The sequence below is a fragment of the Bradyrhizobium sp. Arg237L genome (assembly GCF_029990105.1).
Lineage (GTDB): Bacteria > Pseudomonadota > Alphaproteobacteria > Rhizobiales > Xanthobacteraceae > Bradyrhizobium.
This window is the reverse complement of record NZ_JAQMIL010000025.1, coordinates 1-57,671: the sequence shown is the minus strand read 5'-3', so window position 1 is coordinate 57,671 and position 57,671 is coordinate 1. Positions and strand designations below refer to the sequence as shown.

At 63.2% G+C, this 57,671-nt stretch carries 46 protein-coding genes and 1 pseudogene (1 of these 47 running past the window's edge); 26 read left to right on the top strand and 21 right to left on the bottom strand.

Annotated features, from left to right (window positions below):
- The 4 genes in view from zwf to OZ411_RS17335 are tightly spaced (at most 28 nt apart) and all read left to right on the top strand, a layout consistent with a single transcriptional unit that may run on beyond the window.
- Window positions 1–950 carry the 3' portion of a glucose-6-phosphate dehydrogenase gene (gene zwf / locus OZ411_RS17350; protein WP_130582121.1) on the top strand. The gene continues 559 nt to the left of window position 1, outside the view, so the window shows 950 of its 1,509 coding nt (coding positions 560–1,509); the start codon falls outside the window, past its left edge; the stop codon is at window positions 948–950.
- Window positions 951–952: 2 nt separating this feature from the next.
- Window positions 953–1,696 (top strand): 6-phosphogluconolactonase, encoded by a 744-nt coding sequence (pgl, locus tag OZ411_RS17345; protein ID WP_282528960.1) that lies wholly within the window; start codon window positions 953–955, stop codon window positions 1,694–1,696.
- 28 nt (window positions 1,697–1,724) lie between these two features.
- On the top strand, window positions 1,725–2,201 hold the full coding sequence (locus OZ411_RS17340; RefSeq protein ID WP_282528959.1) for a gluconokinase: 477 nt from the start codon (window positions 1,725–1,727) through the stop codon (window positions 2,199–2,201).
- Window positions 2,198–3,010, top strand: a complete 813-nt coding sequence (locus OZ411_RS17335; RefSeq protein WP_282528925.1) for an HAD family hydrolase — start codon at window positions 2,198–2,200, stop codon at window positions 3,008–3,010. The genes OZ411_RS17340 and OZ411_RS17335 overlap by 4 nt, the downstream gene beginning before the upstream one ends.
- 176 nt (window positions 3,011–3,186) lie before the next feature.
- Here OZ411_RS17335 and OZ411_RS17330 read toward each other — a convergent pair whose 3' ends face one another.
- The 3 genes from OZ411_RS17330 to malQ all read right to left on the bottom strand — a co-directional run bounded on the left by OZ411_RS17330 (window position 3,187) and on the right by malQ (window position 8,193).
- A complete protein-coding gene (locus OZ411_RS17330) occupies window positions 3,187–4,182 on the bottom strand; it encodes a L,D-transpeptidase family protein (RefSeq protein ID WP_130578792.1) in 996 nt (331 codons plus the stop codon).
- Between the two features lie 179 nt (window positions 4,183–4,361).
- Window positions 4,362–6,167, bottom strand: coding sequence for a glycoside hydrolase family 15 protein (locus tag OZ411_RS17325; protein WP_282528924.1), 1,806 nt, complete (start codon window positions 6,165–6,167; stop codon window positions 4,362–4,364).
- Between the two features lie 73 nt (window positions 6,168–6,240).
- The gene (malQ, locus tag OZ411_RS17320) at window positions 6,241–8,193 is read right to left on the bottom strand and encodes a 4-alpha-glucanotransferase (RefSeq protein ID WP_282528923.1); all 1,953 of its coding nucleotides are present in this window, start codon (window positions 8,191–8,193) and stop codon (window positions 6,241–6,243) included.
- A 201-nt stretch (window positions 8,194–8,394) separates the two neighbouring features.
- Here malQ and OZ411_RS17315 point away from each other — a divergent pair, with 201 nt between their 5' ends.
- From OZ411_RS17315 to treY, 6 genes are read left to right on the top strand one after another with little or no spacing between them, the layout of a single operon-like run.
- Window positions 8,395–10,344: an alpha-1,4-glucan--maltose-1-phosphate maltosyltransferase gene (locus OZ411_RS17315; RefSeq protein ID WP_282528922.1), complete on the top strand. Its 1,950-nt coding sequence runs from the start codon at window positions 8,395–8,397 to the stop codon at window positions 10,342–10,344.
- A 13-nt stretch (window positions 10,345–10,357) separates the two neighbouring features.
- A complete protein-coding gene (gene treS, locus OZ411_RS17310; RefSeq protein WP_282528921.1) occupies window positions 10,358–13,669 on the top strand; it encodes a maltose alpha-D-glucosyltransferase in 3,312 nt (1,103 codons plus the stop codon).
- Window positions 13,666–15,813 (top strand): 1,4-alpha-glucan branching protein GlgB, encoded by a 2,148-nt coding sequence (gene glgB, locus OZ411_RS17305; RefSeq protein WP_282528920.1) that lies wholly within the window; start codon window positions 13,666–13,668, stop codon window positions 15,811–15,813. Before treS ends, glgB begins: the two co-directional genes overlap by 4 nt.
- 3 nt (window positions 15,814–15,816) lie before the next feature.
- A complete protein-coding gene (gene glgX, locus OZ411_RS17300) occupies window positions 15,817–17,892 on the top strand; it encodes a glycogen debranching protein GlgX (protein ID WP_282528919.1) in 2,076 nt (691 codons plus the stop codon).
- Complete coding sequence (gene treZ / locus OZ411_RS17295; RefSeq protein ID WP_282528918.1) at window positions 17,889–19,646, top strand: malto-oligosyltrehalose trehalohydrolase; 1,758 nt, start codon at window positions 17,889–17,891, stop codon at window positions 19,644–19,646. The genes glgX and treZ overlap by 4 nt, the downstream gene beginning before the upstream one ends.
- Window positions 19,647–19,650: 4 nt before the next feature.
- Window positions 19,651–22,425 carry a malto-oligosyltrehalose synthase gene (gene treY / locus OZ411_RS17290; protein WP_282528917.1) on the top strand — a complete coding sequence of 925 codons (2,775 nt, stop codon included), beginning with the start codon at window positions 19,651–19,653 and terminating at the stop codon, window positions 22,423–22,425.
- A 10-nt stretch (window positions 22,426–22,435) separates the two neighbouring features.
- On the opposite strand, the gene OZ411_RS17285 is transcribed toward treY, so the two are convergent.
- Window positions 22,436–22,747 (bottom strand): polyhydroxyalkanoic acid system family protein, encoded by a 312-nt coding sequence (locus tag OZ411_RS17285; protein ID WP_130224529.1) that lies wholly within the window; start codon window positions 22,745–22,747, stop codon window positions 22,436–22,438.
- A gap of 162 nt (window positions 22,748–22,909) precedes the next feature.
- On the opposite strand from OZ411_RS17285, the gene OZ411_RS17280 reads away from it, so the two are divergent.
- Window positions 22,910–23,074 (top strand): DUF3309 family protein, encoded by a 165-nt coding sequence (locus OZ411_RS17280; RefSeq protein ID WP_084799604.1) that lies wholly within the window; start codon window positions 22,910–22,912, stop codon window positions 23,072–23,074.
- A 202-nt stretch (window positions 23,075–23,276) separates the two neighbouring features.
- On the opposite strand, the gene ligD is transcribed toward OZ411_RS17280, so the two are convergent.
- Window positions 23,277–25,952 (bottom strand): DNA ligase D, encoded by a 2,676-nt coding sequence (gene ligD / locus OZ411_RS17275; RefSeq protein ID WP_282528958.1) that lies wholly within the window; start codon window positions 25,950–25,952, stop codon window positions 23,277–23,279.
- A 109-nt stretch (window positions 25,953–26,061) separates the two neighbouring features.
- On the opposite strand from ligD, the gene OZ411_RS17270 reads away from it, so the two are divergent.
- Entirely contained in the window at window positions 26,062–26,946 is an 885-nt protein-coding gene (locus tag OZ411_RS17270; RefSeq protein WP_282528916.1) for a Ku protein, read from the top strand.
- Window positions 26,947–27,077: 131 nt separating this feature from the next.
- Here OZ411_RS17270 and OZ411_RS17265 read toward each other — a convergent pair whose 3' ends face one another.
- The 7 genes from OZ411_RS17265 to OZ411_RS17235 form a co-directional block, all read right to left on the bottom strand.
- The gene (locus OZ411_RS17265; RefSeq protein WP_130578783.1) at window positions 27,078–27,329 is read right to left on the bottom strand and encodes a DUF6496 domain-containing protein; all 252 of its coding nucleotides are present in this window, start codon (window positions 27,327–27,329) and stop codon (window positions 27,078–27,080) included.
- 68 nt (window positions 27,330–27,397) lie between these two features.
- Complete coding sequence (locus OZ411_RS17260; protein WP_282528915.1) at window positions 27,398–28,087, bottom strand: response regulator transcription factor; 690 nt, start codon at window positions 28,085–28,087, stop codon at window positions 27,398–27,400.
- Window positions 28,084–30,807: a sensor histidine kinase KdpD gene (locus OZ411_RS17255; RefSeq protein ID WP_282528914.1), complete on the bottom strand. Its 2,724-nt coding sequence runs from the start codon at window positions 30,805–30,807 to the stop codon at window positions 28,084–28,086. The genes OZ411_RS17260 and OZ411_RS17255 overlap by 4 nt, the downstream gene beginning before the upstream one ends.
- 42 nt (window positions 30,808–30,849) lie before the next feature.
- On the bottom strand, window positions 30,850–31,452 hold the full coding sequence (locus OZ411_RS17250; RefSeq protein WP_282528913.1) for a K(+)-transporting ATPase subunit C: 603 nt from the start codon (window positions 31,450–31,452) through the stop codon (window positions 30,850–30,852).
- A gap of 150 nt (window positions 31,453–31,602) precedes the next feature.
- The gene (kdpB, locus tag OZ411_RS17245) at window positions 31,603–33,717 is read right to left on the bottom strand and encodes a potassium-transporting ATPase subunit KdpB (protein ID WP_282528912.1); all 2,115 of its coding nucleotides are present in this window, start codon (window positions 33,715–33,717) and stop codon (window positions 31,603–31,605) included.
- Between the two features lie 23 nt (window positions 33,718–33,740).
- Window positions 33,741–35,444, bottom strand: coding sequence for a potassium-transporting ATPase subunit KdpA (gene kdpA, locus OZ411_RS17240; protein ID WP_282528911.1), 1,704 nt, complete (start codon window positions 35,442–35,444; stop codon window positions 33,741–33,743).
- 117 nt (window positions 35,445–35,561) lie between these two features.
- A complete protein-coding gene (locus OZ411_RS17235) occupies window positions 35,562–35,651 on the bottom strand; it encodes a K(+)-transporting ATPase subunit F (protein WP_016846764.1) in 90 nt (29 codons plus the stop codon).
- Window positions 35,652–36,135: 484 nt separating this feature from the next.
- Between OZ411_RS17235 and OZ411_RS17230 the strand changes: the two genes are divergently transcribed.
- The 7 genes from OZ411_RS17230 to OZ411_RS17200 all read left to right on the top strand — a co-directional run bounded on the left by OZ411_RS17230 (window position 36,136) and on the right by OZ411_RS17200 (window position 41,507).
- Window positions 36,136–36,600 (top strand): hypothetical protein, encoded by a 465-nt coding sequence (locus tag OZ411_RS17230; protein ID WP_282528910.1) that lies wholly within the window; start codon window positions 36,136–36,138, stop codon window positions 36,598–36,600.
- Between the two features lie 8 nt (window positions 36,601–36,608).
- Complete coding sequence (locus OZ411_RS17225) at window positions 36,609–36,881, top strand: hypothetical protein (RefSeq protein WP_282528909.1); 273 nt, start codon at window positions 36,609–36,611, stop codon at window positions 36,879–36,881.
- Between the two features lie 138 nt (window positions 36,882–37,019).
- Window positions 37,020–37,289 (top strand): hypothetical protein, encoded by a 270-nt coding sequence (locus tag OZ411_RS17220; RefSeq protein ID WP_282528957.1) that lies wholly within the window; start codon window positions 37,020–37,022, stop codon window positions 37,287–37,289.
- 81 nt (window positions 37,290–37,370) lie between these two features.
- Window positions 37,371–37,766 carry a hypothetical protein gene (locus tag OZ411_RS17215; protein WP_245476034.1) on the top strand — a complete coding sequence of 132 codons (396 nt, stop codon included), beginning with the start codon at window positions 37,371–37,373 and terminating at the stop codon, window positions 37,764–37,766.
- Window positions 37,767–37,803: 37 nt separating this feature from the next.
- Window positions 37,804–38,229, top strand: a complete 426-nt coding sequence (locus OZ411_RS17210; RefSeq protein WP_282528908.1) for a hypothetical protein — start codon at window positions 37,804–37,806, stop codon at window positions 38,227–38,229.
- A 29-nt stretch (window positions 38,230–38,258) separates the two neighbouring features.
- The gene (gene dapA, locus OZ411_RS17205) at window positions 38,259–39,209 is read left to right on the top strand and encodes a 4-hydroxy-tetrahydrodipicolinate synthase (protein WP_282528907.1); all 951 of its coding nucleotides are present in this window, start codon (window positions 38,259–38,261) and stop codon (window positions 39,207–39,209) included.
- 339 nt (window positions 39,210–39,548) lie between these two features.
- A complete protein-coding gene (locus OZ411_RS17200; protein WP_282528906.1) occupies window positions 39,549–41,507 on the top strand; it encodes a DEAD/DEAH box helicase in 1,959 nt (652 codons plus the stop codon).
- 114 nt (window positions 41,508–41,621) lie between these two features.
- Here the strand turns inward: OZ411_RS17200 and OZ411_RS17195 are convergent, their stop codons facing one another.
- Window positions 41,622–41,801, bottom strand: coding sequence for a hypothetical protein (locus OZ411_RS17195; RefSeq protein WP_130581394.1), 180 nt, complete (start codon window positions 41,799–41,801; stop codon window positions 41,622–41,624).
- Between the two features lie 596 nt (window positions 41,802–42,397).
- Between OZ411_RS17195 and OZ411_RS17190 the strand changes: the two genes are divergently transcribed.
- The 4 genes and pseudogenes from OZ411_RS17190 to OZ411_RS17175 all read left to right on the top strand — a co-directional run bounded on the left by OZ411_RS17190 (window position 42,398) and on the right by OZ411_RS17175 (window position 44,628).
- Window positions 42,398–42,640, top strand: coding sequence for a hypothetical protein (locus OZ411_RS17190; RefSeq protein WP_028166547.1), 243 nt, complete (start codon window positions 42,398–42,400; stop codon window positions 42,638–42,640).
- Window positions 42,641–42,649: 9 nt separating this feature from the next.
- A pseudogene (locus OZ411_RS17185) lies at window positions 42,650–42,808 on the top strand (DUF1488 domain-containing protein); the annotation flags it as partial.
- A gap of 382 nt (window positions 42,809–43,190) precedes the next feature.
- Window positions 43,191–43,400, top strand: coding sequence for a cold-shock protein (locus tag OZ411_RS17180; RefSeq protein ID WP_130581396.1), 210 nt, complete (start codon window positions 43,191–43,193; stop codon window positions 43,398–43,400).
- Between the two features lie 166 nt (window positions 43,401–43,566).
- Complete coding sequence (locus OZ411_RS17175; protein ID WP_282528905.1) at window positions 43,567–44,628, top strand: fatty acid desaturase; 1,062 nt, start codon at window positions 43,567–43,569, stop codon at window positions 44,626–44,628.
- 418 nt (window positions 44,629–45,046) lie between these two features.
- On the opposite strand, the gene fdhF is transcribed toward OZ411_RS17175, so the two are convergent.
- The 7 genes from fdhF to mobB all read right to left on the bottom strand — a co-directional run bounded on the left by fdhF (window position 45,047) and on the right by mobB (window position 54,126).
- The gene (gene fdhF, locus OZ411_RS17170) at window positions 45,047–47,812 is read right to left on the bottom strand and encodes a formate dehydrogenase subunit alpha (RefSeq protein WP_282528904.1); all 2,766 of its coding nucleotides are present in this window, start codon (window positions 47,810–47,812) and stop codon (window positions 45,047–45,049) included.
- Complete coding sequence (locus tag OZ411_RS17165; RefSeq protein ID WP_282528903.1) at window positions 47,809–49,515, bottom strand: NADH-ubiquinone oxidoreductase-F iron-sulfur binding region domain-containing protein; 1,707 nt, start codon at window positions 49,513–49,515, stop codon at window positions 47,809–47,811. The genes fdhF and OZ411_RS17165 overlap by 4 nt, the downstream gene beginning before the upstream one ends.
- 151 nt (window positions 49,516–49,666) lie before the next feature.
- A complete protein-coding gene (locus OZ411_RS17160; protein ID WP_282528902.1) occupies window positions 49,667–49,939 on the bottom strand; it encodes a hypothetical protein in 273 nt (90 codons plus the stop codon).
- An 88-nt stretch (window positions 49,940–50,027) separates the two neighbouring features.
- The gene (locus tag OZ411_RS17155; RefSeq protein WP_282528901.1) at window positions 50,028–51,683 is read right to left on the bottom strand and encodes an OFA family MFS transporter; all 1,656 of its coding nucleotides are present in this window, start codon (window positions 51,681–51,683) and stop codon (window positions 50,028–50,030) included.
- Between the two features lie 339 nt (window positions 51,684–52,022).
- A complete protein-coding gene (locus OZ411_RS17150) occupies window positions 52,023–52,295 on the bottom strand; it encodes a sulfurtransferase TusA family protein (RefSeq protein ID WP_282528900.1) in 273 nt (90 codons plus the stop codon).
- A 52-nt stretch (window positions 52,296–52,347) separates the two neighbouring features.
- Window positions 52,348–53,601: a gephyrin-like molybdotransferase Glp gene (gene glp / locus OZ411_RS17145; RefSeq protein ID WP_282528899.1), complete on the bottom strand. Its 1,254-nt coding sequence runs from the start codon at window positions 53,599–53,601 to the stop codon at window positions 52,348–52,350.
- Window positions 53,602–54,126, bottom strand: coding sequence for a molybdopterin-guanine dinucleotide biosynthesis protein B (gene mobB, locus OZ411_RS17140; RefSeq protein WP_282528898.1), 525 nt, complete (start codon window positions 54,124–54,126; stop codon window positions 53,602–53,604).
- Window positions 54,127–54,315: 189 nt separating this feature from the next.
- Here mobB and OZ411_RS17135 point away from each other — a divergent pair, with 189 nt between their 5' ends.
- A complete protein-coding gene (locus OZ411_RS17135; protein WP_282528897.1) occupies window positions 54,316–55,206 on the top strand; it encodes a formate dehydrogenase accessory sulfurtransferase FdhD in 891 nt (296 codons plus the stop codon).
- A complete protein-coding gene (gene mobA / locus OZ411_RS17130; RefSeq protein ID WP_282528896.1) occupies window positions 55,151–55,822 on the top strand; it encodes a molybdenum cofactor guanylyltransferase MobA in 672 nt (223 codons plus the stop codon). Before OZ411_RS17135 ends, mobA begins: the two co-directional genes overlap by 56 nt.
- 168 nt (window positions 55,823–55,990) lie before the next feature.
- On the opposite strand, the gene clcA is transcribed toward mobA, so the two are convergent.
- Entirely contained in the window at window positions 55,991–57,256 is a 1,266-nt protein-coding gene (gene clcA, locus OZ411_RS17125) for a H(+)/Cl(-) exchange transporter ClcA (protein WP_282528956.1), read from the bottom strand.
- On the opposite strand from clcA, the gene OZ411_RS17120 reads away from it, so the two are divergent.
- Window positions 57,146–57,526 carry a hypothetical protein gene (locus tag OZ411_RS17120; RefSeq protein WP_282528962.1) on the top strand — a complete coding sequence of 127 codons (381 nt, stop codon included), beginning with the start codon at window positions 57,146–57,148 and terminating at the stop codon, window positions 57,524–57,526. The genes clcA and OZ411_RS17120 overlap by 111 nt on opposite strands.
- The last annotated feature ends 145 nt before the right edge of the window (window positions 57,527–57,671 follow it).

Below are 57,671 nucleotides of genomic sequence, written 5' to 3'. Positions count from 1 at the left end.
TCGATCACTATCTCGGCAAGGAAACCGTCCAGAACATCCTGGTGCTGCGCTTTGCCAACGGCATGTTCGAGCCGATCTGGAATCGGAATCATATCGACCACATCCAGATCACCGTCGACGAGAAGCTCGGCGTCGGCCATCGCGGCAGCTTCTATGATTCGACCGGCGCGCTGCGCGACATGGTGCCGAACCATCTGTTCCAACTGATGTCGCTGGTCGCGATGGAGCCGCCGATCCGCTTTGACGCGCATTCGGTGCGCACGGAGAAAGCCAATGTGCTGGCCGCGATCCAGATCCAGAGCGAGCAGGAGGCGTTGCACAATTCAGTGCGGGGGCAGTATCGCGGCGGCAAGATCGGCGACACCGCGATCGAGGACTATTGCAAGACCGCGGACGTCAAGCCCGGCAGCACCACCGAAACCTATGCTGCCCTCAAGCTCATCATCGACAATTGGCGCTGGGCCGGCGTACCGTTCTATCTGCGCACCGGCAAGGCCCTGGCCGCCAAGCGCACCGAGATCGCCATCAAGTTCAAGCAGGCGCCGTTCGCGATGTTCCGCGACACGCCGATAGACCAGCTCTCGCAGAACTACCTCGTGATCTCCACGGAGCCGACCGAGGGCATCGAACTGCAGTTCAACACCAAGGTTCCCGGCCCGACCATCAACATCGACGGCGTCGAGATGAAGTTCCGCTACAAGGATTACTTCAAGGCCGAGCCGTCGACCGGCTATGAGACGCTGATCTATGACTGCATGATCGGCGACAACATCCTGTTCCAGCGCGCCGACAGCGTCGAGGCCGGCTGGCAGGCCGTGCAACCCTTCCTCGATGCCTGGAAAAAGACCGGCGGCGCCGGCCTGCAACCCTACAAGGCCGGCTGCGAGGGCCCTGAGGCCGCCAACGCGCTTCTGACCCGCGACGGCCGTAGCTGGCGAAAGCTGGGTTGACGATGACCGCCGTCGGTCGCCGCCAGATCATCGTGGTCGCCGATCCCGCGGCGCTGGCGAAGGCCGCCGCCGAGCGGGTGCTGGCGCGGATGGCCGCGAACGGCGGCCGGATCGCGATCTGCCTGACCGGCGGATCGAGCCCGAAAGCGCTTTACCAATTGCTTGCGACCGAGCCGTACCACGCCAGGATCCCGTGGGACCGCGTGCACTGGTTCATCGGCGACGAGCGCTTCGTGCCGGTCGACGACCCTAGGAACAACATGGCGATGGCGCGGGGGGCATTCCTGGATCGCTACGCGCCCGCCCCCCACATCCATCCGATCCCGACCTATGCCGCCAGCCCCGATGAAGCGGCGGAACGCTATGCGCGCGAGCTGAAATCGTTCTACGGCGCGGAGGCGCTCGACGCAGCCCGTCCGCTGTTCGACCTGGTGCTGATGGGCATCGGGCCGGACGGACACACCGCCTCGCTGTTTCCGAACTACCCGGCGATCGAGGTGATCGACCAATGGGTGGTCGGCGTGCCCAAGGCCAATGTCGGACCGTTCGTGCCGCGCGTCAGCCTGACTTTGCCAACGCTGTCCTGCTGCCGCGAAATGCTGTTCGAGGTCGCCGGCAAGGACAAGCGCGCAATCCTGACCCGCGCGTTGTCCGGCGAGAACCTGCCGGCGAACCGCGCGCAATCCATCGGCGAGACGGTCTGGTTGATCGACGAGGCGGCGCGGCCGGAGAATTTTAGTGGCTGATCCGGCGACCTTCTGCGCCCTCGTCGTGATGGGCGTTTCCGGTTCAGGCAAGAGCACGATCGGCGAGACGCTTGCGAGGCGGCTCGGCTGGCGTTTCGAGGACGGCGACCGCTTTCACCCCGCAAGCAACGTCGCGAAAATGAGCGCAGGCCAGCCGCTCACCGATGACGACCGCCGCCCCTGGCTGCAGGCGATCGCCGACGAGATCGACCGCGTCTGCGAGGCAGGCCAGCGTGTGGTGGTCGCCTGTTCGGCGCTGAAGCATGGCTACCGCGAGATCCTCCTGCATGGACGAAGTGACGTCGGCATCGTCTTCCTCAACGGCACCGAGGCGCTGATCGCGGGCCGGCTCGCCCAGCGCAAGGGCCATTTCATGCCGCCGGGCCTCCTGGCGAGCCAGTTCCAGACCCTGGAGCCGCCGAGCCTAAGCGAACATCCGATCACCGTCTCGATCGACGCCACCGTCGACGCCATCATCCGCCAAATCAAACCGGTAGTCCCATGACCCGCATCGCCCTGCTCGTTTCCGACGTCGACGGTACGCTGCTGACCAAGGAAAAGGTTTTGACCGACGCCGCCCGGGAAGCCGCGCAAAAACTGCATGCGGCCGGGGTCGGCTTCACCATCGTCTCCAGCCGTCCCTCGATCGGCATGGGATTCCTGATCGAGCCGCTGTCGATCACGCTGCCGGTCGGCGCCTTCAACGGCAGCTCGATCATCGATCCGCAGCTCAAGCCGGTCGAGCAGCACCTGATCCCGCCGGCGACCGCGCGGCGAAGCATCGAGCTGCTGCGCGAATTCGGCGTCGACATCTGGCTGTTCACCAACGACCGCTGGCTGACGGCCAATCCCGACGGCGAATATGTCGCGCACGAGCGGCACACCATCCGGCACGACCCGACCATCGTCACGGATTACACGCCCTATCTCGACCAGGCCTGCAAGATCGTCGGCGCATCTTCCGACGCCCCGCTGCTCGCGCGCTGCGAAACCGCGATGCAGCAGGCGGTCGGCACCGAGGCGACCGCCGTCCGCTCGCAAACCTATTATCTCGACGTCACCCCGCCCGGCCACGACAAGGGCACCTTTGTCGAGGCGATGGCAAAACGATTGGGCATTCCGACCGAGGCGGTGGCGACCATCGGCGACATGCGCAACGATTTGCCGATGTTCGCCCGGAGCGGCGTTCAGTTTGCGATGGGCAACGCCACCGATGAGGTCAAGAGCCAGGCCAAGTTCGTGACCGACAGCTACGAGCGCGACGGCTTCGCCAAGGCGATCGAGATGGTATTGAACTATAACGAAACCGCTTGACCAACCCCATCACCGCTGTCGTTGCTGCGAAAGCAGGGACCCATAACCACAGGGAGATGTTGTGGCGCGAGCAAGCAGTTGCAGCGGAGCACACAACAACGCCCTGTGGTTATGGGTCCCGGGTCAAGCCCGGGACGACATCGTAATTGTGGAGGCGCCGTCGTTGCAATCGCCGCTCAGCTCTCCTTGTTGTCCGCGCCCTCGACGAAATCCACCGGCGTCTCTTTCTTGACGCTCGCACCAAGCAGCGTGGCATCCCAATTGGTCAGGCGGATGCAGCCATGGGATTCCGATTTGCTGATCTTCGAGGGTTCGGGCGAACCATGGATTCCGTAACCTTCGCCCGAAAGCCCGATCCAGTATGATCCGACCGGATTGTTCGGGCCGGGCTTGATGATGAACGGCCGCTTGGCGTGCACGCCCTTGAACCTATAGGCCGGGTTGTAGCGGTAATAGGGATTGGCGTCGGACGAGATCACCTTGAGCGTGCCGCTCGGCGTCGGCTTGTCCTGGCTGCCGACGGTTGCCGGAAAGAACGCAACCAGCGCGCCGCCGCCGTCGAAGGCCTTGACGGTCTGCCGCGACTTGTCGACCTCGATCCGGGCCACGCTCAGCTTGAGCCGGGGATCGCGACCGTTGACGACAAAAATGGTCTCGCCGGCCCGGTCGAACTTCTTGCCGGGATTGAGCTGGGCGAGCAGCCCCTCGCTCATGTGGAATCTCTCCGCAAGCGCCTCGCGCGCGCTTTTGTAGCCGAGCGCCGGCAGCGATTTCATCGCCTCCAGCCTGGCGGGAATTCTCCTGACAAACGGTCCTTTCACATCCTTCTGGGAGATCGTGTAGCTCGTGATGACGTCGCCCTGATTGGTCTCGTTCAGCTTCGCCCAGATCTCCGGGGTGAGCGTCTTCTGAAACGTCAGGCCCTTGGCTTCCGCGAACGCCTGCAGCGCCTTCCGCGTATTCTCGGCAAACTTGCCGTCGATCTCTCCGGGCGAAAACAACGCGCGCTCGAGCAGCACCTGGGCCTTGATGATTGTCGCGTCGGCCTTGTCCTCGGCCGCGGGGCGAGCCCGGTACCCGGCATTGTTGATCGCGGCGACATCGAGGCCGGCAGCGAACGCCGGCCCTGACAGCCAGCACGCAAACAACGCTGCGGCGAACAGGCGAGCCATTGCCGATCCTCCAACCAGAGCATGATCCGGAAAAGTGGAAACCGGTTTTCCGAAAAGATCATGCTCAAACAAAGAGATGAGATCATGATCCGATTTCGTTCAATCGGATCATGATCTGGATATTTGCAACAATGATCGACGACCCCGCGGGTTCCGTCGCGGGAGGCCCAGGCGGCAGCCTATTTCGACCGCTGCACGGCCGGTTTCTCCGCCGCCCGCTTGGCGTCGCTCAGATTGTGCGCGGTGTTGATCAGCGCGATATGGGTCAGCGCCTGCGGGAAATTGCCGGTCTGGCGGCCGGCGATGGCGTCGAATTCTTCGGCCAACAGGCCGAGGTCATTGGCGATCGCGATGACGCGATCGAACAGCGTTTGGGCCTTCCCGACCTCGCCCGCGAGCACATAGGCGTCGGCGAGCCAAAGGGTGCAGGCAAGGAAGGCGCCTTCGATCGGCTGCTTCTCGTCGGAGACTTCGCGCGGGTCGTGCCGCATGACGAAGCCGTCGCGGATCAGGTATTGCTCGGTGGCGGCCAGCGTGCCGAGGATCCGCGGATCGGTCGGCGGCAGGAATCCAACCGCCGGCAGCAGCAGGACGCTGGCGTCCAGCAGTTTCGAACCATAGGATTCGACGAACGAATTGAGCTCGATGTCGAATCCTTTGGCACAGACGTCGCGGTGGATGGTCTCGCGCAGCACCAGCCATTTGTCGAGCGGTGCCTTGAGGCCGAATTGTGCGACGCTCTTGATGCCACGGTCGAACGCGACCCAGGTCATCACTTTCGAGAAGACATAGTGCCTGCCCTCGCCGCGACGCTCCCAGATGCCGTTGTCCGGCCGGTCCCATTCTTCCGCAAGGTGTTCGAGCACGGTGCATTCCAGCGACCAGCTCCGCTCGTCGAGCTGCAGCTTCGCCACGCGCGACTGATGGAAGGCGTCGATCAACTCGCCGTAGACGTCGAGCTGCAACTGCGCATGCGCCGCATTGCCGATACGAACCGGCTGCGCGCCCTCATAGCCGGGCAGCCAGAGCGCTTCCCATTCCAGAAGCCGCCGCTGGCCCATGATGCCGTACATGATCTGCATGTTGGCCGGCGATCCCGCGGCCGCGCGCAACAGCCAATTGTGCCAGGCGAGCGCTTCCTCGGTATAGCCCGAGTTCATCAGCGCCAGCAGCGTGAAGGTCGCGTCCCGCAGCCAGCAATAGCGGTAGTCCCAGTTGCGCTGGCCGCCGAGTTTCTCCGGCAGCGAGGTCGTGGGCGCCGCAACGATGCCGCCGGTCGGCGCGAAGGTCAGCGCCTTCAGGGTGATCAGCGAGCGCAGCACGAGGTTGCGGGCAAACCCCTCATAGGTGCAGCGGTTCGACCATTCAGTCCAGAACGCCTCGGTGTCCTGCAAGGCCTGCGCGGGATCGATCGGCCCCGGAACCGGCAGATGCGAGGGTCCATAGGTCATCACGAAAGGCACGGTCTCGCCTTCGCCGACCGTGAATTCGGCCACCGTGGTCATGTCCTGTCCGCGGGTCTGGACCGGCGAGCGGAGCACGATCATGTCCTGCCCGGCGATCGCCAGCAGCGCCGATCCGTCCTCGCTCTTCTTGACCCAGGGAATATCAGTGCCCAATCCGAAACGGATGATCAGCTCCATCTGCAGCTTGACGCACCCCTTCACGCCGCGCACCAGCCGCACGACGTCGGAAGCCTTGCCGCGCGGCGGCATGAAGTCGATCAGCTCGACGACACCGCTTGCCGTCTCGAACCGCGTCTCCAGGATCAGCGTGTTGTCGCGGTAACGGCGGGAGGTCTTGATGATGGCCTCGGCCGGCGCGATCTGCCAACGGCCATGCCGGTTGTTGCCGAGCAGTGCGGCGAAACAGGCGTCGCAATCGAAGGCGGGCCAGCACAGCCAGTCGATCGACCCGTCACGACCGACGAGTGCCGCCGTCTCGCAGTCGCCGATCAGTCCGTAATCTTCGATCCTGCAAGACACGGTGGCGACTGCTCCCTCTTTATTTGAGCATGATCTTTTCGGAAAACCGGTTTCCACTTTTCCGGACCATGCTCTAGGTTGATGTGGACGACCGCTCGCGGGTGGCGTTCTTCAGCGCTTCGACATCGATGGCGGAGGCGATGTGCTCGATCGACACCGGCAGCCGCCGCCGCCAGTTCGGATGTTCGTCGACGGTGCCGGGAATGTTGGGCTGGTCGACCAGGCCGAGCAAATCCTCCAGCGAGATCGTCAGCAGGCGGGACCTGGTCCGGGAGAGGAAAGCGGCCACCGAATAAAGATCATGGCGGTCGACGCCGTTCCGGCGCAGCAGCTCGTCCAGCATGCCCAGGGCACGCCAGCGCGCCTCGTCGCTTTCGCCCGGATCGATCCCGAGCGAACGCTTCAGCTTCAAATCGCTGAACGAGCGCCAGCCAGCATAGGTCGCAAGATCATGGGTGTTGAAGGTGACGAGCGCATTGGCGGCGTAACGGTCGATGCCGCGAAACGCCCCGCTGTCGTCGCGCTCGAACATCATCACCAGATAGGACCAGATGCCCCAGTCGTTCATCTGCTCGCGAAAACCTTCCGGCACGGTGCCGAGATCCTCGCCGATCACGACGCAGCGATGCGCCACGCTCTCCTGCGCGGTCGCGGCGAGCAGCGCCTCGAACGGCATCTGCACATAAGCGCCATTCTCCGGGCCGAAGCCTTGCGGCACCAGATAAAGCCGCTTCAAGCCGAGCACATGGTCGAGCCTGATCGCGCCGGCATGGCGCATCGAGGCGCGCAGCATTTGCCGATACGGCTCGAAGGAACGCATTTCGAGGCCGGCGGCGTTGAAGCCGGCAAGTCCCCAATCCTGCCCGGCGGTGTTGAGCGGGTCCGGCGGCGCGCCGACGCCGAGCAGGCGCGAGATCGCCCCCTGCTCGTTCCAGGCATCGAAACCGTCGGACTGCACGCCGACGGCGACATCGAGATAAAGCCCGACCTTCATGCCGAGCTGGTGCGCTAGCGCCTTGCATGCCGCAAGCTGCCGGTCAGCGTTCCATTGCACGAATTCGACGAACTCAATCTCGCCGAAATCGGCGCCCTTGCGCAGGCGGCTGCACTTGCCGTCGTCCGGCCGCCGCCATTCCTCCGGCCATTCCCACCAGGGCTGATTGAACTTTTTCCGCAAAACCTCGAAACAGGCGAAGCGCGACAATAGCGGCCCGCGCTCGGTCCTGAAGCGTTCGAAGTCCTGCCGGCGCTCGAGTGTCGGGCTTGCCTTGAAGTTGGCGAATGCCGAGCGCAGCGCCTGCCATTTTGACGCCGCAACCGCACGATAGTCGACGATGTCCCCGGCGCGCAGTTGTGCGAGCTTGTCCTTCGCGCTGGGGTCGGCGCGGAATTCCGGCAGCTTCTCAACGTCGACATAGAGCGCGTTGAGGAACAGCCGGCTGTTCGGCGAATAGGGGCTACAATCACTGGGGCGGTCATCGAACAGCGCATGCAGCGGGTTAAGTCCGACACCACCGGCACCCAATTGATGGGCGAGTTCGATCAAGCCCCGCAGGTCGGTGAAATCGCCCATTCCCCAATTGCGCGCGGAACGCACGCTGTAGAGCTGAACCGCGAGCAGCCAGCAGCGGGCGAAATCGCCGCCAAAGGCGCGTTCCGGTGCGACAATCAGCGGCAGCTCTTCGGTCGATCCGGCAGCGTCGTTCAGGCGGAGCTGGTACACCCCGACCGGCAGATCCCGCGGCCAGGATATCGTCCGGTCGCCCGCCTCACCCTTCGCCATCATTTTGCCACCGGCGGAAATCGTCCATCCGACCGGCAACTTGGCGTCCGTCGAAAGCTCCGATGGCGCGGGGCGACCGCGCCGCACGACAACAGGCTGTTCGATCCACCGGCGCGGCTCGCGCGGCGGCAAGGCGTCGAGGATCGTTTTCAACGCAGCCGCGTCTGTCACACGGCGGTGGCCCTGACCGTCGATATATTCGGTCGTAATTCCGAGGTCTCTGGCTTTGGCGTAGGGGTCCATTCGGCACGCGCTTTGCACGCAACCCGGCAAGCGCGGGTCACGAAATTATGTAGATGCAGGAAGGGGATAGATGATGTTTAACTCGCTGTCCTCCCAGCCGTTCCATGGGAACCAATGTCCCATGAGCGGCTTTCTATATCAGTCCGGAGCGTATCCTTCACGCAACGGGGGCGTCATTTCCTTGTCAATGGCGGCATCACCGTGAACAAAACTGCTCAAACTGTCGAGAGTGCCGCCGGCACTTTTCATATCGAAGACGTCTATCCGCTGATCGACGGCGGCCGTTTCCCCGTGAAACGCATCGCGGGGGAGCGCGTGGAGGTCTGGGCCGACGTCTACCGCGACGGGCATGATATCGTCGCCGCCGAACTGATCTGGCGCGGCGAGCTCGACCACGAGTGGCGGCGCGAGCCGATGACCATGCATGGCAACGACCGCTGGTTTGGCTCCTTCGTCCCCGACACACCCGGCCGCTATTTCTATGCGATCGAGGCCTGGACCGACGAATTCGCCACCTGGCGCCACGGCTTTGAGCTGAAGCAGAAGGCCGGCACTGATGTGACACTCGATGCCATCGAAGGCGCGGGCATGCTGACCAAGGCGCAGGCCGGCGGACGAGCGGCTGCGGCCGTCATCCTCAAGCAGTGCGAGACCTACCTCCAGACCGGCGATCCGGCGCCGCTGCTCACACCCGAATTGCAGGACGCGATGGCCGAAAGCCAGTCGCGGCCCGACCTGACGCGCTCACAGCTTTTCCCGTTCGTCGCCGACCGGCCGCGGGCACGCTTCGGCTCCTGGTATGAGATGGTTCCACGCAGCCAGGGCAAGGTGGCCGGCCAGCACGGCACCTTCCGCGACTGCATCGATCGGTTGCCCGACATCGCGGCGATGGGGTTCGACGTCGTCTACTTCACGCCGATACACCCGATCGGCAAGATCAACCGCAAGGGACCCAACAATGCGGTGACCGCCAAGGACGGCGATCCCGGCAGCCCTTACGCGATCGGCTCGGCCGAAGGCGGTCATGACGCCATCCATCCGGAATTGGGGACGCTGCAGGATTTCCGCGCCTTCGTGCTGGCGTGCAAAGAGCACAACATGGAAGTTGCGCTCGACTTCGCGGTGCAATGTTCGCTGGACCATCCCTGGCTGAAGGAACATCCGCAATGGTTCAAGAAGCGCCCCGACGGTTCGATGCGCTATGCGGAGAATCCGCCGAAGAAATATGAGGACATCGTCAACCCGGATTTCGGCTGCGAGGATTCAGGCTCGCTGTGGAACGCGCTGCGGGACGTGATCCTGTTCTGGGTCGACCAGGGCGTGAAGATCTTCCGCGTCGACAATCCCCACACCAAGCCGTTCCCGTTCTGGGAATGGCTGATCCACCAGGTGCAGTTGCACCATCCCGACGTGATCTTCCTTGCCGAGGCCTTCACGCGGCCGAAGCTGATGAAGGGTTTGGCAAAACTCGGCTTCACCCAGTCCTACACCTACTTCACCTGGCGCACCCAGCGCTGGGAGCTGGAGCAATACCTGATCGAGCTCACCGGCTATCCCGAACACGACTTCTACCGGCCGAACTTCTTCGTCAACACGCCCGACATCCTGCCCTTCCATCTGCAGGGCGGCGAGCCCTGGATGTTCAAGTCTCGCGTGGCGCTGGCGGCGACGCTGTCCGGCACCTACGGCATCTACAACGGCTTCGAATTGCTGGAGCACGTGCCGATCCCCGGGCGGGAGGAATATCTCGATTCCGAGAAATACGAGATCAAGGTGCGTGACTGGGACCAGCCCGGCAACATCAAGCCCTATATCCGCGACCTCAACCTGGCGCGCCGCGCCAACGCAGCGCTGCAGCAGACCAGCAATCTGCGTTTCCTGCCCATCGAGGACAGCAATGTGATCGGGTTCGTCAAGGAAGCCGTCGATGGGAGCAACACGGTTGCGGTCGCGATTGCACTGTCGCGCGACGCCCATGAAGTCTGGCTGCCGCTCGGCGACGTCCAGCTAGGTGCCGGCGACGAGCGCCGCCATGTCTCCGCGGTCGAGAACCTCATCACCGGCGAACGCTACGCACTCGACTGGGGCGGCATCCGGGTGCGGATTGATCCGATGCGCGATCCGGCGGTGCTGTTCCGCTGCCTGGCCTGAAGGGGGCGGTGCCATGAACGTGCTTTCAGCGGTCGAGACGAAGGAACTGGTGGCCACCGAGACGGCGGACGAACTCTGGTACAAGGACGCCATCATCTACCAGCTCCACGTCAAGGCCTTCGCCGACAGCAACAACGACGGCATCGGCGATTTCGCAGGGCTGACCGAGAAGCTTGGTTATCTGCAGGATCTCGGCGTCACCACGCTGTGGCTGTTGCCGTTCTATCCGTCCCCCGGGCGCGATGACGGCTATGACATCGCCGACTACGGCGACATCAATCCCGATTTCGGGACGATGAAGGACTTCAAGCGCTTCATCCATGAAGCCAAGAAGCGCGGCCTACGCGTCATCACCGAGCTCGTCATCAACCATACCTCCGACCAGCACGCCTGGTTCAAGCGCGCGCGCCGCAGCCATCCCGGCTCGAGCGCGCGCAACTGGTATGTCTGGAGCGACACCGACCAGAGATACCAGGGCACGCGGATCATCTTCACCGATACCGAGAAGTCGAACTGGACCTGGGACCCGGAAGCGGGTCAGTTCTACTGGCACCGCTTCTTCTCGCACCAGCCGGACCTGAACTTCGACAACCCGCGCGTGGTGCGCGCCATCGTGCAGGTGATGAAGCGCTGGCTCGACACCGGCGTCGACGGATTCCGGCTCGACGCCATCCCCTATCTCTGCGAGCGCGAAGGCACCAATAACCAGAACCTCCCCGAGACGCACGCCATCATCAAATTGCTGCGGCGCGAGCTCGACACCTACGCCAAGGGCAAGGTCCTGCTCGCCGAAGCCAATCAATGGCCGGAGGACGTGCAGGAATATTTCGGCCGCGAAGACGAATGCCATATGGCGTATCACTTCCCGCTGATGCCGCGCATCTACATGGCGATCGCGCAGGAGGACCGCTTTCCGATCACCGACATCCTGCGGCAGACGCCGGATATCCCGGCCAGTTGCCAATGGGCGCTGTTCCTGCGCAACCATGACGAGCTGACGCTGGAAATGGTCACCGATGTCGAGCGCGACTATCTGTGGTCGACCTATGCCAACGATCCCCGCGCCCGCATCAATGTCGGCATTCGCCGCCGCCTCGCCCCGTTGATGGACAATGACCGGCGCAAGATCGAACTGATGAACTCGCTCCTGCTCTCGTTCCCGGGCACGCCGATCATCTATTACGGCGACGAGATCGGGATGGGCGACAACATCTATCTCGGCGACCGCAACGGCGTCCGCACGCCGATGCAATGGAGCCCTGACCGCAATGGCGGCTTCTCCCGCGCCGACCCGGCCAGACTCTACGCGCCCATGATCATGGACCCGGTCTATGGCTATGAAGCCGTGAACGTGGAAGCGCAGTCGCGGAGCCTGTCATCGCTGCTCAGCGCAACCAAGCGGCTGATCGCGGTGCGCAAGTCGACGCTGGCCTTCGGCCGCGGCTCCATGACCTTCATTCGCCCCGAGAACCGCTCGGTGCTCGCCTATGTCAGGCAGTATCAGGACGAGGTCATTCTCTGCGTCGCCAACCTGTCGCGCTCGGCGCAGGCGACCGAGCTCGACCTTTCCGCCTTCAAGGGACGCATTCCGCTGGAGATGCTCGGCCGCACGCGCTTCCCGACGATCGGCGAACTGCCCTATATGGTCACGCTGGCGCCGTATGGCTTCTACTGGTTCCAGCTCCAGGAGCCCGACAAGACCATCGCCATGCCGCGGCGCGCAGTGCCGGAATTCGAGACGCTGGTCGTGCCGCTGAATTCGACCTGGGTGTCACTGGCGCGCGCCCGCGGCGTGTTCGAGCGCGACGTGCTGCCGGGCCACTTGTCGCGGGCGCGCTGGTATCCCGAGAGCTTGCCGAAAGCGATCCAGCCGCAGCTCGTCTCCGCCATTCCCTTCTGCGACATCGGCGACAACCGCCCCTGGCTCACTTTCTTCCAGACGACGCAGCGCAGCGCCACCTCACGCTACGTGTTGCCGATCCGGATCGAATGGGTGCGCTTCGACCGCGAGCGCTACAATCCGCGCGCACTTGCCGCGGTACGGCAGGGCGCGCGCGAGGGCACGCTGCTCGACGTCGCCACCGACGAGATCTTCATCGCGCTCTTGCTGCGCAATCTGGCGCAGTCGCTGACGGTCGAGGACGAGGAGCTGGGCATCGCGCTGCGCCTCGAATTCCGCCCGACCAGCCGCTTCACGGACAAGCCGATCAAGCAGCCCCAGCGCATTCGCGCCGTGGAGACCGAGCAGTCCAACAGCACCGCGCTGGTCGACGAGGATTACGTCGTCAAGATCTATCGCAAGCTCGAGCCCGGCATCAATCCGGAGATCGAGATGGGACGCTTCCTCACCGACGTCGCAGGCTTCGCCAACACGCCGGCGCTGCTCGGCACGGTCGAGCTCGTCGAGGGCGAGAAGCGCAGCGCGATCGGCATCGTCCACGCCTTTGTCACCAACCAGGGCGAGGCATGGACCGTAACATCAGCCTATCTCGACCGCTTTGTCGAGGAGCAGCGGCTGCTCGCGACCAACCATGAGACGAAGCAAAGCGAACAGCAGATCTCCTATCTGCGCTACATGGCGCAAACGGGAAAACGGGTCGCCGAACTGCACATTGCGCTGGCGAGCAACCGCGACCTGCCCGAGTTCGTCCCGGAACCGACCAGGCCGGAAGACGCGCAGCGCTGGACCGACGACATCCTGGCCCGTGCCGATCGCGTTTTCGAGACACTGACGCAGCGGCGGGATACGCTGAAAGAGGCCGATCGCCCGCTGGTGGCGCAGTTTCTGGCGCAGCAGGATAGCTTGCCGGCCCGGCTGAAGGCGCTGCTCCCCGGGGACATCGACGGCCTCAACATCCGCCATCACGGCGACTTCCACCTCGGCCAGATGCTGATCGTCAAGGACGACATCTTCATCATCGATTTCGAGGGCGAGCCGCGACGGAGCATCACTGAGCGACGGCGCAAGGCCCCGGCGGCGCGCGATGTCGCCGGCCTGGTCCGCTCGATCGACTACTCCGTCACCGCTGCGCTCGATCGGGCGCTGAAGGTCGCCCCCGACGAGCAGGGCAAGCTCGCGCTGGCGCTCGCCGACTGGCGGGACCGGGCTACCGCAACATTCCTGGCCGCCTATCGCGAGACCATGGCGGGCCAGCCCTTGTGGCCGGCCGATCCCGAAGCCGCGGAGCGGATGCTCAACTTCTTCCTGCTTGAGAAAGCATTCTACGAGATCGAATATGAGCTGGCGCACCGGCCCGACTGGCTGCGCGTCCCGCTGACCGGGATGCTCCGCATCCTGGCGCAACAACCGCATGAGCCGCAATGACCAGATTGCCTGCTGAAGCTTACGCGATCATCGAAGGTCGCCATTCCGATCCCTTCCGCTATCTCGGGCTCCACTCCGAGGGCGACCAGAGCGTCGTGCGCGCCTTCCTGCCGGAAGCGTCCAAAGTCGAAGCGATCGGCGAGCATGGTGAGACCGCACCGCTCGCGCGCATCCATGATGCCGGCCTGTTCGCCGGCGCGCTGCCCAACGGCTCGCGGCGCTACCAGCTCCGCGCCCGCTTCGGCGACAATGTCGTCGATCTCGACGACCCCTACCGCTTCCCGCCGGTCCTCAGCGACTTCGACCTCTATCTGCTTGGCGAAGGCACCCACCAGCGCATCTATGACAAGCTCGGCGCGCATCCGATGACGCTTGACGGCGTAGACGGCATCGCGTTCGTGGTGCTGGCGCCGAACGCGCGGCGGGTCAGCGTGGTCGGCGATTTCAACTTCTGGGACGCGCGGCGGCATCCGATGCGGGTGCGCGGCGTCGGTTATTGGGAATTGTTCATCCCGCATGCCCGCGCCGGCGACCACTACAAGTTCGACATCATCGGCCCCAACGGCCAGCATCTGCCGCTGAAGTCAGATCCGATGGCGTTTGGCGCGGAGCTGCGCCCGAAGACCGCCTCGATCGTGGTCGACCTCGACCACATCCCGCATCCGCAGGCGGCCCCTTCAGGCATCAACGCCATTGGCGCACCGATCTCGATCTACGAGGTCCATCTCGGCTCATGGCGCCGCAAGGCCAACAATGAGTGGCTGACCTATCGCGAGCTCGCCGAGCAGCTTCCAGCCTATGCGCGCGACATGGGCTTCACCCATCTCGAATTCCTCCCCGTCAGCGAGCATCCGTTCGACGGCTCCTGGGGCTATCAGCCAACAGGTCTGTTCGCGCCGACGAGCCGGTTCGGCTCGCCTGCCGACTTCGCCGCGCTCGTCGATGCCTGTCATCGCGAAGGGTTAGGGGTGCTGCTCGACTGGGTGCCCGGGCACTTCCCCGACGATCCGCACGGCCTTGGCCATTTCGACGGCACCGCGCTCTATGAGCACGCCAACCCGCTGCAGGGCCGCCATCTCGACTGGGGCACGCTGATCTATAATTACGGGCGCACCGAGGTAACCAATTTCCTGGTCTCGAACGCGCTGTTCTGGCTCGACCGCTACGGCATCGACGGCCTGCGCGTCGATGCGGTCGCCTCCATGCTTTATCTCGATTACAGCCGCCCTCCGGGCGGCTGGATCCCGAACAAATATGGCGGCCGCGAGAACCTGGAGGCGATCGACTTCCTGCGCCGCTTCAACACCGAACTGTTCGGGCGCTTCCCGCAGGCCACGACCGCGGCGGAAGAATCGACCGCCTGGCCGCAGGTGTCGCGCCCGGTCGAATTCGGCGGGCTCGGCTTCGGCTACAAGTGGAACATGGGCTGGATGCACGACACCTTGCGCTACATCGGCAAGGAGCCTGTTCACCGCAAATATCACCACGGCGACATCCTGTTCGGCCTGCACTACGCTTTCTCGGAGAACTTCATCCTGCCGCTCTCGCATGACGAGGTCGTGCACGGCAAACGCTCGATCCTGGGCCGCATGCCCGGCGACGAATGGCAGCGTTTCGCGAACCTGCGCGCCTATTACAGCTTCATGTTCGGCCATCCCGGCAAGAAGCTGTTGTTCATGGGCTGCGAGTTCGGCCAGGAGCGCGAGTGGGCGCACGAACATTCGCTCGACTGGCATCTGCTCGAGCAGCCGAAATATGCCGGCGTGCAGGCGCTGATGCGCGATCTCAACCGGCTCTATCGCGCGCTGCCGGCGCTGCATGAACTGGATTGCGATCCGGCCGGCTTCGAATGGGTCATCACCGATGACGCCGACCACAACGTGTTCGCATGGATCCGCAAGGGCAACAACGCGCGTTCGCGCTGCCTGGTGGTGGTCAACTTCTCGCCGAACGTCTATCACAATTATCGCGTCCGCGTGCCCTTCGCCGGAAAATGGCGCGAGGTGCTGAATTCGGATTCCTCCCACTATGGCGGCAGCAATGTCGGCAATATCGGTGAGGTGGTTACGCTGGAAGGCATCGTGCCCGAGCTCAGCCTGACCATTCCGCCGCTGGCTGCGATCTTCCTCGTACCTGAAAGCTGACGTATGCGACTGACTGGGGGAACGTCGTCCCGGCTGGGAGCAAGCTGGGACGGAAGGGGTACCAATTTTGCGTTGTTCTCCGCGAACGCGGAGAAGGTCGAGCTGTGCCTGTTCGACAGCCAGGGCCGCCGCGAACTCGAACGCATCGTGCTGCCGGAACGAACCGAGGACGTCTGGCACGGCTATCTCAACGACGTCTCGCCGGGCCAGCTCTACGGCTATCGCGTCTACGGCCCCTACGCGCCGGAGCGCGGCCACAGGTTCAATGCCAACAAGCTCCTGCTCGATCCCTATGCCAAGCGGCTCTCTGGACGGCTGGTGTGGAGCGACGCGCATTTCGCTTACCGCACCGGCAGCGCGCGCGAGGACCTCTCCTTTGACCGCCGCGACAATGCCCGCGGCATGCCGAAGGCGGTCGTCGTCGACGAGACCTTCAACTGGGGCCGCCGCGAAATCCGTCCCCACATCCCCTGGGAAGACACGATCATCTACGAGGCGCATGTCAAGGGACTGACGCAGAAGCGCGAGGACGTCGCGCCGAACCTGCGCGGCACCTATGGCGGACTGTCCTCGCCCGCGATGATCAACCATCTCAAGCGGCTCGGCGTCACCACGATCGAACTATTGCCGATCCACGGCCTGATCGACGACCGCATCCTGGTCGAGAAGAAGCTCGTCAATTACTGGGGCTACAACACCTTCGCCTTCTTCGCGCCGGAGCCGCGCTACGCGCAGGATAATGCGCTCGATTCCTTCCGCACCACGGTGGCGCGATTGCACGATGCGGGCATCGAGGTGATGCTCGACGTCGTCTACAATCACACCGCCGAGGGCAACCATATGGGCCCGACGCTGTCATTCCGCGGTATCGACAATGCCTCCTATTACTGGCTGAAGCCGGACAATCCGCGCTACTACGACGACTTCACCGGCTGCGGCAATTCGGTCAGGCTCACCCATCCGCGCGTACTGCAGATGGTGATGGACTCGCTGCGCTATTGGGTCGAGGTCTGCCATGTCGACGGCTTCCGCTTCGATCTCGCGACCACCCTGGCGCGCGAACCGAACGGCTATGACCGCAGCGCGTCCTTCCTCACCGCGGTCAGGCAGGATCCGGTGCTCGCCACCGTCAAGCTCGTCGCCGAACCCTGGGACCTCGGCCTCGGCGGCTATCAGGTCGGCGCGTTCACCTCGCAATGGTCGGAATGGAACGACCGCTATCGCAGCGCGATGCGGCGCTATTGGAGCGGCGAAGGCAGCCTGATCGGCGAAGTCTCGCGCCGCATGACGGCGTCATCGGACTTGTTCAATCACGACAACCGCGCGACGCGCGCCAGCATCAATCACATCACCGTGCACGACGGTTTCACACTGACGGACCTCTTCAGCTATAACCAGAAGCACAACGAAGCCAACGGCGAGGAAAATCGCGACGGCTCCAACGACAACCACAGCAACAATTGCGGCGTCGAAGGCCCGACCGACGATCCTGACATCATCGCGCTGCGCCGCCAGTTGCGGAAGAACCAGCTCGCCAGCCTCTTGCTGGCGCAAGGCACGCCGCTATTGCTCGCCGGCGACGAGGTCAGCAATTCGCAAGCTGGCAACAACAATGCCTACTGCCAGGACAACGAGGTCGGCTGGGTCAATTGGGACAATTTCGGCGACGACACCGAGGACTTCACCGACTTCATCGGCCATTTGACCGGGCTGCGCCGCAGGTTCGCCCAGCTTCGCTCGCAGCGCTGGCTGGACGGCCGCCGCGCCGACGGCTCCTACGGCGTATTGTGGCTGACGCCGGCGGCGGAAGACATGAAGGAGTCCGACTGGAATTTTCCGGAGGGGCGTTTTCTCTCTTATGTGCTCGGACCGATGGAACCAGGGCACGCGCCGATCTTTATTGTGCTGAATGCCGCACCGGAAGAGATCGCGTTCAAGATGCCAGTCATGCCCGAATACAGGAATTGGCGCCAGGTGCTCAACACCACCGAGAACAAGCAGATGCCCGTTGATTTCGCATCCGGCGCCGACACCAAGGCGCCTCCCCGCTCGGTGCTCGCCTTTGCGGGCTCGGCATGAATGAGCGGCATTTCGGCCCGCTGCTGACGAAGGACGGCGCGCTGTTCCGCCTGTGGGCGCCGGCGGCCAAGCGCGTCGACGTGCTGCTCGACAAGCCGCATGCGCTGAGCCGCGGCGACGATGGCTGGTTCACCGCCGAAATTCCCGGCGTCGCGGCCGGTGCGCGCTACAAGTTCCGCATCGATGACGAGATCGACGTTCCTGACCCCGCTTCCGCTTTCCAGCCCGACGACGTCTTCGGCCCGAGCGAGGTGATCGATCACGACGCCTTCCCGTGGCGCGCCACCGATTGGCGTGGGCGGCCGTGGCGTGAGGCTGTTGTCATCGAGGCGCATGTCGGCACCTTCACATCAGAGGGCACCTATCGCGCGATCATCGACAGGCTCGACCATCTCGTCGCGTGCGGCATCACCGCGCTGGAATTGATGCCGCTCGCCGATTTCGCTGGCACTCGCAACTGGGGCTATGACGGCGTCTTGTGGTACGCGCCCGACAGCGCCTATGGCCGGCCGGAGGATTTGAAGGCGCTGATCGACGCCGCCCATCAGCGCGGGCTGATGGTGATGTTAGATGTCGTCTACAATCATTTCGGCCCCGAAGGAAATTATCTCGGCCGCTATGCGCCCAACTTCTTCACCGACGCGCACACGCCCTGGGGCAGCGCGATCGATTATCGCGCCAAGCAAGTGCGCGACTTCGCGATCGGGAACGCGGTGCACTGGCTGCGCGACTACCGCTTCGACGGCCTGCGGCTCGACGCCGTCAACACCATCGTGGAGGCTGGCGAAATCCCGATCCTGCATGATCTCAGCGTCGCCGTCGGCAAGCTTGCGGCGGAGACCGGCCGGCACATCAACATGGTGCTCGAGAACAGCGATAATCGCGCCAGCCTGCTCGACGCCACCGAGGACCCGCCGCGCGGCAAATATCGCGGGCAATGGAACGACGACTATCACCACGTCTGGCACGTGATGCTGACCGGCGAGGCGCAAGGCTATTACGGCGACTACCAGAGTTCACCGCGCAGCGACCTCGCCCGGGCGCTCGCGTCCGGCTACGTCTACCAGGGCGAGGTCTCGGCCTTCTGGGGCGGCATCCGCCGCGGCGAGCCGAGCGGCGCGCTGTCGCCGACCTGCTTCGTCAACTTCCTGCAGAACCACGACCAGATCGGCAATCGCCCCTTCGGCGACCGATTGGAGAGCCTCGCCGATCCCAAAGCCATCGAGGCCGCGCTGGCGATCACGCTGCTGGCGCCGATGACACCGATGCTGTTCATGGGCGAGGAATGGGGCTCGAAGGCGCCATTTCCGTTCTTCTGCGATTTCCACGGCGATCTCGCCAACGCCGTCCGCAAGGGAAGGCGCGAGGAATATGCCTGGGCCTACGCCAAGTATGGCGACGAGGTTCCCGATCCGCTGAAGCGATCGACCTTTCAATCGGCCGTGCTGGATTGGACCGAGTGCGACCGCGAGCCGGGAAGGACGCGGCTGGCGCTGGTCAGGAACCTGCTTGCGATCCGCCACCGCGAAATTACGCCGCGGCTTGCCGGCGCCAGCTTCGGCAACGCGCATGCAGACAACAGCCTGCTGACGGCACATTGGCGCATGGGCGAAGGCCGGCGGCTATCACTGACTGCCAATCTCGGGGACCGCGAAATCGCGGCGCCAAAAGACCGGCCTGCGGGAACTTTGATCTGGGGCAGTGCGTTGGACGATAACATCCCTCCTTGGTCGGTGTGCTGGCACGTCGGATAGAGAAATGCCCCCCGCGATTCCGATCGCGACCTATCGGTTGCAGCTCACCGCCGATTTCGACTTCGATGCCGCCGCCGAAGTCGTCTCCTATCTCAAGGCGCTCGGCATCACGCATCTCTATGCCTCGCCCTTCATGAAGGCGCGCAAGGGCTCGACCCACGGCTACGACATCGTCGATCACACCAAGTTCAATCCGGAACTCGGCGGCGAAGCCGGGTTCGAGCGCTTGAATGCGGCGCTGAAGCAGCACGATATCGGTTTGATCCTGGACTTCGTACCCAATCATGTGGGCGTGCATTTCGACGACAATCCCTGGTGGCTCGACGTGCTCGAGTGGGGACCCACCTCGCCGCACGCGGCCTCCTTCGACATCGACTGGGAGCAATTGCCTTACCGCGCCCGCGGCGGCGTGCTGCTGCCGATCCTCGGCTCGTCCTATGGGCAGGCGCTGGAGCGCGGCGAGATCGAGCTGCGCTACGATGCCGAAGAAGGCAGCTTCTCCGCCTGGTATTTCGAGCACCGCCTGCCGATCGCACCGGAGCGCTACGGCGAAGTGCTGCGAACGATCGTGCGCGAAGCTGATGCGGCCGAGAGCGATGCCGGCAAGGGCATCCTCACGCTCGCGTCGCGCTATACAGGATTTCGGCATCCCAATCGAAAGGAAACACCGACCTTCAAGGCGGAACTGAAGTCGATCGCTGATGCCGCCGAGATTATCACGCGCGGGCTATCGGCCTATCGCGCCGGCGAAGGCCGCCCGGCGCAAACGCTCGCGCTGCATCATCTGCTCGAACGCCAGCACTACAAACTGGGCCATTGGCGGCTCGCCTCCAGCGACATCAACTACCGCCGTTTTTTCGACGTCAACAACCTCGCCGGCATCCGCGTCGAGGACGCCGGCACGTTCGAGGCGATCCACGTGCTCGTGCAGCGGTTGATCGCCGAAGGCAAGCTGCAGGGATTGCGGCTCGACCATATCGACGGCCTGTGCGATCCCGCGCAATATTGCCAGCGGCTGCGCCGCCTGATCCGTCATGCGCAAGGTGGCGGCCGGCCGTTCTATCTGGTGATCGAAAAGATCCTCGGCGAGCACGAGAGGCTGCCCGCGCTTGCCGGCGTTCACGGCACCACCGGCTATGAATGGATGAACGCGATCACGCAAGCCTTGGTCGAAGGCAAGGGCCTGGAGCCGCTCGACGAGATCTGGCGGCAAATCAGCAACCGCTCGCCAAGGCTCGCGCCAGTGCTGAAAGAGGGAAAGCGCCGCGTGCTCGAGACGCTGCTCACCAGCGAGTTTACCGTGCTGTGGCGGCTGCTCGCGCGGATCGCGAACGGCCACTACTCGACCCGCGATTTTTCTGCCGACAGCCTGCGGCAGGCGCTCGAGCTTTATGTGCTGCACTTCCCGGTCTATCGCACTTATCTCACTGCCTCCGGCCCGACGCCGCATGATCGCGCATTGATCGCCCACACGATCGAGCGGGCGCGCGCCGACTGGTTCGCCGCCGACGAAGGCATTTTCGATTTCCTCCAGGACGCGCTGACCATGGACCTGATCAAGCCCGGCCGCGCCGCCCACAGCGCGCCGCGCGTCCGGCGCTTTGCGCAGAAGGTGCAGCAGTTCACCGGGCCGATGATGGCAAAGTCATTGGAGGACACCACCTTCTACCGCTATCACCGCCTGCTCGCGCTGAACGAGGTCGGCGGCGATCCTGCGGCAAAAGCGTTGTCGATCGACGCATTTCACCAGATGATGCGCAAGCGCGCCAATGAATCGCCGCACGGCATGACCGCGACCGCGACCCACGACACCAAGCGCGGCGAGGACGCCCGTACCCGCATCATGGCGTTGGCGGAAATTCCCGGCGAGTGGACGAGCGCCGTATCGCGCTGGAAAGTCCTCAACGCGCCGCATCTTTTGGTCGACGGCGAATTTCGCGCACCGTCGGCGACCTCTGAGTACATGCTCTACCAGGCGCTGCTTGGCGCATGGCGGCCTGATGATCCCGACTTCCTCGCGCGCATGCAGGCCTATGCGCTGAAAGCCTCTCGCGAAGGCAAGCAGGAGACGAGCTGGCTCAATCCGAACCAGGCCTATGAGGCCGGGGTCAAGACGTTCCTCGAGCGCATTCTCGACCGTTCGCGTTCGGCCGAATTCCTGAACGCGCTGGAAACATTGGCGCGGCGGCTATCGCTGTTGGGTGCGCTGAATTCGCTGAGCCAGCTCACGCTGAAGGCGACGCTTCCCGGCGTGCCCGACTTCTATGAGGGCACCGAGTTCTGGGATTTCTCCCTCGTCGATCCCGACAATCGCCGTCCGGTCGACTTCGCCGCACGCGCATCCGCGCTTGCCGCGCTCGACACGCCGGATTGGGGTCGGCTTGTGCAGGAATGGCCCGATGGTCGGCTGAAGCTCGCCTGGACCCGGCACCTGCTGCGGCTTCGCAGCGAACTACCGGACGTGTTCACGCAAGGCAACTATCTGCCGCTGGAGACGAGCGGACCACACCGCGATCACGTCATCGCCTTTGCGCGACAATGGGAACGCGACGCAGTCATCGTCGTCGCTGCAAAGTCCTTTGCGCCTTTCACCGAAGTCGGCCGTGTCTGGCCAAGCGCGAACGCTTTTGACGGCGCGGTCAGTATCAAGGGCTACGTCACCGATGCCGGCGAGAACGAGCTTCGGCTCTCCACGCTCTTCCGGCATTTGCCTGTTGCATCCCTCAAGGCAAAGGTCGTCGCCGCATCAAGGCCGGCACGAAAGCGCGTCCGCGCTTAGACTGAACGCATCAATTGCGCTTCGTCAGCAATAGACGGCCGCGATTGCGGATCGCGGTTTGCGCGACTTCGGCAAAGCGTTGCAGCAGCCAGGGCAATGTCACTTCCACATTGACATTGTCTTCGTTGACATCGACGTGGCCGGTCGCGGCCTGTCCGAGCGCACGCACGCGAAAGATCATGCGATTGTCCTCCCAGCGCTCCTCGTCGACCTTGAGCACCGGCACGCTGTTCGCGGCGCGCGAGAGTCCCGTCTTCAAGCGACGCATCGCTTCCTCGCGGCCAAGGCTATGTGGAATCGAAACGACCAATGGAGCAGACATTGCAAAAATCCTCCTATGATCAACTGCATGTAGTTGCCGCGTCGGCCGAACAGAAGGGCGATACGTGCAGCGCAAGAGCCGGAACCTTCATGATTTAGGTTCGTTTTCCTCAAGAAGGGCAGAACGCAGCAACCAAGCCCTCCGGGCTGAGGAGAGACTTATATGTCACTTGGAACGATCATACTCATCATTCTGATCATCCTCTTGCTGGGCGGCTTCAGCGGCGTCGGCGGCGGACCGTTCTACGGCACCGGCTACTACGGCGGCGGCGGGCTTGGACTCGTGATCGTCATCCTGTTGATCCTGCTATTGCTCGGGAGGATCTGAGGCACACACGAATCCGCCGATTCGTTTCCCGTCATTGCGAGCGTAAGCGAAGCAATCCATCTCCCCGCACGTGGAGCGATGGATTGCTTCGTCGCTTCGCTCCTCGCAATGACGACTCGTAGAATCGTAGGGTGGGCAAAGCGAAGCGTGCCCACCATCCGCACTCCGCAAGCAATGGTGGGCACGCTTCGCTTTGCCCACCCTACCTCTTCGCCGCCAGCTTCTTCATCGCCGCCTTGATCGACGTGGCGGCATCGTCATAGCCATCCCAGGCCTTGCTCCTGGTGAGCAGCGACGGCACCGTGCGCACCGTGTATTTCTTCGGATCGAGATCGCCGCGCACTTGCGCCCAGGTCAGCGGCATCGAAACCGTGGCGCCTTCGCGTGCGCGTGGCGATAGCGGGGCCACCGCGGTCGACATCCGGTCGTTGCGCAGATAGTCGAGGAAGATCTTTCCTTTGCGCAGTTTCTTCGACATGTTGAGCAGATATTGCTCGGGATCGTCATTGGCCATCCACTGGCAGATTGCCTGCGCGAACGCTTTTGCCTCTTTCCAGGTCACGCGATCCTTCGCGCCATACAGCAACGGCGCCACGACATGCAGGCCCTTGCCGCCCGTGGTCTTGCAGAAGCTCTCGAGCCCGACGGCTGAGAGCCGTTGCCGCATGTCCTTGGCGGCCTCGATGACATCTGAGAATTCGACGTTCGGCGCGGGATCGAGGTCGAACACCAGTCGTCCCGGCGTGTCGTAGATATCGGGCGCACAATTCCAGGGATGCAGTTCGAGGCCGCCGATCTGCGCAACCGCCGCCAATCCCTCGACGCGATCGATCTGCACATAGGGCTTGCGGTCGCCGGAGATCTTTGCGAGCTCCAGCAGGTTCGACATGCCCTGCATCGCATGGCGCTGGAAGAACTTTTCGCCGTTGATGCCGTCGGGCGCGCGCACGATCGAGCACGGTCGGCCCTTGAGATGGACGATCATCCATTCACCGACCGCCTCGAAATAGCGCGCGAGATCAAGCTTGGTGACGGCCTCGCCGTCGAAGGCGTCGGGCCACAGCTCCTTGTCGGGCTTCGAGATCACGACGCCCATGACGACAGAGGATTTATCCGCAGTCGATTTCGCAGCTTTCGCCGCAGCCCTGCCCGGCTTCGGTTCGGCGATCTCGGTCTTGGCCGGCTCTTCGGCCTCCACCTCCTTGGCCGGCTTGTCCTGCCGCAGGCCCTTGAACGCGGCCTGCCGGATATTGCCGCCCTCGGTCCACCCGGCGAATTCGATCTCGGCGACGAGGTCGGGCTTCAGCCAATGGATATCGCGCGTCTTGCGCGGCGCATTCTCGCCGCCGAACGGGCTCTCATCGGATTCATGCGCCTTCAGCACCGGCAACAACCGGCGGACCTTGTCCTGGCCAAAGCCGGTGCCGACAATCCCGACAAAGGCGAGATGATCGCCGCGATAGACGCCGGCCATCAGCGAGCGGAATTTTCCGCTGGTGGTCTTCCAGCCGCCCAGCACGACTTCGTGCCCGGCGCGGCATTTCGCCTTGGTCCACAGTTCGGACCGGCCGGAGCGATAGGGCGCATCCAGCTTCTTGGAGACGATGCCCTCCAGCGCCAATTTGCAGGCCGACTGCAGCACCGCATCTCCGCTGCTCTCGAAATGCTCGACATAGTGGATCAGCTTGCCCTTGCCTTTTCGTGTTTCCAGAAGCCGCTTCAGCCGCGCCTTACGCTCGGCGAGCGGCAGCGCACGCAGATCCTCATTCTCGGCGAAAAGCAGGTCGAAGGCATAGAAGATCAGATCGTCGGTCTTGCCGTCCGAGATCGCCGCCTGCAGCGTCGAGAAATCCGGTGTGCCGTCCTTGTCCAGCGCGACGATCTCGCCGTCGATCATAATATCCGGCAGCTTGCCGCCCTCATTGGCAATGGCGCTAAACTTGTCGGTCCAGTCGAGACCCTTGCGGGTCTTGAGCGTGGCCTCGCCGTCCTCGACGCGCAATTGCACGCGGTAGCCATCGAACTTGATTTCGTGGCACCAGCCCGCACCGCCGGGCGGACGATCGACCGCGGTGCAGAGCTCCGGCGCGACGAAGTCGGGCATCGCCTCGACCTTCTTCGCCTCGATTTTCTTTATCTCGGCTTTGGCGGAGGCGCGCGATTTGGATACCAGCGTTTTGGGCGCCGGCGCTTTCGTCCTCGGACGCGCCGCGCTGGTCTCCTCCCGGTTGGATTGCCAGACCGCATCGGCCTTCGCCCTGGCACGGCCGTTCTTCGCCAGCATGAACGGCTTCGGCGCCCTGCCCTTGCCAGCAGCGATCTGCTCCATGGTGCGGCCTGAAGCGACAGAACGGTCCTCATCGAGGATGCTTTCCCCGTCCTCGCTGGCGTATTCGTCGCGGTGCTTGATCAGGAGCCAGTTGGTGCGCTTGCCGCCAAAGCGATCGCCGCGCATCCGCACTAGCACCCAGCTTCCATGCAGCTTGTCGCCGTCCAGGGTGAACTTCAGGTCGCCCTTCTTGAACCCGGCTTCGGGATCATCCGATTCCCAGTAGCCGCGGTCCCACAACATCACCGTGCCGCCGCCATACTGGCCTTCCGGAATGGTACCTTCGAAATCGCCGTAATCGAGCGGATGGTCCTCGACTTCCACCGCGAGCCGCTTGTCGTGCGGATCGAGCGAGGGCCCCTTGGTCACCGCCCATGACTTGAAGACCCCATCCATTTCGAGCCGGAGGTCGTAATGCAGCCGCGTGGCGTCATGCTTCTGGATCACGAAGCGCGGGTGTTTGGACGGCGCGACCTTGACCTCGCCGGAGGGCTCCTCGGTCTTGGAGAAGTCGCGCTTCTTGCGATAGGTGGACAGGTTTCTCTGCAGCACGGGTGCACCTCACGCAAATGGCCGCCGCCTTGCGGCGGTATATACCCGGAACCAAAACCCTTCGCATCGGTTGAAGTTCCCATACTCCAGATATCCGGAGAATGTAATGGCCCCTCGCGCCTATTGGAAAGGCACCTTGAAGCTCTCGCTGGTAACGTGCCCGGTGGCGCTGTATCCGGCCTCGACCTCGGTGGCCAAAACCCGTTTCCACATGATCAACAAGGAGACCGGCAACCGGTTGAAGCAGCAGATGGTGGACGCCGAGACCGGCGACGTCGTCGAAGCCGACCAGAAGGCGCGCGGCTATGAGCTCCGCAAAGGGAAATATGTCGAGATCGAGCCGGAGGAGCTCGAGTCCGTCCAGATCGAGAGCAACCACAGCATTGAGATCGAAAGCTTCGTGCCCAGGGACGAGATCGACAAGCGCTATCTCAACCATCCCTATTACATCGCACCCGACGGCAAGGCCGGTGTTGACGCTTTCGCTGTGATCCGCGACGCGATGAAGGACCAGGACCGCGTGGCGCTGGCGCGCATCGTGCTGACCAACCGCGAGCACGTCATGGCGATCGAGCCGCTCGGCAAGGGCCTGCTCGGCACCACCTTGCGCTACCCTTACGAGCTGCGCGACGAGGCCGATTATTTCGGAGACATCAAGACGCCGAAGATCACCAAGGACATGGTCGAGCTGGCGGGCCACATCCTCGACAGCAAGGCGGCCCATTTCGACCCGTCGAAATTCAAGGATGATTATGAGGACGCGCTGAAGGCGCTGGTGCGGCGCAAGGCGGCCGGCAAGCCGATCGAGGCTGCGGAGCCCGAGGAGCGGCCGAGCAACGTCGTCAACCTGATGGATGCGCTGAAGCAGAGTCTGAAGGGCCGCTCGGCGGCCAAGAAACGCGGCCATTCCACCTCCCGCCGCCAGGCATCGCACCGCCGCGCGCCGCGGAAAGCCCATCGCTCGACGGCACGCGCACGCAAGGCGGGGTAACGGCAATCGCCGTGAAGGCGAAATAATCGTCACCACCGTCATTGCGAGCGAAGCGAAGCAATCCACTCCCCCCCGACTCGCGGCGGCAATGGATTGCTTCGCTTCGCTCGCAATGACGGCGGAGCGTAAAACTATCGCTTCGCCTTCCGCTTCTTTGCGGCCTTCCGCTTCTTCGTCGTTTTCTTCTTGGAAGTTTTCTTCTTTGACGCCTTCTTCGGGACTTTCCTGCCTTTGGCGCGTGCTTCCGAAAGCCCGATCGCGATCGCCTGTTTGCGGCTCTTGACCTTGCGGCCCGACCGGCCGCTCTTCAACGTGCCAGCCTTGCGCTTCTTCATCGCGCGCCTGACATCGCCGGATGCTTTCCTGGAATATTTTCGTGCCATTGGCGTGTCTCCCGGTTGAGGGAGATTAATTTCCTCACCCAGAGAAAGTTCCGCACATGCAACCGGGTTCAGTCCGGTGCGCGCAAGCGATAACCGATACCAGTTTCCGTCAGCACGAATTGCGGACGCTCGGGGTCGGCTTCGATCTTCTGGCGAAGCTGACGGACATAGACGCGAAGATATTGCGCGTCGGTGAGTTCGTCCCACAATTCCTTCAACAGGAAACGATGCGTCAGCACCTTGCCGGCGTGCTGCACCAGCACACGAAGCAGGTCATATTCCTTTGGCGACAGCTTCACTTCGCGATCGCCGACCTTGACGATACGGCGCACGAGGTCGACCGAGAGATCGCCGGTGCGAAACACCGGCCGCTCGCCCTGCACCTGCAATTGATGGCGCAGCGCCGCGCGCAGGCGTGCCAAGAGCTCATCCATTCCGAACGGCTTGGTCAGATAATCGTCGGCGCCGAGGTCGAGCGCTTGCACCTTGCCCGCCTCGTCGCCGCGGCTCGACAGCACCACGATCGGCACGCTTTCGTTGCGCGCGCGGATCATGCGCAGGAGGTCATGGCCCTGGATATCCGGCAGTCCGAGATCGAGGATGATCAGCGCCGGCCCCTGGGCGAGCATCTCCAGCCCGGCTTTGCCATTGGAGGCTTCGAGAATCTCGTAGCCCTGCGTGTTCAGCCCCATGCGCAGCAATTTTCGGATCGGCGGCTCGTCATCGATGACCAGGACCTTGATCGGTGTTGCATTCATGCGGCGGTATCCAGCACAGCGGTAGCCGCCGGGATCGGCAGCCGGATTGTCAACACGGCGCCGCTCCGGTCGGTGCGGTTGGCGGCCGAGATCGTGCCATGCATGGCTTCGACGAATCCGCGGGAGATCGCAAGACCGAGGCCAGTGCCGGGGCGGACATGATCGCCCTTTTGCACGCGGTAGAACTTGTCGAAGATGCTTTCGAGCTCGGCCGGCGGAATGCCGCTGCCCTCGTCCATGACCTGCAGCACGATCGCATCCCGATCCTGCCAGCCGCGGATCGAGATCGTGGTGTCGGCAGGGGCGTATTTCGCCGCGTTGTCGAGCAGGTTGAACAGCACCTGCTCGAACAGCACCGCGTCGAGCTCCAGCATCGGCAGATCGGCGGCGAGATCGAGCGAAACCTTGTGCCGCACCAGGATCTTGCCGGCGCGGCGCAGCGCGCTCCCGACGATTTCGCCGACATCATGCCGCGCCGTGTTCGGCACGATGGCGCCCGATTCGAGCTTGGTCATGTCGAGCAGATTGGCGATGAAGCGGTTCAGCCGTTCGGACTCGTCGATCACGGTCGCGATCAGATCGTGCTTCTGCGCATCCGTGAGGTTGCCGCCGAGATCGCGCATGGTCGAGGCGGCGCCGAGCACGGAAGCCAATGGGGTCTTCAGGTCGTGCGAGATCGAGGTCAGGAGCGCCGAGCGCAGGCGTTCGGATTCGACGGTGCGCTTGACCTTGTCCATGTCCTCGACCAGCAGCACGCGCTCGATCGCGAGCGCGCCCTGGTCGACCAGCGCATCCAGGAGCCGCCGCTGGTCCGGCGTCAGCAGCGGGCCGGTCTTGTCATTGTCGATGCCGATGGCACCGATCAGTCCGCGGCCGGTCCGCATCGGCAGGAACAGGCGCTTGGCGCCGGGCAGCGTGTCCGAGCCGCGACCGGCCGGCCGATCGTTGGACCAGGCCCAGTTCGCGGCCGCGAGATCGGCGTCGTCGAGCTGGTCTTCCGGCGGATAGCCGGCCTTCACCACAAGCAGCCCGTCTTCCGGCAGCAGCAGCACCACGCGCACCTTCAGCATCAGCGCGATCTGATAGGCGGTCGCCCACAGCACGTCGTCCAGCGTCGCGGTGCCCGCGAGCTTGCGGCTGAAGGCGTAAAGCCACTCGGTCATGCGCACGCGGCTGATCGCGGTATCGGCCTGCACCCGCACCCGCGCGGCGACATTGGAGACCAATAGCGCGATCAGCATGAAGAAGAAGAACGCCGCGATATTGGTCGGGTCGGTGATCGTGAAGGTGTAGACCGGCGGCAGGAAGAAGAAATTGTAGCACAGCGAAGCCACGACGCTCGCGAGCAATGACGGCCACAGGCCATAGCGCACGGCCACCACGACAACCGCGGTGAGGAACACCAGATCGACGTTCTCGACGCCGAAGCGCGGATGAACCAGCGTGGCGGCGCCGAGCCCCAGGCCGACGATCAGGAGCGAGTGCAGGTAAGGCCTGAGGTTGAACGGCTCGGTCCGCGCCGCCGTCTGCACCGCCGGCCCTCTCTCTAGGCCGGCAGGCAGATCCTCGCCGGCGATGACATGCACGCTGATGTTGCCGGAGCGCCGTACCAGCTCGTGCACCACCGAGCCGCGCAGGATCTCGAACCAGCGCGAACGCGACGATTTTCCGATCACGACATGCGTGACGTTGGTGGACTGCGCAAAATTGATCAGATCATCCGCGATATGCCGATGCACGGCGGGAATCGTCAGCGCCTCGCCGCCGAGCGATTCGGCAAGCCGCATCGTATCGGCGAGCCGGTCGCGCTGCTCGTCAGAGAGCTGCAGGCTGCGCCGGGTTTCGATGCTGATCGCGGTCCAGGGCGCGTGCAGGCGATCGGCAAGCCGCTTGGCGTAACGCACGAGGCCCGCCGCGCGCGGATCCTCGCTGACGCAGACCAATATGCGCTCGCCCGCGGCCCAGGGACCGGCGATGGCATTGGCCTGCATGTGGTTGAGCAATTGCTCATCGACCCGCTCGGCGGTGCGCCGCAGCGCCAGTTCGCGGAGCGCGGTCAGGTTGCCGGGCGAGAAATAATGCTGAAGCGCCCGCTCCGCCTGCTTGGGCACATAGACCTTGCCCTCCTTCAATCGCTGGATCAGGTCGTCGGGCGGTAAATCGATCAGCTCGATCGCGTCGGCGCGGTCGAAGATCGAGTCGGGCACCGTCTCGCGCACCCGCACATGCGTGATCTGCGCTATCACGTCGTTGAGGCTTTCGATGTGCTGGATGTTGACGGCGGTGTAGACGTCGATGGCGTGGGAGAGCAGTTCCTCGACGTCGAGATAGCGCTTCGGATGCCGGCTGCCGGGCGCGTTGGTGTGGGCGAGTTCGTCGACGATGGCAAGCTGCGGCCGGCGCGCGATCAGCGCATCCAGGTCCATCTCCTCGAGCACTTGGTCCTTGTAGGTGATCCGCTTGCGCGGCATCACCTCGAGCCCCTGCAGCAGCGCCTCGGTCTCGGCCCGGCCGTGGGTCTCGACAAGACCTACCACGACGTCGGTGCCGCCCTTGAGCTTGGCATGCGCGCTCTGCAGCATCTCGTAGGTCTTGCCGACGCCGGGGGCGGCGCCGACGAAGATCTTCAGCCGTCCGGAAGCATCGTTCTCTCGCCGGGCGGCTTCCAATAGCGCGTCCGGCGAGGGTCGCTTCTCAAGGTCGCGATGCTCATTTGCCATAGGCCAAATATAGTCGCGTCACACCATTCGGCCTAGCCGCCTTTATTTCGAAGCGCCATCCAAAGCGAGGTTGAGCGCCAGGACATTCACCCGCGGCTCGCCCAACACGCCGATGAAGCGGCCCTTGGTGTTGGCTTCGACGAGCTGGCGGACCTGCTGCTCCGGCAAATTGCGCGCTTTTGCCACCCGCGGGACCTGGAAGAGCGCCGCCTCCGGCGAAATGTCGGGATCGAGGCCGCTTCCCGAGGTGGTGACGAGGTCGATCGGCACCGGCTGGGACGGATTTTCCGCCTTCAGCTTCTCGACATCCTCCTTGATCCGGTCGTTCAGCGCCTTGCTGGTCGGGCCAAGGTTGGAGCCGCCGGAATTCGCCGCGTTATAGGGCGCAGGCACGGTCTTGGGGGAATCGTTCGGATCAGGCGCCAGCGTCGCTGACGGCCGGCCGTGGAAATATTTGTCCTCCTTGAACTCCTGCCCGATCAGGGCGGAGCCGATGACCTTGCCGTCCTTCTCGATCAGGCTGCCCTGAGCCTGGGACGGAAAGATCACGCCGGCGATGGCGGTGATAGCCAATGGATAGGCGAGGCCCGTGACCGCCGTCAGCAACAGCAGAAGGACGATGGCGGGACGAATTTCTCTAAGCATGTTACGTCTCCAAAGTGTTCTCCGTCATTGCGAGGAGCGAAGTGACGAAGCAATCCATGGTTCAGCACGGGGAGAGATGGATTGCTTCGCGGAGCTTGTCATCGGGCGGCGCTACGCGCCGACCCGGTGGCTCGCAATGACGACGCATGGTTAAGCCAGGTGCAAGGCTGCGACCACGAGGTCGATCGCCTTGATGCCGATGAAGGGAATGATGATGCCGCCTAAGCCGTAGACCATCAGGTTGCGGCGGAGCAGCGCGCCGGCGCCGATCGCGCGATAGGCCACGCCCTTCAGCGCCAGCGGGATCAATGCGATGATGATCAACGCGTTGAAGATGATCGCCGACAGGATGGCGCTCTGCGGGCTCGAAAGACCCATGATGTTGAGCACGCCGAGCTGCGGGTAGAACGCCAGGAACATCGCCGGGATGATCGCGAAATATTTCGCGACGTCGTTGGCGATCGAGAACGTCGTCAGCGCACCGCGGGTCATCAGGAGCTGCTTGCCGATCTCGACCACCTCAATGAGCTTGGTCGGGTTGGAGTCGAGATCGACCATGTTGCCGGCTTCGCGCGCTGCTTGCGTGCCGGTGTTCATGGCGACGCCGACGTCAGCCTGCGCGAGCGCGGGCGCGTCGTTGGTGCCGTCGCCGCACATCGCCACCAGCTTGCCCTTGGCCTGCTCGTCGCGGATCAGCTTGAGCTTGTCCTCGGGGGTTGCCTGCGCCAGGAAGTCGTCGACGCCGGCTTCGGCCGCGATCGCCGCCGCAGTCATCGGATTGTCGCCGGTGATCATCACGGTGCGGATGCCCATGCGGCGCAGTTCGGCGAAACGCTCGCGGATGCCGCCCTTGACGATATCCTTGAGGTGGATGACGCCGAGCAGCCGGCCGTCCTTCGCCACGGCGAGCGGCGTGCCGCCCTCCTTGGCGATCTCGTCGGCGATGCTCTGCAGTTCGCGGGCCGCGTCGGTGTTGACGTTGGCCTGGATGGCGCGGACCGCATTGCCGCTTGACAACGACTGCGCGGTGCCGCCGCCGATATAGTTGAGGATCGCATCCACCGCGCCCTTGCGGACCGCGGACGAGCCGGCATCGATGCCGCTCATGCGGGTCTGTGCGGTGAACGGCACGAAGGTCGCGGCGAGCTCATGCATCTCGCGGCTGCGGATGCCGTATTTTTCCTTGGCCAGCACGACGATGGAACGGCCTTCCGGCGTTTCGTCGGCGAGCGAGGCGAGCTGCGCGGCATCGGCGAGTTCCTGCTCGGTGACGCCACGCACCGGACGGAACGCGGTCGCCTGGCGGTTGCCGAGCGTGATGGTGCCGGTCTTGTCGAGCAGGAGCGTGTCGACGTCGCCGGCGGCTTCCACCGCGCGGCCCGACATCGCCAGCACGTTGAAGCGCACCAGACGGTCCATGCCGGCGATGCCGATCGCCGAGAGCAGCGCGCCGATCGTGGTCGGGATCAGCGTCACGAACAGCGCCACCAGCACCACGACCGAGATCGAGCCGCCGGCATAGGACGCATAGCTCGGGATCGTCACGGTCGCGAACACGAAGATGATGGTGAGGCCGGCCAAGAGGATGTTCAGCGCGATCTCGTTCGGCGTCTTCTGCCGCTCGGCGCCCTCGACCAGGCGGATCATGCGGTCGATGAAGGTCGAGCCCTGCGCCGCCGTGATGCGGACGCGGATCCAGTCGGACAGCACCTGCGTGCCGCCGGTCACCGCCGAACGGTCGCCGCCGGATTCACGGATGACGGGCGCGGACTCGCCGGTGATCGCGGCTTCATTGACCGAGGCCACGCCTTCGATCACCTCGCCGTCGGAGGGGATGATGTCGCCGGCCTCGACCAGCACGATGTCGCCGACCTTGAGCGTGGTGCCGGGGACGAGGCGATAGTTCTGCCCCGAACCATCCAGCAGCTTGGCCTGGCTCTCGGTGCGGGTCTTCTTCAGCGAATCCGCCTGCGCCTTGCCGCGGCCCTCGGCGACGGCTTCGGCGAAATTGGCGAACAGCACCGTGAACCAGAGCCAGAGGATGATCTGGAAGGTGAAGCCGAGGCTCTCCGCGCCGGTGACAAGATCGCGCAGGAAGATCACCGTGGTGAGCGCGGCCACGATCTCGACCACGAACATCACGGGGTTCTTCGCCATCAGCCGCGGATTGAGCTTGACGAAAGACGATTTGATCGCAGGTACGAGGATTTTCGGGTCGAGCATGGTCGACGCGCTCACCTGCTTTTGCAGTTTCATGGTTTCCATGGATGTGACTCCAATCAATTCGATCAGAACAGGGTGTTGGCGTTCATGGCGAGATGCTCGACGATCGGTCCGAGCGCCAGCGCCGGGAAGAAGGTGAGGCCGCCGATGATCAGGATCACGCCGACGACGAGCCCGACGAACAGGCCGCCGGTGGTCGGGAACGTGCCGGCTGACGGCGGGACCGACTTCTTCTGCGCCAGCGAACCCGCAATCGCCATCGCCGGCACGATCATGAAGAAGCGGCCGACGAACATCGCGCTGGCGAGCGTCAAGTTGTAGAAGAAGGTGTTGCCGGTCAGGCCTGCGAAGGCCGAGCCGTTATTGCCGGTTGCCGAGGTGAAGGCATAGAGCACCTCGGTGAAGCCGTGCGGGCCGGCGTTCGCCATCGAAGCCACCGCTGACGGCAGCACCACGGCAACCGCGGTCCAGCCGAGATACATCAGCGGCAGCACCAGGATCGCGAGCATCGCCATCTTGACCTCGCGGGCCTCGATCTTCTTGCCGACATATTCCGGCGTACGGCCGACCATCAGGCCGGCGACGAAGATCGCCAGCACGACGAACAGCAGCATGCCATAGAGACCGGCGCCGACGCCGCCGACGATGATTTCGCCGAGCTGCATGTTGATCAGCGGGATCATGCCGCCGAGCGCGGTGAAGCTGTCATGCATGGCGTTGACCGCGCCGCAGGAAGCGGCGGTGGTGATGACCGCGAACAGCGAGGACGCAACGATACCGAAGCGGACTTCCTTGCCTTCCATGTTGCCGCCGGAGAGCCCCAGCGCATGCAGCGCGGTGGTGCCGTTGGCCTCGGACCAGTAGCAGATAGAAACGCCGGCGATGAACAGCACGCCCATCACCGCGAGGATCGCCCAGCCCTGGCGCTGGTTGCCGACCATGCGGCCGAACACGTTGGTCAGCGCAGCGCCTATCACGAAGATCGAGAGCATCTGCACGAAGTTCGACAGCGCGGTCGGATTCTCGAACGGATGCGCAGCATTGGCGTTGAAGAAGCCGCCGCCATTGGTGCCGAGCATCTTGATCGCAACCTGCGAGGCCACGGGGCCGACCGCGATCGTCTGCTTGGCACCTTCTAGCGTGGTCGCATCGACATACGGCCCGAGCGTCTGCGGCATGCCCTGCGACACCAGGAACAGCGAATAGACGATGCAGATCGGCAGCAGGATGTAGAGCGTGCAGCGCGTGATATCGACCCAGAAATTCCCGATCGTGCGCACCGACGCGCGCGCGAAGCCGCGGATCAACGCCACCGCGAGCACGATGCCGGTCGCAGCCGAGAGGAAGTTCTGGTGCGTCAGGCCAAGCATCTGGACCAGGTACGACACCGTGCTCTCGCCGCCGTAGTTCTGCCAGTTGGTGTTGGTGAGGAAGGAGACCGCGGTGTTGAACGACAGATCCGGGGCGACGGCGGCCTGGTCCGCCGGATTGAACGGCAACATGGCCTGCAGCCGCATCACGCCGTAGATGATCAGGAAGCCGCCGACATGAAACAGCAGCATGGCGACCGTATAGGTCAGCCAGTGTTGTTCACGCCGTTCGTCGACGCCGCTGATCCAGTAGAACCCGCGTTCGACCGGACGCAGCACCGGCGACAGGAAGGTCGCCTCGCCGTTGAAGACGCGCGTCATGTACCAGCCGAGCGGCTTGACCAGCGCGACGACGATCGCGCAGTAGAGGATAATTTGAAACCAGCCGATGGCGGTCATGGCATTAAACCTTTCGAATGGGCTTTGAGCGCAGCAGCATGGCAAGCACGCCGACCAACAGGATGGTCAGCGCCGCATCTGCCAAGAGAAGCTGGCCGATCATGAACACGGCGTTGATCAAAACCGCTCAGGGCGCAGCAGCGCATAGGTGAGGTAGAAGAGAAGGCCGAGCGAGACGAGGCCGGCGAGCGAATAGTCGAAGATCATGGCGCGCCCCCTCACAGCCGTTCGCAGGCGTAGGCGTAGCCTATGCCGGCTGCGAAAAATGCCGCGATGAGCACCAGCATGACGAGATCAAGCATTGGAGGCTCCTATGCATAACGGGCCGACAAAGGCCCGTTTTGGTTCCGAGGTGAGGTGCCACCCGCCGCATAGGTTTTCGAGATGTAGGCTGCGCGGATGTTATAGGAATCTTATAAAGATCGCCGTCGTCCCGGCTGATCCGGGATCCATAACGAACCCTGTCCATGTTGCGCAAAGTGGGACTGCCACAGTGCGCTTCCAAACACAGAGTGGTGATTGTGGGTCCTGCGTTCGCCAGGACGAGGCGTGACGTTCCCCATCGCGCTTCCTTCCTATCTTTATGAAATCCCTATATTTCCGGCCGCCGCCCCATCTCGTTTTCAAATGGCGTTTTGACCACCTTTGACCTGCGGCATTTCGTCAAGCCGCATGATCGATGGGTCTCGCCATGTCACTGCTTTCAGAACCCTTGACCGCCGACCTCAGCCACCGGCTGCGGGACGCCGGTAGAGTGACAGTCGAACTGATGTCCGACCTCATCCGCGACTGTTGCCGGCGCTTTCCCTCACAGGGGCAACGCGCCAAGACTGCGCGCGTCGAGGGATTGATCAAACTGGGCGCGTGGACCGATGCTGCGCTGGCGCTGCTCGACCTCGAATTGCCGCAATGGCAGGTCCGTCGCCTCGCCTATGACGACGGCGAATGGTACTGCTCGCTGTCGCGCGAACGCGAACTGCCCGACTGGCTCGATCAATCGATCGAGACGCATCACGCCGACCTGGCGCTCGCCATCCTCTGCGCGTTCGTCGAGGCACAGCAGATCACCGCGCCGTCGAGCAGGCCCAGCGTGCCGAGCGTCGAGCGTCATGCTGATGGCTTCTGCCAGCCGATGCTGAGCGACAATTTCGCCTGAGCAATCCCGTGCAGCCGTTGCCAAACCTGCCGCAAAAACTGAAATCGGCCCAGGTCCTGGTTCGATTTGTGTTTCGGTTGCTGATCCTGACTGGTTTCGCGCTGTTCGGGAGCGTCGGCTTTGGCCGTAGCCTCATAGCGCTACTCTGGATGTCCGTCGTGCTCTGTGCCGTCATCGCCCTGATGCGGCGGGAGCAATTCATGGGCACTGACCTCAACCATTGGGACGAGATGGCAGCCTATGCCGCCCTTTGCGCGCTCGTCTCGGCCACCGGCCGGTGATCCTGCGACCGGCCTAGCGACCTTATACGTCCCCTATGAGATCGGTTACCCGCCCTCCTCGATTTCATATCCACTCGCAAAGATATTGAACGCGTTACCAAGTCTCGTGAAGGAATCACAAAAATGAAACTCGTGAACATAGAACTCGACGAACCTCCATCGTGTAGCTCCGCGTCGACCATCGTCTTTATCGGAAGAAACCGGCGCGGCCAGTGGGTCGCCCAGGAACAGAACGGCCTCTACGGCGGGCTGTTCGTCAATCGCGCCCAGGCAGTCAAGTACGCGCTGTTCGAGAACGGGCATCATCCAGAAACCATCGTCGAACTGTCGCGCGAATTCGAACTCGACATGAACAGAAGTTCCGCTCCCGCGCCCTCGCAACCAACAGCCACGCGATGCGTCGCCTGATCCGGTTCGCGGCCCATATTCAGGAGGAGTCAGATGATGCAGCCTTGTTTAGTTGCCGACCGCGACCAGGTCGTCGATACGATGATCACGCTGACGCACCTGTCGAACCTGCACCGCACGATCATCGCGGGAAGTGGAGCCATGGAGCTCTATCTTTCGCTGCGCCGGCGCGGCTTCGTTCAGGTCGCGACATCTGCAACATGCCGACTGCCCAGGAGGCAGCATAGCATCGGCCTGCTGACAGGCGAAAAAACCCTGGCGGCGATCGAGGCGGCGCTCCTGGAAATCTCGCAGTTCCTCAGCGCCAACGCCACAATTGCGATCCTGATCGACTCCCGTGAAGGCGAATTCTGCCTCAACATCCGAAGGAAGCTGGAGCAGATGGGCTTTCGGATCGAGGCAGGCGTGAGGTGCCAACGCGGCCTCGTGCTTGCCGCTCACCGCCAGGGTTTCGCGCAAATGGAAAGAGCGGCGTGAACCGCGAAGCACTTGCGCGGCTGGGAAGGCGCTACGAATGCAATCGCAGGATCCGGTTGAATGGCACAGCAGACTGCTGCGCGCCTGGCAATTGGCGCTCCTGCGCTTTGCCGTAACGCTCGATAATGCCGATCGGTTGAACGTGATGGCGGTTGCCGCCGAGATCGACCGCGGCGGCCGCCGCTATGAGGAGCAGTCGAATTTCAGCTTCTTCCGCAAGATCAGTGCCGACCTCTGCAACGCCATTCTGCAGCAGAACGATGCCGCCGATGCCACCTTGCGTCAGTATCTTGAGCGGATCGAGGATCCGCGCCTGAAGCGGGCATTCGCAAGCGCAGTCGAAATCGATACGGCGTCACCGCGCGTCAGGACGCCTAAGGTCGACAATGGACTATGGCGAGGATTGGCATCGCGCAACCATGCTCCACTGCCCGGTACACGCTCACACGCCGCCAAATATTGAACGCGGTGCCTATTCCGAAGGACGACAACATGAAACCCGACTGGCTCACAGGCTATGTCCCCGACCTTCCGACACCGTTCGGTGAGGATGGTGAAGTCGATTTCGACGCCTTTGCTCAGCTATGCGAGCGTCAGATCGCATCCGGGGCCAGCGCGATCGTGGTCGGCGAGACCACGGGCGAGGCGCCGACCCTGACGACGGGAGAGAAGGCTGGCCTCGTTCGCCACGCCGTCGAGATTGCGCGTGGCCGCGTCTGCGTCATCGCCGGCGCCGGATCCAACGCCACGGATCGCGCGGTCGAACTGACGCGGCATGCCGAGGTCGCCGGTGCCGACGCCGTGCTGTCGGTCGTTCCCTATTACAACAAGCCAATGCAGTCAGGTATCTACGCGCATTTCCGCGCGGTTGCCGAGGCGACCGCGCTTCCGGTCATCCTGCACGACGTTCCCTCGCGCACCCTTCGCGAAATCTCCGACGCAACGCTTAATCGCCTCGCTGAATCCGAGCAGTTCATCGGATTGCGCGACAGCAGCGGCGACGTCGGACGCCTGGTCCACATACGGACGTCGTTGCCGCCGCATTTCCGCTTGCTGTCAGGCGATGACTTGACCGCGCTGCCGTTCATGGCCGCCGGCGGTCATGGTTGCATCTCCGCGGTGGCGAACCTCGTGCCGGAACTGTGCCAGGCGGTTCTTGCAAGCCTTAGGGAAGGACGGCTGCAATCGGCCAGGTATCTGTTCAGCCGCCTGGTCCCGATTGCCGGGCTGCTCGCCGCCAAGCATCCGGCGGCGCTGAAATACGCGCTGTCGCTGCTTGGGCTGATCCGGCCGAATACGCGCCTGCCGATCGTCCAGTTGAACGACGCGGCCAAGGCCGAGATCAAGGAAGCGATTGCCGACCTCGGCGATGAAGAATGGTCTGGCGTGGAGGATACTTTGCCCGCCGCACCGGCGCGCCACCAGCGAACGCAGCGATCGTAGCAAGTTGTGTAGGCTAATTTGAAGCACAGGCATCCGGCCAAACGCTAGTTCTTGGCCGAGCCCCGGCATTAACAGTTTCCCTCGACATTCGTAAAGGCCCTCAATATGCGGCGAAAGGGCTCCAACATGCTGGATGTAGTAGGTTCGGGCAGGCCGGCGGGGCTTCTCTCTGCGTCCGCCAATGCGATGTGGCATACGGGGCCATGGTGATTTGGCTTCTCTTGGCGTAAAGCATCTGAATCAAATCGCCACGCGCGCGGCTGTGCCGTCTGCCGGGCACGCAGCTTCAAGTCACTCGGCTCGACGTTCTGCGCCTGAGCCAACAAAGGTTTCCATCTCGTGTCATTCCCGACCACAAGTCCGCCGCTCGCCCGAGCTTTAGCCGAGCGCAGCTACGATCGGCCGACCCCTGTTCAGGTCGCCGTGCTTGCGGAAGAGGCTGTCGACCGCGACCTTCTCGTTTCGGCCCAAACAGGCTCGGGCAAGACCGTCGCTTACGGGCTGGCAATTGCAAAGAATCTTCTGGGCAGGGACGAGCGGTTTCAGCGGGCTGCCGCGCCGCTTGCCTTGATCGTCGCGCCAACGCGCGAACTCGCCTTGCAGGTCCATCGCGAACTCGCGTGGCTTTATCAATACGCGGATGCGCGCGTCGTCTCCTGCGTCGGCGGCATGGATCCGCGCCGCGAACAGCGCGAGCTTGCAGCGGGCGCTCACATCGTGGTCGGGACGCCCGGCCGATTGTGCGATCACTTGCGGCGCGGCCATCTCGACATCTCGGAATTAAAGGCTGTCGTCCTCGACGAGGCCGATGAAATGCTCAATCTCGGTTTTCGCGAGGATATGGAATTCATCCTCAAGACCACGCCCGACACGCGCCGCACGTTGTTGTTCTCGGCGACTTTTCCGCGCGGCATCGTTGCGCTGGCAAAGCAGTACCAGCGACAGGCCTTTCGGATCGAGGTCGCGGGCGACGAAGGCGGTCATGCCGATATCGAGTACCGCGCCATCCGGATCGCTCCTGATGATGTCGAGCACGCGGTCGTCAACGTATTGCGCTTTTTCGAATCGCCGAGCGCACTTGTGTTTTGCAACACAAGAGATGCGGTCAGGCATTTGCAGGCGGCGCTGCTGGAGCGTGGGTTTTCCGTGGTCGCTCTCTCCGGTGAAATGACGCAGAACGAGCGAACCCTGGCGCTGCAGGCGTTGCGCGACGGACGTTCCCGCGTCTGCGTAGCAACCGACGTGGCGGCGCGCGGCATCGACCTGCCAAGCCTCGACCTCGTCATTCATGCCGATCTGCCAAAGGACGCGGAGGTCATGCAGCACCGCTCGGGCCGCACCGGCCGTGCGGGCCGCAAGGGTGTGAGCATCCTGCTGGTGCCGCCCGCCCGAAAACGGCGCGCGGAATTGCTGCTGAATCTGGCTGGCATTGATGCCGTCTGGGGCACGGCTCCTCAGGCCGATGAAATCCGCAAGCTCGATCATGAACGCATGCTGCAGGATGCGGTGTTCACCGAGGAAACGACCGCCGACGATCTGGTGCTGGCGCGGGCATTGCTTGCCGAGCGGTCGGTTGAGGACATCGCGGCGGCGCTCGCGCGGCTTTATCGCGCGCGGCTTCCTTCGCCCGAAGACATTCTCGATCCCGGCCAGGATCGCAGCCGACCTCGTGACGACCGCGGTCGAGAACACATTCGGACATCGCGCGGCGATGAACGCCCCACCGCGCCCCGATCGAAAACGGGAAGATCATCGTCGCGTCACGGAATGGCGGAAGCCAGCGTATGGTTCCGGGCTACCATCGGACGAAAAAAGAATGCGGAAGCGCGCTGGCTCTTGCCGATGATTTGCCGTCGTGGCGGCATCGACAAGCGTGACATTGGCGCCATCCGGATTCTGGACACCACCACCGAGTTCGAAATTTCCGAGCGGGTCGCAGGATCCTTCGCCGCCAAGATCCGACGTCCGGATAAGGAAGACAACATCCGCATCGAGCCGCTGGCAGACACTCCCCCAGGTCAGGCACGTTCGGAAAAGCAGTCACACTCGCCTTGGCGCGAAGCCGGCGACTCCGATCACAATGCTCGTCGAAGCGACAATGCTCGTGACGCGGCAGGACCGAAGCAACGCGGCAAGCCTCACCGCGAAAGCGGGTCGAAATTTGGCGGCGAGCCGGGTTTCGGGAAGAAAAAGAAACACCGGAACAAGTCCGGCCATGCTGGACAACGGCAGCCGGCAAACACGTCGCCTGCGAAAGCCGCACCCGGAAAGAAGGCAAGGAAGAATCGTCGCGGCTGATCTGTTGCCGTCGGGGGCTGCGGGACGCTCAATTCTTCAAGTCTGAGCGTGTTCCTAATCGCCGCAGCGAGTCTTCTGTGATCAACGCTGGACGGTCGCCCGCAATTTCACGAATCATCCGATGAGCCATCGCCCTTTGTGGATATCGAACTTCACCAGGCCTTCGTCTCGCATTTTCAACAGGAGGGATTGGCAAGCTTCTTCATTCACGACATTGGCGCGTTTCATGACCTCGTGAACTTTGAGCGGTTTCTCGCGGAGCGCCCGCAGGATATTTTCTCGATCATTCAGCACGACTAGGCTCCTACCGTCATCAAGCGCGCTAAATCACTGAGAATACGAAAGCTGATCTTCCGTAACGACACGCTCTATATTATCCGACTTGCTCTTGATGCGGTATCTAAGACGTCCATCTGCCTCGATGGGCATAAGTTGAACGATGGTGTAAATCATTGGTGCCTCAGTGGAGGCACGTCCTCGTGGACCTTGGGGCTGGTGGTGAACGTCTTCATTCAGTTTGTAGGCATATGACATGTGTCTACCTCTAAAAGTTACGGCTGCTCTAGCGTGGAGCATGCTGTAATGCAATGCATCCTGTTGCCCTCCGGCCCAGGCCCGTGAAAGCAAGAACGAGCGCTGCGGCGGTCGGCTTCGCGGTCTTAAGGAGGGCAGAAGCGCGTCAGTAACGTTGACCTAATACGTCCCGAACATGCTTTTAGTGTCCGTGGTCGCATTGAACGGAGGCTGGACGAGTTAAACAAGCGCTCCTCGAGCCAAGCGCCCGCTGCTACCAAAAGCTATGCAGTGCAAAGTGCATTTCCCGAGCACGCGTTGTTGCGATTTGGTCTCGGCGGGTGGATGCTGTCCGCGCGGGCACAATGGAGGGCAGCATGAGCAAGGCAACTCTTGACAATCGCCACCGCAACAAGGACGGAGAAATCAGCGCCAAACACGGAAACACCCTTATTCGCACGTTGCGCAAGGTGTACGGCCAGAGTTTCGCAGCTGGCTATCCCGACACCGAGAAGCTCCGCGAGGTTCTCCTTAAGCTGAACGAGACATCGTTGAGCCAACTCCGCCGTGATCATGAGACCGGCCACTTGGAGCACAAGATCACCAAAGCCTCGAAGTAAGGCCACCATCTGGAAAGGGCGGCGCGGTCCCAGCCGAACCAGCGTGAGGCCCAATTCATCGGACTCCGCGATCGGATTGAAGAGCGTGCCGCTCGCAAATTCCTTGCAATGGAGTTCGAAGGCACTCCTCCGGGCATTATCTTGCGCAGTATCGACTTCCAAAATTAGTTCCAAAGGACGCGGCAGGGCTGATGCACAAGGGGATATCGGCATCCCATCGAGAACCCGCTGTGGTTTGACTTTGCACAAGGCGAGTTGGGGTGTTCGGGTTAACGAAGGCGGCGAGTTTTGATCGACCATGTCTTGCACAGACAAGACCCAAAAGCGGACATCGGGCAAGGCAAAGGCCTGCAGACCTTGACGTCACTCCAATTCGTGTCCATATATGATGCTAATCGACACTTGGCCGAACGACCTGGGCCGCTTCGCCTCGTTACTGACAGGCGCGCACGTTTCAGACCCCTTCTCCAAAATCGATCAGCCGACGAAGGATTCCGATCCCTCGGCGGCTAAGTCTTACGTGTACGTTGTCAGTGAAAGGACATTCTCCGTGACTACAGGAATTGTGAAGTGGTTTAACAGCCAAAAGGGCTTCGGCTTCATTCAGCCCGCCGATGGCGGCAATGACGTCTTTGTTCATATCAGCGCGGTTGAACGCGCCGGCATGAGCACCCTCAATGAGGGGCAAAATGTCAGCTTTGACATCGTCGCAGACCGCCGGACCGGCAAATCTGCCGCTGAAAATCTGCGCGCTGTCTGAGCGACTGCGTGAAGGGCCATGCTGCTCTGACCACGGATGTATTGGCAGAGCTTGTGGTTTCGGAGTCCCGCGGCCGATCCGTCGGCACGCGGGATTTTTTATTTGGCCGCAATCATTGCGGCTGCGCCGAAGCAGCGCGCGATCGGCAGGCCTCGGATATCATCACTTGAGCATTAAACATAACTCAGGTCTGGCGACGCCCGACACTCGGCGTTGGACGAGCATTCTGGGCGGCTATCGGACGCCAAATCACGTGCGCAGCGTTGCCGAGTTGGTGATCACGGCTTTGCCGCTCGTGACGTTATGGACGGCAGCTTGGTTCACGTTCTCCCTTGGCTATGCTTGGGCTTCATTGCTTATCGCGATTCCAGCCGCCGGCTTTCTCTTGCGCCTGTTCATGATCCAGCACGACTGCGGCCATGGCACCTTTTTCGCCGATCGTCTGGCGAACGACTGGGTCGGCCGCGTCATTGGCGTGCTCACGCTGACGCCTTACGACTGGTGGCGCCGCACGCATGCGATCCATCATGCCACCACCGGCAACCTCGACCGCCGCGGTATCGGCGATATCGATACCCTGACAGTTCGCGAATACCAGGCCCGTTCGTGGTGGGGCCGTCTGAAATACAGACTTTACCGCCACCCACTGGTCATGTTCGTGGTCGGACCAGCCTATCTGTTTCTCCTGCAACACCGTCTCCCGGTCGGCCTCATGCGCGACGGTTGGCAGCCTTGGACCAGCACAATGGCGACCAATCTCGCCATTGCCGTGATCGCCGCCGCGCTCACATGGCTCATCGGCATTAAGGCGTTCCTGCTCGTGCATCTTCCGATCATGCTGCTCGCCGCCACGACCGGCGTATGGCTGTTCTATGTGCAACATCAATTTGAGCAAACCGCGTGGGAGCGCGACGAGCGCTGGAATCTGCATCAGGCCGCCCTATACGGCAGCTCACATTACGATCTTCCGGTATTGCTGCGCTGGTTCACAGCCAACATCGGCATCCACCACGTGCACCATCTTTGCAGTCGTATTCCCTTTTACCAGCTGCCGCGCGTGTTGCGCGACCACCCGGAACTGCGCGAGGTCGGTCACATAACGCTCCTGCAGAGCTTTCGGTGCGTAAGGCTTGTGCTGTGGGACGAGGCTCAGCGCCGCCTGGTGTCGTTCCGTGAAAGCAGAGCCCGAGAGTTTCAGGGAACGGCGCCAAAGCTCGCCGCACCATAGCCATAGCGGCCGCGCTTTCTTCGATCGTGATAGTGCGACGGTTAGCGCATCACCTCGGTCAGGGGCTCTGGGCATCCGACGTCGGCTGTTGGCGCTAGAGCATGATCCGGAAAAGTGGAGACCGGTTTTCCGAAAAAGATCATGCTCAAACAAAGAGCTAGAGCGGGATGACGATTCGAAGAAAAGTCATCATGCTCTAAGCGTCGAGCCAGATAGCTTTGGCGCCTGCTGCTAGGGGTGATCAGTTTCTATATGAGGAAGGGGTGCTGTCCGTATTTGAGCCCAAATGTCCCAACCAGTGTCTCAAATTGAATCTGCGGGTGTCCTAAATTGTTCGACCTCTACTGGCCTGGTTGAGATCGACAGTCCGCAATCTATCAGAAGGTGATACCCTAAGGTTGCGGGGTAGCAGCAGCGCCTACTCCGCGGCCGAGCGGAGTTCGGCCTTTTCCGCGCGCACGGCGCAGAACTTGAATTCCGGAATCTTGCCGAACGGATCGAGCGCGGGATTGGTCAAGAGGTTGGCCGCGGCTTCCGCGTAGCAGAACGGCATGAACACCATGTTTTCCGGCACGTCGCGGTCGGACCGCACCTTGACCTCGACGGCGCCGCGGCGCGTCTGCAGCCGGATGAAATCGCCGGGCCAGAGCTGCATGCGCCGCATGTCCTTCGGCGACATGAAGGCGACCGCCTCCGGCTCGATCTGGTCGAGTACGGATGCGCGGCGGGTCATCGATCCCGTGTGCCAGTGCTCCAGCACGCGGCCGGTCGAGAGCACCATCGGATATTCGGCGTCGGGCAGTTCATCCGGCGGGATGACATGCGCCGGCACGATCTTACCGCGGCCGTTCGCGGTCGGGAAGCCGGTGGTGAAGATGATCTCGTTGCCGGGCTTGTGCGGGTCGTCGACCGGATAGGTCACCGCGCCCTCGCGCACGAGACGCTCCCAGGTGATGTTATTCAACGACGGCATCACCTCCGTCATCTCGGCGAAGACATCGGCCGGGCCACTGTAATTCCACGGCAAGCCCATGCGCTTTCCGATCTCCTGGATGATCCAGAGATCCTGCCGCGCGTCGCCCGGCGGCTTGATCACCTCGCGCGCGAGCTGCACGCGGCGGTCGGTGTTGGTGAAGGTGCCGGACTTCTCCGCAAAGGCGGAGGCCGGCAGGATCACGTCGGCATGGAACGCGGTCTCGGTGACGAAGAGGTCCTGCACCACGAGATGATCGAGCATGGCAAGCGCTTCCCGCGCATGCTGCAGATCGGGATCGGACATCGCGGGATTTTCGCCCTCGATATACATGCCGTGGATTTCGCCGGCATGGATCGCGTTCATGATCTCGACCACGGTCAGGCCGCGGACCGGGTCGAGGCTCTTCTGCCAGAGCTCCTCGAACTTGCCGCGCAGGTCGACGCGGCCGACCGGCTGGTAGTCCGGCAGGAACATCGGGATCAGGCCGGCGTCGGAGGCGCCCTGCACATTGTTCTGGCCGCGCAACGGATGCAGGCCGGTGCCGGGACGGCCGACCTGGCCGGTGATCAGCGCCAGTGCGATCAGGCAGCGCGCATTGTCGGTGCCATGGACATGCTGGCTGATGCCCATGCCCCAGAAGATGATCGACGACTTTGCGCGGGCGTAGAGCCGCGCCACTTCGCGCAAGGTGTCGGCCGGGATGCCGCAGATCGGCTCCATCTTCTCCGGCGTGAAGTCCGCGATCTTGGCCTTCAGCTCGTCGAAACCTTCGGTGTAGCCGGCGATATACTGATCGTCGGTCAGGCCCTCGGTGATGATCGTGTTGATCATCGCGTTCAGCATCGCAACGTCGCTTCCCGGCTTGAAGGCGAGATGCTTGGTGGCGTGGCGCGACAACGACTGCAGCCGCGGATCTATCACGATCAGTTTCGCGCCGCGCTTGGCAGCGTTCTTGATATAGGTCGCGGCCACCGGATGGTTCACGGTCGGGTTGGCGCCGATCACGATGATCACCTCGGCATCCATCGCCGCCGAGAACGGCGCCGAGACCGCGCCGGAATTCAATCCCTCCGTCAGCGCCGCGACCGATGAGGCGTGGCACAGCCGCGTGCAGTGGTCGACATTGTTGGAGCCGAAGCCGGTGCGCACCAGCTTCTGGAACAGATAGGCTTCCTCGTTCGATCCTTTCGCCGAACCGAAGCCGGCGAGCGCTTTCACGCCCTTCTCGTCACGGATCTTGACGAGACCGCGCGCGGCGATATCGAGCGCCTCTTCCCAGCTTGCCTCGCGGAAATGCGTGAACGGATTGGCCGGATCGACCTGGTCGTTGGCGTCCTTCTTGGCGTTCGGCAACCGCACCAGCGGTTTTGTCAGACGATGCGGATGATGAATATAGTCGAATCCGAAGCGGCCCTTGACGCAGAGCCGGTTGTGATTGGCCGGGCCGTCGCGCCCCTCCGCGTAGATCACCTTCTCGTCCTTGACCTGATAGGTCACCTGGCAGCCGACGCCGCAGAACGGGCAAAGCGAATCCACCTTGCGATCGGGATAGGTGACGCGGGTCTGCTTCTCGTCCAGCATCACGGCGGGCATCAGCGCGCCGGTCGGGCAGGCCTGCACGCATTCGCCGCAGGCGACGCAGGTGGACTCGCCCATCGGATCGTCGAAATCGAACACGATCTTGGCGTCGGCATTGCGATAGGCCATGCCGATGACGTCATTGACCTGCACCTCGCGGCAGGCGCGCACGCACAGGCCGCACTGGATGCAGGCGTCGAGATTGACGCGCATCGCCGGATGGCTGGAATCGCCCTCCCAGCGCTCCGCCGCCGGGAAGCGGCTCTCGGTGACGCCGGTCTTCTCGGCCCAGTGCCAGAACTCTGAATCAGGATCGTGCGAGGTCTCGCGCGCCGGCTGGTCGGCGACCAGAAGCTCCATCACCATCTTCTGCGCGGCGACGGCGCGGGCGCTAGCGGTCTTCACCTTCATGCCGACGGACGGCGTGCGCTTGCAGGAGGCGGCAAGCACGCGCTCGCCTTCGATCTCGACCATGCAGGCGCGGCAATTGCCGTCGGGGCGGTAGTCCGGCGCCGGCGAATAGCAGAGATGCGGGATCTCCTGTCCCTGCCGTTTTGCCACTTGCCAGATGGTCTCGCCCGCTTTGGCCTCGACCTGCTTGCCGTCGAGTTCGAACTGGATCGTCGTCATTCCGCAGCTTCCTTGAACTCGTCGGGGAAGTATTTAATCACGGAGGTCAGGGGATTCGAGGCGGCCTGACCGAGGCCACAGATCGATGCATCGCGCATCGCCTGGCTCAGTTCCTCGAGCAGCGCCCGGTTCCACACCGGACGTTCCATCAGTTGCGCCGCCTTCTGCGTGCCGACACGACACGGCGTACACTGGCCACAGCTTTCGTCCTCGAAGAAGCGCATCAGATTGAGCGCCGCCGCCTTTACGCTGTCATGCTGTGACAGGATCACGATCGCCGCCGAGCCGATGAAGCAGCCGTATTTTTCCAGCGTGCCGAAATCGAGCGGGATATCGTCCATCGTCGCCGGCAGGATGCCGCCGGAGGCACCGCCCGGCAGATAGGCGTGGAAGGTGTGTCCGTCAGCCATGCCGCCGCAATATTCGTCGATCAATTCACGCACCGTCAGCCCGGCTGGCGCGAGTTTCACGCCGGGATTCTTGACGCGGCCGGAGACCGAATAGCTTCGTAGACCGTGACGACCGTTGCGACCGTGCGAACTCCACCAGCCCGCGCCCTTCTCCACGATGTCCCGCACCCAGAACAGCGTTTCGATATTGTTGATCAGGGTAGGCTGACCGAACAGTCCCACCTGGAACGGATAGGGCGGCTTGTGCCGCGGCAGACCACGCTTGCCTTCGATGCTCTCGAGCAGCGAAGATTCCTCGCCGCAGATATAGGCGCCGGCACCGCGGCGGATGTGCAAGGTGGGACCGCCCGGCGGCAGCTTGGCGAGTTCGAGGGGCAGGATCTTGAGCGCCGCCGGATATTCGTCGCGAATGTAAATGTAGACATCTGTGGCATCGACGACGTGCGCGCCGATCAGCGTACCTTCCAGGAAGCGGTGCAAATCGCGCAGCAGGTAAAACCGATCCTTGAAGGTGCCGGGCTCTCCTTCGTCGCCATTGACTGCCATCAGCCGGGGCCCGGGCTCGCCGAGCACCGCGCGCCATTTCCGGCCGGTAGGAAAGCCTGCGCCGCCGAGCCCGCGCAGGCTGGAATCGTCGAGCGCCTTCAGGATGTCTTCCTTGCTGACCCGGCCGGCGCGCAGATCGTTCAGCAGCTTGTAACCGCCATCCTTCACATAGGCATCGTAGTCGACATAAGTCGGGATATCGGGTTCAATCTCGCCACGCGCAGCCGTCGCCAGCACTTCGGTTGTGGTCGCGCGCATCACGTAGTGATGACCGACTTCAGCCACAGGAGCCATATCGCACAGACCGACGCAGGGCGCGCGCACCACGCGGATGCCGGGACCGGCCGAGTCCTGCAATTGCTCCAGCAGCCTTTCGCCGCCGAGCATCGCGCAAGTGAGCGAATCGCAGACGCGGATCGTGAGCGGCGCGATATCCGGCTGGCCCTCCTTCACCACGTCGAAATGCGCGTAGAAGGTCGCGGTCTCGAACACTTCCGCGAACGACAACCTCATTTCGTCCGCGAGCGCGGCGAGATGCGCGGCGGAGATCTGATGGTACTTGTCCTGGATCAGGTGCAGGAATTCGATCAACAGATCGCGCCGGCGCGGCTGGTCGCCGAGCAATTGCTCGACGTCATGCGCGGCCGTCGGATCGATCTGGCGTCCCTTCGGCGTCGCCTTGGCCTTGCGGCGCCCGGCGCCAGGATGCTCGAACGCGCGAACCTCTTGCACGTCTTGGACAGTCATTGAAACATCTCGTCTTTACCGCTCTTTAGATCAACTCTAAACTCTGGCATGCCAGATGCCAATAGGGAAATTATCGCGGCCAAAGAAGCATTTAAGGGGCATGCGCCGCGACATGCCCCCTCTGCCCTTTTCCCCTGCGACAAGCCTGTCCTCAGCTCTTGCCCATGCAGTCCTCGATGTAGAACCAGCGGTCGTCGCCCGCCAATCCCTTGGCTTTGACCTCCTGGCGGCAGGCCTTCAGCTTGCCCCTGTTGGCGCTCCATTTGGCCTTCATGTCCTTCAGCTTCGCGGCCGTGAGCTTCACCCTGGACGGCTTCACCTCGCTCGAAGCGGCAGGCGCGGGCGTGGTGGTTTGGGCCGAAGCCGCAGTCAGTACACCCATGATCAACAGCGCGGCGGCGACACCAGTTCCGATACGAAACATCGAGAAAATTCCCTTGTTCTATTCGTTGAATTGAATGGACGAAAAAAGGCGCCGCGAGCGAAAGCATCGCCCGCGGCGCCGGCTCCGATCAGAAGATCTTGACCGCGCTTTCCAGCGTCTTCCAGACGCCCCAAGCCAAGGGAATGCCGACAAAGGCCCAGAACAGCGCGGCCTTGGCATCCAACCCGCCGAACCCGATGCCGTAGGAACCATGCGGGCCGGCCGCCTCCGCGCTCGCGCTCGCCGCCTGCAGTTTTGCCACTTCCGCCTCGCTCATGTGCCACTTCGCATCGACCGGCTTGACCAGATAATTGCAGATCAGGCCCGCGATCAGCATGGCGCAGAGGATGTACATCGTGGTGTTGTAGAGCTGGTCGCGCGGAACGCCGGCAGCTAACTGGAACTCGCGGATGTAGTTCACCACGACCGGGCCGATGATGCCGGCGGTCGACCACGCCGTCAGCAGCCGGCCGTGAATGGCGCCGACGAACTGCGTTCCGAACATGTCGGCGAGATAGGCCGGCACGGTCGCAAAGCCCCCGCCATACATCGACAGGATAATGCCGAAGCCGAGCACGAACAGCAGTTTCGAGCCCATCGCCGCAAAGGTCGGCGCCAGCGCATAGAGCGCGATGCCGAGCAGGAAGAACGTATAGTAGGTGTTCTTGCGCCCGATCTTGTCCGACAGCGACGCCCAGAAGAAACGGCCGCCGATGTTGAACAGCGACAACAGCCCGGCGAAGCCCGCCGCGATGCCGGCGATCTGCGCCTTCTGCGACGCATCAAGCTGGTTGAAGCCGACGTCGGGCAATCCGATCAGTTTGCCGGCGAAGATCTCCTGCAGCATCGGCGAGGCCATGCCGATCACGCCGATGCCTGCTGATACGTTGAGGCAGAGCACCCACCAGATCAGCCAAAACTGCGGCGTCTTGTGCGCATCGTCGAGATGGACGTTGTTGGTGGAGATCATCTTGTTGGCCTTGGCCTTTGGCTTCCAGCCCTCGGGCTGCCAGCCCGTCGGCGGGATGCGATAGCGGAAGGCGCCGATCATCATGAACACGAAGTAGATCACGCCCATGGCCAGGAAGGTTTCCCAGACGCCGACCGAGGTCGGGGTCTTGAAATAGTTCATCAAGAGGTTGGCGAGCGGCGCGCCGATCATGGCGCCGCCGCCGAAACCCATGATGGCCATGCCGGTCGCCATGCCGCGGCGATCGGGAAACCATTTCACCAGTGTCGACACCGGCGAGATGTAACCAAGCCCGAGACCGACGCCGCCGATCACGCCGGCGCCCAGCCACATCAGCCAGAGCTGATGGACGTAGACGCCGAGCGCGCCGATCAGCAAGCCGCCGGCCCAACACAGCGCCGCGACGAATCCGGCCTTGCGCGGACCGACGCGTTCGAGCCAGCCGCCCCAGATCGCAGCGGACACGCCGAGCAGCACGAAGAACAACGTGTACATCCACCCGAGACTCGCCACCTTCCAGTCGCAGGTGGTGGTGAACAATTCCTGCCACAGCGAAATATCGGGGCAGGCCTTCGGCGCGTTCAATCCGATCGCGCGCGACAGCGGCAGCCAGAACACCGAGAAGCCGTAGGCCATGCCGATGCACAGATGGATGCAGAGTGCGGCCGGCGGCACCAGCCAACGGTTGAAGCCGGCGGTCGCAATCGTGTGCTCCTTGTCGAGGAAACCAAGCCCCGCGCCGGCCACAGCGCCGGTGCTGCTAATCGTCGTCATCCGATCCTCCCTGCGGCCGCTCTTCAATCGAGAGCGTGCTCGCTTGTGTGATCCCATCCTTAAAGTTCAGCGTCGCGAAGCAGCCATGCTCCACGACATTCCCTCGATGCGCCGGGAATCGCTAAGCGCGCTCGAGAATTCCCAACCCGCAACGCGACACGATACGCCCGGTGCCAGCGTCAGCCGTGATGTTAAAGAAATGCCTGCCCGTATCGCTCGTGCCCGAGCGACGCTCCGCGGCTGCGTCGCCTGCGGAGCGATTCAATTGGGACAGAAGGTCTGAAATGTGTCGATAGGAAAAAGGTAGGTGTCAACCAGAGCGATTATTGCAACGCACGGCTATTGTTGCGATGCGGACGAAGCATCATTCATTTTCTCTATCGTCCCATTCGTCTTCTCGATCAAAAACACGATGCGGCTCTCGCTCCGCTCGGTGATCTCGACCTTGTCGCCGGTCTCGCGGATCAGATTCGGAATGTCAATCACCGACAATGGATCGGTGCAGACCACTTCGAGAAAATCACCGGGCGTAACCGTCTTCAATGCCTTGCGCGTCTTCAACGCGGGCAGCGGACATTTGAGGCCGGTGAGATCAAGTTTTGTCGTGCTCATGTTTGTGACCATGGCGAAGCATTCGCATACCGTCAATCGCTACGCGACGGCTTCAGATCAGGCTTGCATAGGACAGGAATCCGACGGTCTGGCCGGGTTCGACGCGTGTGATGTGTTCGCCAAGCTCGACCAGGCCATCGGTGTCGACCAGCGACGACAACAGCCCCGCACCCTCGCGCGGGAACTTGATGGCTTCGAGCGCGCCATCCGGCGCTGTGCGCAGATTGACGCGAACATATTCACGGCGCCCGATCTTCTTCTTGTAGGTAAATCCGGCGCGGACCGGCATCGGCACCAGCGGCTCCGGCGCGCCGCCTGACAGCGCCAAGATGGTTGGCCGCACCACGTGAACGAAGGTGACGAAGCTCGCCACGGGATTGCCGGGCAGGCCGATGAACGGCGTGCCGCCGATGATGCCCATCGCGACCGGACGGCCGGGCTTGATCGCCATTCGCCACAGCACCAGGCGGCCGACGCTCTCGACGCCGGCCTTGACATGATCCTCCTCGCCAGTCGAGACGCCACCGGTGGTGAGGATCAGATCGTGGTGGCCCGCGACGTCCTTCAGCGCGCGTGCGAGGCTCGCAGGCTCGTCGCGCAGAATGCCGAGGTCGCTGACTTCGCAGCCGAGCCGCCGCAGCATCGCCATCAGCATGAAGCGGTTGGAATCGAAGAGCTGCGGCGGCGCACGGCGCTCTCCCGGAGAAACCAGCTCGTCGCCGGTCGAGAACACCGCGACGCGGATCCGCCTGATCACGTCGAGCCGAGTCAAGCCGAACGCCGCGGCCAGCGCGACATCCTGTGGCCGCAGGCGTCTTCCAATCTGCAACGCGGCGTGGCCGAGCGGGATGTCTTCGCCCGCGGGCCGCACATTGGCGCCCGGCTGCAGGCCTGCGGGTAGAACGACCTTGTCACCTTCGATGCGGACATCCTCCTGCATGAACACAGTGTCGGCGCCATCTGGCATCGGCGCGCCTGTGAAGATGCGCACCGCATGACCCGGCTCGATCGGCGCATTCGCCGCGGCGCCCGCCTGCACCCGTCCACTGATCGGAAACGCCTGCTCCGAATCTTTGGGAAGATCGCGGCTCGCCACCGCATAGCCATCGACAGCGGAGTTGGTGAAGGGCGGCAGCGGCAGCGGCGCAAGGATCTCATTGGCGAGGATGCGCCCGTCGGCCTCCGCAAGCGCGACGGTCTCGATATCAGCTATCGCCGTCACCCGCGTTGCGATCAGGCGCACGGCTTCGTCGACCGACATCATCGGCCCGCTGGAGGCAAAGCAATCGTCGGACAGTTGCGCCATTCAGGTCTCGCTCTTTGCCAGGATCTCGTCGACTGAAACAGCGGCACGCTGCATCATGGCGGCAACGGCGGTGACATCATCGAGATGGGCCGTCGGCAGCCGGGTTTCAATCGCCGCATCGGTCGCGATCCCGACAATGCCGGGATCATCCGGGAACAGCAGCGGCTTGTTGTTGGCGGCCCGATGCACCTCGATCTTGCGCAGCGGCTCGCGCTTGAAGCCTTCGACGACAACGAGATCGACCTGCGACATCTTGGCGAGCAGCTCGACCAACCGCGGCTCGCGGGCGCCGCGCAGCTCATGCATCAGGGCCCAGCGCCGGCTGGAGGAGACCAGCACCTCGGTCGCGCCCGCCTGGCGGTGCACCCAGGAATCCTTGCCGGGCACGTCGACGTCGAACTCGTGATGAGCATGCTTGATCACGGACACGCGCAGCCCCTGTCCCAGCAGATACGGAATCACGCGCGACAGCAAGGTGGTCTTGCCGGCGCCGCTCCAGCCCGCGAGTCCGATCACTTTTTTCATGCCAATCTGTTCTCCGGAACCGCCACCACCGTCATTGCGAGGAGCGAAGCGACGAAGCAATCCATAGTTTCCGCGGGGACAGATGGATTGCTTCGCTTACGCTCGCAATGACGGGCGGGGCCCATATTTCCCTAAGCTTCCGACATGCTTATATCGGATGGCAGGTAAAGTCATGCTAACCTGACCGCCATGATGAAGATCAACAAAGCGCGCGTTCCCCTGATCGTCCCCAATCCGGACGACCCGCGCCTGACCGAGCGCGTAACCGGGACCGACCAGACCGGCGCCAGCGTCGAGATCAAGGTGCCGATGGAGCGGCCGCTGACGCTGTACCTGAACGCGCAGGAGATCGTCACCATGATGACGATCGGCGACTACCCGGAATATCTCGCGCTCGGCTATCTCCTCAACCAGAACATGCTCAAATACGACGACGTCGTCACCGATGTCGAATATGACGACGATCTGCAGGTGGTGGTCGTGCGCACCGAGCACCACACCAATTTCGAGCAGAAGCTGAAGAAGCGCACCCAGACCTCGGGCTGCGCGCAAGGCACGGCGTTCGGCGATCTGCTGGAAGCGGTCGAAAGCGTGGCGCTGCCGAAGGCGGAATTGCGCACCTCCTGGCTCTACCAGATGACGCATGCGATCAACACCATGCCCTCGCTCTATCTCGAAGCCGGCGCGATCCATGGCTGCGTGCTGTGCAAGGAGGGCACGCCGGTCTGCTACACCGAGGACGTCGGCCGGCACAACGCCGTCGACAAGATCGCGGGCTGGATCTACCGCCACGGCGTCGACCCCGGCGACAAGATCCTCTACACCACGGGACGGCTGACCTCGGAGATGGTGATCAAGACGGTGCGGATGGGCATTCCGATTCTGGTGTCGCGCTCGGGCTTCACCGCCTGGGGCGTCGAACTCGCGCGGCAGGTCGGCCTGACGCTGGTCGGGCGCACGCGCGGAAAACGCTTCATCGCGCTGTCAGGCCAGGAGCGCATCGTGTTCGACCAGAACCTCGACTATGTCGAGGAGGAATCCGCGCGCCACAAACGCAAGGGCGAAGCGCGTGACGACTAGAATTCCCGGCGTTCTGTTGGCCGGCGGCCTCGCGCGGCGCATGGGCGGCGGCGACAAGCCGATGCGCACGATCGGCGGCCTCACGATTCTGGAGCGCGTGATCGCGCGTCTCGCGCCGCAATGCGATGGCCTGATCCTCAACGCCAATGGCGATCCCGCACGCTTTGCCGCATTCGGATTGCCCGTGATCGCCGATGGCGTCGCCGATTTCCCAGGGCCCCTCGCCGGCATCCTGGCGGCGCTGGACTGGATGGCGGCAAACCGCCCCGATGTATCGCTGGTCCTGAGCGCGGCCGGCGACTGCCCCTTCCTGCCGCGCGATCTGGTCGCACGCCTCCACGACGCGCTGGCGAGGCAGAACGCGCAATTGGCGGTGGCGGCCTCCGGCGATCAGTCACATCCGGTGATCGGATTATGGAGCGTGTCGCTCCGCGACGAACTCCGCCACGCCCTCGTCGTCGAGGACGTCAGGAAGATCGACCGCTGGACCGCCCGCTACAGGCTCGCCACTGTGACCTGGCCGACCGAGCCGCTCGACCCCTTCTTCAACGCGAACACGGTCGAGGATATAGCCGAGGCCGAACGTCTCGCGGCGCTCGACGCAGCACCAGATTGACACCGCTGTCATTCCGGGGCGTCCGAAGGACGAGCCCGGAATCCATCGGGCCGCAGACGCGAGCGGAGGAGAATGGATTCTCTGATGTGCAATTGCACATCATAGCTCGATGCTAACGCATCGCCCCGGAATGACGGAGCCATTTCCGCGCGACCGCCCTCCACTCACTCATTCCCGTCTGATTTGCCGTTCCAGCCGCAGCGTGCGTTCGCGCAAGGAATCGTAGATCGGTGGATTGTGCAGCAGCGGGGGCAGCAGCATCGCGACGAAGCAGGCGCCGAGCATGGGCAGCAGCATCGTCACGTTGCCCGTCATCTCGGCGACGAGAACGATGCCGGTCACCGGCGCCCGTACCACGCCCGCGAAGAAGGCGGCCATGCCAACCAACGCAAATGCATGCGGCTCGATCGCGAGGCCCGGGAATACAAAGCGGCAGGCTGCTCCGAACAACAGCCCGGACTGGGCTCCCAGCACCAGCAAGGGCGCGAAGAGCCCGCCGGGAGTGGCGGCAGCGTATGATAAAGCCCCCAGAGCGAACCGGATCAGGAATGCGGAGGCGACGATCGCAGCGCTATCCTGGCCGGTCAGCGCGCGCTGCGTGATCTGATCGCCGCCCCCGACCAGCTCGGGCGCGAACCAGGCCAATATGCCGACGCTAGCGCCGATCAATCCGGCGCGGAGCTCGATCGGCAGCCGCGCGAACCGGTCGCTAGCAGCCATGAATGCGAGCAGCGTGCGGTTATAGGCGACGGCAAGCAGGCCCGCGACGGCCCCGAGCGCAAGGAACAGCGGCGCAGATACCGCGCTCGGAGTGTTCAGTGGGGTGACCTGGAAGTCGGGCGCGTCGCCGATAAACAGCCTTGCGACCGGGATCGCCGTGGCCAGCGTGGCGAGGGCCGCGACAGCGACGCGGCGCTCGAATTTGTGCAGCAGCTCTTCGAGTATGAAGGCGAGCCCGGCAATCGGCGCGTTGAATGCCGTCGCCAGCCCGGAGCCGGCGCCGGCCGCCAGCAGCAGGCGGGCGTCCGCCCAGCAGAGTCGGCCGACGCGCGCGGTGAAGGCCGCGATGCCGGCGCCCATCTGGACGGTCGGCCCTTCGCGGCCCAGCGCCAGCCCGGAACCGATCGCCAGGATTCCGCCGATGAATTTCACTGGCACCACGATAAACGGAGCCGGCGGCACCTGCCCGTGCAGAACAGCTTCGACATGCGGAATGCCGCTGCCCGACGCGTGCGGCGAGAACCGCCGCACCATCCACGCCGCAAGCAGCGTCGCGCCAGCGCATGCGCCCACGACAATCAGGAATCCCAAGATGCCGTGACCATGCGCCCAGGCGATGGTCGCATCGCGCAAGCGATCGGCCTGCCCGAGCAAGAGGCGGAAGTTCGCCCCGACGCATCCGGTGACGGCCCCAACAACGAGGGCCGCCGCCACGAGGCCCAACAGGCTGCGACCTTCGTCTGCGACTACGCGCTCATCGTCAGGCTTGTGGTCCACGGCTGCCCTGAACTTTCCATGTGTTTCGCGCGGAACAAGTTTGGCCGAAATCGCCGGCGAATTGAAACCGGCAAGAGCGATTTCTTGCAAGGAAATTTGTTCAACGATTTCAAGCTGATTTGCCCCGTCCAGTCCTCGCGCAAAAAACATTCCGCTTTCGCCGTCGGGCAAATCAGTGATTTAACCCCGCGCGTCTCACCCAGATGAGGGGCGGCTCGCGATCGTCACGAACGTTGCGGTGAGATGCGGTGGACGTGACGGGTGTGACTGACGAGCACGCACATCACGGACGGCGAAGTCGTGTGGTCCTGGCGCCCCGACGCTGGCGCTAAGTTTTTCGCGCGAACAAGTT

Excerpts from the sequence above, each read along its gene's own strand:
- OZ411_RS17330 (WP_130578792.1), bottom strand. The coding sequence starts at position 4,182 with ATGGCTCGCCTGTTCGCCGCAGCGTTGTTTGCGTGCTGGCTGTCAGGG.
- treY (WP_282528917.1), top strand. The coding sequence starts at position 19,651 with ATGCCCCCCGCGATTCCGATCGCGACCTATCGGTTGCAGCTCACCGCC.
- kdpA (WP_282528911.1), bottom strand. The coding sequence starts at position 35,444 with ATGACCGCCATCGGCTGGTTTCAAATTATCCTCTACTGCGCGATCGTC.
- OZ411_RS17285 (WP_130224529.1), bottom strand. The coding sequence starts at position 22,747 with ATGTCTGCTCCATTGGTCGTTTCGATTCCACATAGCCTTGGCCGCGAG.
- OZ411_RS17210 (WP_282528908.1), top strand. The coding sequence starts at position 37,804 with ATGCAATCGCAGGATCCGGTTGAATGGCACAGCAGACTGCTGCGCGCC.
- glp (WP_282528899.1), bottom strand. The coding sequence starts at position 53,601 with ATGGCGCAACTGTCCGACGATTGCTTTGCCTCCAGCGGGCCGATGATG.
- OZ411_RS17235 (WP_016846764.1), bottom strand. The coding sequence starts at position 35,651 with ATGATCTTCGACTATTCGCTCGCCGGCCTCGTCTCGCTCGGCCTTCTC.
- OZ411_RS17260 (WP_282528915.1), bottom strand. The coding sequence starts at position 28,087 with ATGAATGCAACACCGATCAAGGTCCTGGTCATCGATGACGAGCCGCCG.
- OZ411_RS17335 (WP_282528925.1), top strand. The coding sequence starts at position 2,198 with ATGACCCGCATCGCCCTGCTCGTTTCCGACGTCGACGGTACGCTGCTG.
- OZ411_RS17160 (WP_282528902.1), bottom strand. The coding sequence starts at position 49,939 with ATGTTTCGTATCGGAACTGGTGTCGCCGCCGCGCTGTTGATCATGGGT.
- malQ (WP_282528923.1), bottom strand. The coding sequence starts at position 8,193 with ATGGACCCCTACGCCAAAGCCAGAGACCTCGGAATTACGACCGAATAT.
- pgl (WP_282528960.1), top strand. The coding sequence starts at position 953 with ATGACCGCCGTCGGTCGCCGCCAGATCATCGTGGTCGCCGATCCCGCG.
- treS (WP_282528921.1), top strand. The coding sequence starts at position 10,358 with ATGAACGTGCTTTCAGCGGTCGAGACGAAGGAACTGGTGGCCACCGAG.
- OZ411_RS17190 (WP_028166547.1), top strand. The coding sequence starts at position 42,398 with ATGAGCAAGGCAACTCTTGACAATCGCCACCGCAACAAGGACGGAGAA.
- mobA (WP_282528896.1), top strand. The coding sequence starts at position 55,151 with ATGTCGAGGAGGAATCCGCGCGCCACAAACGCAAGGGCGAAGCGCGTG.
- OZ411_RS17280 (WP_084799604.1), top strand. The coding sequence starts at position 22,910 with ATGTCACTTGGAACGATCATACTCATCATTCTGATCATCCTCTTGCTG.
- treZ (WP_282528918.1), top strand. The coding sequence starts at position 17,889 with ATGAATGAGCGGCATTTCGGCCCGCTGCTGACGAAGGACGGCGCGCTG.
- OZ411_RS17250 (WP_282528913.1), bottom strand. The coding sequence starts at position 31,452 with ATGCTTAGAGAAATTCGTCCCGCCATCGTCCTTCTGCTGTTGCTGACG.
- OZ411_RS17215 (WP_245476034.1), top strand. The coding sequence starts at position 37,371 with ATGATCACGCTGACGCACCTGTCGAACCTGCACCGCACGATCATCGCG.
- OZ411_RS17270 (WP_282528916.1), top strand. The coding sequence starts at position 26,062 with ATGGCCCCTCGCGCCTATTGGAAAGGCACCTTGAAGCTCTCGCTGGTA.
- kdpB (WP_282528912.1), bottom strand. The coding sequence starts at position 33,717 with ATGGAAACCATGAAACTGCAAAAGCAGGTGAGCGCGTCGACCATGCTC.
- OZ411_RS17155 (WP_282528901.1), bottom strand. The coding sequence starts at position 51,683 with ATGACGACGATTAGCAGCACCGGCGCTGTGGCCGGCGCGGGGCTTGGT.
- fdhF (WP_282528904.1), bottom strand. The coding sequence starts at position 47,812 with ATGACGACGATCCAGTTCGAACTCGACGGCAAGCAGGTCGAGGCCAAA.
- glgB (WP_282528920.1), top strand. The coding sequence starts at position 13,666 with ATGACCAGATTGCCTGCTGAAGCTTACGCGATCATCGAAGGTCGCCAT.
- OZ411_RS17340 (WP_282528959.1), top strand. The coding sequence starts at position 1,725 with ATGGGCGTTTCCGGTTCAGGCAAGAGCACGATCGGCGAGACGCTTGCG.
- OZ411_RS17135 (WP_282528897.1), top strand. The coding sequence starts at position 54,316 with ATGATGAAGATCAACAAAGCGCGCGTTCCCCTGATCGTCCCCAATCCG.
- glgX (WP_282528919.1), top strand. The coding sequence starts at position 15,817 with ATGCGACTGACTGGGGGAACGTCGTCCCGGCTGGGAGCAAGCTGGGAC.
- OZ411_RS17265 (WP_130578783.1), bottom strand. The coding sequence starts at position 27,329 with ATGGCACGAAAATATTCCAGGAAAGCATCCGGCGATGTCAGGCGCGCG.
- OZ411_RS17255 (WP_282528914.1), bottom strand. The coding sequence starts at position 30,807 with ATGGCAAATGAGCATCGCGACCTTGAGAAGCGACCCTCGCCGGACGCG.
- OZ411_RS17230 (WP_282528910.1), top strand. The coding sequence starts at position 36,136 with ATGTCACTGCTTTCAGAACCCTTGACCGCCGACCTCAGCCACCGGCTG.
- dapA (WP_282528907.1), top strand. The coding sequence starts at position 38,259 with ATGAAACCCGACTGGCTCACAGGCTATGTCCCCGACCTTCCGACACCG.
- OZ411_RS17150 (WP_282528900.1), bottom strand. The coding sequence starts at position 52,295 with ATGAGCACGACAAAACTTGATCTCACCGGCCTCAAATGTCCGCTGCCC.
- OZ411_RS17165 (WP_282528903.1), bottom strand. The coding sequence starts at position 49,515 with ATGACTGTCCAAGACGTGCAAGAGGTTCGCGCGTTCGAGCATCCTGGC.
- OZ411_RS17120 (WP_282528962.1), top strand. The coding sequence starts at position 57,146 with ATGCGCCCAGGCGATGGTCGCATCGCGCAAGCGATCGGCCTGCCCGAG.
- mobB (WP_282528898.1), bottom strand. The coding sequence starts at position 54,126 with ATGAAAAAAGTGATCGGACTCGCGGGCTGGAGCGGCGCCGGCAAGACC.